General features: G+C 69.1%; 56 protein-coding genes and 1 pseudogene (2 of these 57 only partly in view). 35 read left to right on the top strand and 22 right to left on the bottom strand.

Annotated elements, in window-relative coordinates; all coding sequences use genetic code 11:
- On the bottom strand, positions 1-1,109 hold the 5' portion of the coding sequence (locus ACWD5F_RS40850) for a sodium:solute symporter family transporter (protein WP_451261268.1). The gene continues 475 nt to the left of window position 1, outside the view; 1,109 of the gene's 1,584 nt are visible here — the first part of the coding sequence; its start codon is at positions 1,107-1,109; its stop codon lies off the left edge, out of view.
- 593 nt (positions 1,110-1,702) lie between these two features.
- Here ACWD5F_RS40850 and ACWD5F_RS40845 point away from each other — a divergent pair.
- Positions 1,703-1,894: a hypothetical protein gene (locus ACWD5F_RS40845; RefSeq protein ID WP_451261416.1), complete on the top strand. Its 192-nt coding sequence runs from the start codon at positions 1,703-1,705 to the stop codon at positions 1,892-1,894.
- Here the strand turns inward: ACWD5F_RS40845 and ACWD5F_RS40840 are convergent.
- The 6 genes from ACWD5F_RS40840 to ACWD5F_RS40815 form a co-directional block, all read right to left on the bottom strand.
- A complete protein-coding gene (locus ACWD5F_RS40840; protein ID WP_451261267.1) occupies positions 1,809-1,997 on the bottom strand; it encodes a helix-turn-helix domain-containing protein in 189 nt (62 codons plus the stop codon). The two genes, ACWD5F_RS40845 and ACWD5F_RS40840, sit on opposite strands and share 86 nt — an antisense overlap.
- Positions 1,998-2,336: 339 nt before the next feature.
- On the bottom strand, positions 2,337-3,875 hold the full coding sequence (locus tag ACWD5F_RS40835; protein ID WP_451261266.1) for a sensor histidine kinase: 1,539 nt from the start codon (positions 3,873-3,875) through the stop codon (positions 2,337-2,339).
- Positions 3,872-4,615, bottom strand: coding sequence for a response regulator transcription factor (locus ACWD5F_RS40830; RefSeq protein ID WP_451261265.1), 744 nt, complete (start codon positions 4,613-4,615; stop codon positions 3,872-3,874). Before ACWD5F_RS40830 ends, ACWD5F_RS40835 begins: the two co-directional genes overlap by 4 nt.
- 51 nt (positions 4,616-4,666) lie before the next feature.
- A complete protein-coding gene (locus ACWD5F_RS40825; protein WP_451261264.1) occupies positions 4,667-6,934 on the bottom strand; it encodes an ArnT family glycosyltransferase in 2,268 nt (755 codons plus the stop codon).
- Positions 6,935-6,951: 17 nt separating this feature from the next.
- The gene (locus tag ACWD5F_RS40820; RefSeq protein WP_451261263.1) at positions 6,952-8,247 is read right to left on the bottom strand and encodes a glycosyltransferase; all 1,296 of its coding nucleotides are present in this window, start codon (positions 8,245-8,247) and stop codon (positions 6,952-6,954) included.
- Between the two features lie 220 nt (positions 8,248-8,467).
- A complete protein-coding gene (locus ACWD5F_RS40815) occupies positions 8,468-9,364 on the bottom strand; it encodes a helix-turn-helix domain-containing protein (protein WP_451261262.1) in 897 nt (298 codons plus the stop codon).
- A gap of 120 nt (positions 9,365-9,484) precedes the next feature.
- Here ACWD5F_RS40815 and ACWD5F_RS40810 point away from each other — a divergent pair, with 120 nt between their 5' ends.
- From ACWD5F_RS40810 to ACWD5F_RS40790, 5 genes are all read left to right on the top strand, one after another.
- Entirely contained in the window at positions 9,485-10,174 is a 690-nt protein-coding gene (locus ACWD5F_RS40810) for a DsbA family protein (RefSeq protein ID WP_451261261.1), read from the top strand.
- The gene (locus ACWD5F_RS40805) at positions 10,171-10,932 is read left to right on the top strand and encodes a nuclear transport factor 2 family protein (protein WP_451261260.1); all 762 of its coding nucleotides are present in this window, start codon (positions 10,171-10,173) and stop codon (positions 10,930-10,932) included. Before ACWD5F_RS40810 ends, ACWD5F_RS40805 begins: the two co-directional genes overlap by 4 nt.
- 31 nt (positions 10,933-10,963) lie before the next feature.
- Entirely contained in the window at positions 10,964-11,116 is a 153-nt protein-coding gene (locus ACWD5F_RS40800) for a hypothetical protein (protein WP_451261259.1), read from the top strand.
- A 117-nt stretch (positions 11,117-11,233) separates the two neighbouring features.
- Positions 11,234-12,169, top strand: a complete 936-nt coding sequence (locus ACWD5F_RS40795) for a protein-ADP-ribose hydrolase (RefSeq protein ID WP_451261258.1) — start codon at positions 11,234-11,236, stop codon at positions 12,167-12,169.
- The gene (locus tag ACWD5F_RS40790) at positions 12,166-13,047 is read left to right on the top strand and encodes an NAD-dependent protein deacetylase of SIR2 family (protein WP_451261257.1); all 882 of its coding nucleotides are present in this window, start codon (positions 12,166-12,168) and stop codon (positions 13,045-13,047) included. The genes ACWD5F_RS40795 and ACWD5F_RS40790 overlap by 4 nt, the downstream gene beginning before the upstream one ends.
- Before the next feature lie 85 nt (positions 13,048-13,132).
- Here ACWD5F_RS40790 and ACWD5F_RS40785 read toward each other — a convergent pair whose 3' ends face one another.
- Positions 13,133-13,738 (bottom strand): expansin EXLX1 family cellulose-binding protein, encoded by a 606-nt coding sequence (locus tag ACWD5F_RS40785; protein WP_451261407.1) that lies wholly within the window; start codon positions 13,736-13,738, stop codon positions 13,133-13,135.
- A 19-nt stretch (positions 13,739-13,757) separates the two neighbouring features.
- Between ACWD5F_RS40785 and ACWD5F_RS40780 the strand changes: the two genes are divergently transcribed.
- A complete protein-coding gene (locus ACWD5F_RS40780) occupies positions 13,758-14,057 on the top strand; it encodes a hypothetical protein (protein WP_451261415.1) in 300 nt (99 codons plus the stop codon).
- 149 nt (positions 14,058-14,206) lie between these two features.
- Here the strand turns inward: ACWD5F_RS40780 and ACWD5F_RS40775 are convergent, their stop codons facing one another.
- The gene (locus ACWD5F_RS40775) at positions 14,207-14,752 is read right to left on the bottom strand and encodes an RBBP9/YdeN family alpha/beta hydrolase (protein ID WP_451261256.1); all 546 of its coding nucleotides are present in this window, start codon (positions 14,750-14,752) and stop codon (positions 14,207-14,209) included.
- 123 nt (positions 14,753-14,875) lie between these two features.
- On the opposite strand from ACWD5F_RS40775, the gene ACWD5F_RS40770 reads away from it, so the two are divergent.
- Both ACWD5F_RS40770 and ACWD5F_RS40765 read left to right on the top strand, forming a co-directional pair.
- Positions 14,876-15,067: an AsnC family transcriptional regulator gene (locus ACWD5F_RS40770; protein ID WP_451261255.1), complete on the top strand. Its 192-nt coding sequence runs from the start codon at positions 14,876-14,878 to the stop codon at positions 15,065-15,067.
- Between the two features lie 41 nt (positions 15,068-15,108).
- Positions 15,109-15,330 carry an Lrp/AsnC ligand binding domain-containing protein gene (locus tag ACWD5F_RS40765; RefSeq protein ID WP_451261254.1) on the top strand — a complete coding sequence of 74 codons (222 nt, stop codon included), beginning with the start codon at positions 15,109-15,111 and terminating at the stop codon, positions 15,328-15,330.
- A 44-nt stretch (positions 15,331-15,374) separates the two neighbouring features.
- On the opposite strand, the gene ACWD5F_RS40760 is transcribed toward ACWD5F_RS40765, so the two are convergent.
- The gene (locus ACWD5F_RS40760) at positions 15,375-16,109 is read right to left on the bottom strand and encodes a FadR/GntR family transcriptional regulator (protein WP_451261253.1); all 735 of its coding nucleotides are present in this window, start codon (positions 16,107-16,109) and stop codon (positions 15,375-15,377) included.
- Positions 16,110-16,402: 293 nt separating this feature from the next.
- On the opposite strand from ACWD5F_RS40760, the gene ACWD5F_RS40755 reads away from it, so the two are divergent.
- The 6 genes from ACWD5F_RS40755 to ACWD5F_RS40730 all read left to right on the top strand — a co-directional run bounded on the left by ACWD5F_RS40755 (position 16,403) and on the right by ACWD5F_RS40730 (position 24,845).
- On the top strand, positions 16,403-17,764 hold the full coding sequence (locus ACWD5F_RS40755; RefSeq protein ID WP_451261252.1) for an ABC transporter substrate-binding protein: 1,362 nt from the start codon (positions 16,403-16,405) through the stop codon (positions 17,762-17,764).
- Positions 17,761-18,675 (top strand): carbohydrate ABC transporter permease, encoded by a 915-nt coding sequence (locus ACWD5F_RS40750; protein WP_451261251.1) that lies wholly within the window; start codon positions 17,761-17,763, stop codon positions 18,673-18,675. Before ACWD5F_RS40755 ends, ACWD5F_RS40750 begins: the two co-directional genes overlap by 4 nt.
- Before the next feature lie 124 nt (positions 18,676-18,799).
- Positions 18,800-19,636 (top strand): carbohydrate ABC transporter permease, encoded by an 837-nt coding sequence (locus ACWD5F_RS40745; protein ID WP_451261406.1) that lies wholly within the window; start codon positions 18,800-18,802, stop codon positions 19,634-19,636.
- Positions 19,637-19,710: 74 nt separating this feature from the next.
- Positions 19,711-21,753, top strand: coding sequence for a hypothetical protein (locus tag ACWD5F_RS40740; protein ID WP_451261250.1), 2,043 nt, complete (start codon positions 19,711-19,713; stop codon positions 21,751-21,753).
- Positions 21,750-22,097: an L-rhamnose mutarotase gene (locus ACWD5F_RS40735; protein ID WP_451261249.1), complete on the top strand. Its 348-nt coding sequence runs from the start codon at positions 21,750-21,752 to the stop codon at positions 22,095-22,097. The genes ACWD5F_RS40740 and ACWD5F_RS40735 overlap by 4 nt, the downstream gene beginning before the upstream one ends.
- Positions 22,098-22,160: 63 nt before the next feature.
- Positions 22,161-24,845, top strand: coding sequence for an RICIN domain-containing protein (locus ACWD5F_RS40730; protein WP_451261248.1), 2,685 nt, complete (start codon positions 22,161-22,163; stop codon positions 24,843-24,845).
- 101 nt (positions 24,846-24,946) lie between these two features.
- On the opposite strand, the gene ACWD5F_RS40725 is transcribed toward ACWD5F_RS40730, so the two are convergent.
- Positions 24,947-26,884, bottom strand: a complete 1,938-nt coding sequence (locus ACWD5F_RS40725; RefSeq protein WP_451261247.1) for an RICIN domain-containing protein — start codon at positions 26,882-26,884, stop codon at positions 24,947-24,949.
- 341 nt (positions 26,885-27,225) lie between these two features.
- On the opposite strand from ACWD5F_RS40725, the gene ACWD5F_RS40720 reads away from it, so the two are divergent.
- On the top strand, positions 27,226-27,936 hold the full coding sequence (locus tag ACWD5F_RS40720) for a FadR/GntR family transcriptional regulator (RefSeq protein ID WP_451261405.1): 711 nt from the start codon (positions 27,226-27,228) through the stop codon (positions 27,934-27,936).
- Here ACWD5F_RS40720 and ACWD5F_RS40715 read toward each other — a convergent pair.
- Together ACWD5F_RS40715 and ACWD5F_RS40710 are read right to left on the bottom strand one after the other, a co-directional pair.
- Complete coding sequence (locus tag ACWD5F_RS40715; RefSeq protein ID WP_451261246.1) at positions 27,933-28,169, bottom strand: hypothetical protein; 237 nt, start codon at positions 28,167-28,169, stop codon at positions 27,933-27,935. The two genes, ACWD5F_RS40720 and ACWD5F_RS40715, sit on opposite strands and share 4 nt — an antisense overlap.
- Before the next feature lie 57 nt (positions 28,170-28,226).
- Positions 28,227-28,538, bottom strand: coding sequence for an EthD family reductase (locus tag ACWD5F_RS40710; protein ID WP_451261245.1), 312 nt, complete (start codon positions 28,536-28,538; stop codon positions 28,227-28,229).
- Positions 28,539-28,705: 167 nt separating this feature from the next.
- On the opposite strand from ACWD5F_RS40710, the gene ACWD5F_RS40705 reads away from it, so the two are divergent.
- From ACWD5F_RS40705 to ACWD5F_RS40655, 11 genes and pseudogenes are all read left to right on the top strand, one after another.
- A complete protein-coding gene (locus ACWD5F_RS40705; RefSeq protein ID WP_451261244.1) occupies positions 28,706-29,608 on the top strand; it encodes a LysR substrate-binding domain-containing protein in 903 nt (300 codons plus the stop codon).
- Positions 29,609-30,010: 402 nt separating this feature from the next.
- Positions 30,011-30,340 (top strand): gas vesicle protein GvpO, encoded by a 330-nt coding sequence (locus ACWD5F_RS40700; protein WP_451261243.1) that lies wholly within the window; start codon positions 30,011-30,013, stop codon positions 30,338-30,340.
- A 278-nt stretch (positions 30,341-30,618) separates the two neighbouring features.
- Positions 30,619-30,844: pseudogene (gene gvpJ / locus ACWD5F_RS40695) on the top strand (gas vesicle protein GvpJ); the annotation flags it as partial.
- A 665-nt stretch (positions 30,845-31,509) separates the two neighbouring features.
- Positions 31,510-32,223: a GvpL/GvpF family gas vesicle protein gene (locus ACWD5F_RS40690; protein WP_451261242.1), complete on the top strand. Its 714-nt coding sequence runs from the start codon at positions 31,510-31,512 to the stop codon at positions 32,221-32,223.
- A 76-nt stretch (positions 32,224-32,299) separates the two neighbouring features.
- Positions 32,300-32,731, top strand: a complete 432-nt coding sequence (locus ACWD5F_RS40685) for a gas vesicle protein GvpG (RefSeq protein ID WP_451261241.1) — start codon at positions 32,300-32,302, stop codon at positions 32,729-32,731.
- Positions 32,728-33,093: a gas vesicle protein gene (locus ACWD5F_RS40680; RefSeq protein ID WP_451261240.1), complete on the top strand. Its 366-nt coding sequence runs from the start codon at positions 32,728-32,730 to the stop codon at positions 33,091-33,093. The genes ACWD5F_RS40685 and ACWD5F_RS40680 overlap by 4 nt, the downstream gene beginning before the upstream one ends.
- The gene (locus ACWD5F_RS40675; RefSeq protein ID WP_451261239.1) at positions 33,083-33,928 is read left to right on the top strand and encodes a GvpL/GvpF family gas vesicle protein; all 846 of its coding nucleotides are present in this window, start codon (positions 33,083-33,085) and stop codon (positions 33,926-33,928) included. Before ACWD5F_RS40680 ends, ACWD5F_RS40675 begins: the two co-directional genes overlap by 11 nt.
- Positions 33,925-34,110: a gas vesicle protein gene (locus ACWD5F_RS40670; protein WP_451261238.1), complete on the top strand. Its 186-nt coding sequence runs from the start codon at positions 33,925-33,927 to the stop codon at positions 34,108-34,110. The genes ACWD5F_RS40675 and ACWD5F_RS40670 overlap by 4 nt, the downstream gene beginning before the upstream one ends.
- A 77-nt stretch (positions 34,111-34,187) precedes the next feature.
- A complete protein-coding gene (locus ACWD5F_RS40665) occupies positions 34,188-34,457 on the top strand; it encodes a gas vesicle protein K (RefSeq protein WP_451261404.1) in 270 nt (89 codons plus the stop codon).
- A 605-nt stretch (positions 34,458-35,062) separates the two neighbouring features.
- Positions 35,063-37,081, top strand: coding sequence for a non-reducing end alpha-L-arabinofuranosidase family hydrolase (locus ACWD5F_RS40660; protein WP_451261237.1), 2,019 nt, complete (start codon positions 35,063-35,065; stop codon positions 37,079-37,081).
- A 330-nt stretch (positions 37,082-37,411) separates the two neighbouring features.
- Entirely contained in the window at positions 37,412-38,281 is an 870-nt protein-coding gene (locus ACWD5F_RS40655; protein WP_451261236.1) for a DUF1684 domain-containing protein, read from the top strand.
- Positions 38,282-38,324: 43 nt separating this feature from the next.
- Here the strand turns inward: ACWD5F_RS40655 and ACWD5F_RS40650 are convergent, their stop codons facing one another.
- Positions 38,325-39,464: a glycosyltransferase gene (locus ACWD5F_RS40650; protein WP_451261235.1), complete on the bottom strand. Its 1,140-nt coding sequence runs from the start codon at positions 39,462-39,464 to the stop codon at positions 38,325-38,327.
- A 330-nt stretch (positions 39,465-39,794) separates the two neighbouring features.
- Between ACWD5F_RS40650 and ACWD5F_RS40645 the strand changes: the two genes are divergently transcribed.
- On the top strand, positions 39,795-40,352 hold the full coding sequence (locus ACWD5F_RS40645; RefSeq protein ID WP_451261234.1) for a DUF3455 domain-containing protein: 558 nt from the start codon (positions 39,795-39,797) through the stop codon (positions 40,350-40,352).
- A 138-nt stretch (positions 40,353-40,490) separates the two neighbouring features.
- On the opposite strand, the gene ACWD5F_RS40640 is transcribed toward ACWD5F_RS40645, so the two are convergent.
- The 4 genes from ACWD5F_RS40640 to ACWD5F_RS40625 are packed head-to-tail and all read right to left on the bottom strand — an operon-like array spanning position 40,491 to position 43,778.
- Positions 40,491-41,279, bottom strand: a complete 789-nt coding sequence (locus tag ACWD5F_RS40640; RefSeq protein WP_451261233.1) for an SDR family NAD(P)-dependent oxidoreductase — start codon at positions 41,277-41,279, stop codon at positions 40,491-40,493.
- 18 nt (positions 41,280-41,297) lie between these two features.
- Positions 41,298-42,137, bottom strand: coding sequence for an NAD(P)-dependent oxidoreductase (locus ACWD5F_RS40635; protein WP_451261232.1), 840 nt, complete (start codon positions 42,135-42,137; stop codon positions 41,298-41,300).
- Positions 42,134-42,727 carry a nuclear transport factor 2 family protein gene (locus ACWD5F_RS40630; protein ID WP_451261403.1) on the bottom strand — a complete coding sequence of 198 codons (594 nt, stop codon included), beginning with the start codon at positions 42,725-42,727 and terminating at the stop codon, positions 42,134-42,136. The genes ACWD5F_RS40635 and ACWD5F_RS40630 overlap by 4 nt, the downstream gene beginning before the upstream one ends.
- Positions 42,728-42,758: 31 nt before the next feature.
- On the bottom strand, positions 42,759-43,778 hold the full coding sequence (locus ACWD5F_RS40625; protein WP_451261231.1) for a zinc-binding dehydrogenase: 1,020 nt from the start codon (positions 43,776-43,778) through the stop codon (positions 42,759-42,761).
- 119 nt (positions 43,779-43,897) lie between these two features.
- Between ACWD5F_RS40625 and ACWD5F_RS40620 the strand changes: the two genes are divergently transcribed.
- Positions 43,898-44,482 (top strand): TetR/AcrR family transcriptional regulator, encoded by a 585-nt coding sequence (locus ACWD5F_RS40620; protein WP_401726467.1) that lies wholly within the window; start codon positions 43,898-43,900, stop codon positions 44,480-44,482.
- Positions 44,483-44,509: 27 nt separating this feature from the next.
- Here ACWD5F_RS40620 and ACWD5F_RS40615 read toward each other — a convergent pair whose 3' ends face one another.
- Positions 44,510-45,883, bottom strand: a complete 1,374-nt coding sequence (locus tag ACWD5F_RS40615) for an ABC transporter substrate-binding protein (protein ID WP_451261230.1) — start codon at positions 45,881-45,883, stop codon at positions 44,510-44,512.
- Positions 45,884-46,139: 256 nt separating this feature from the next.
- On the opposite strand from ACWD5F_RS40615, the gene ACWD5F_RS40610 reads away from it, so the two are divergent.
- From ACWD5F_RS40610 to meaB, 4 genes are all read left to right on the top strand, one after another.
- Positions 46,140-46,841, top strand: coding sequence for a hypothetical protein (locus ACWD5F_RS40610; RefSeq protein WP_451261229.1), 702 nt, complete (start codon positions 46,140-46,142; stop codon positions 46,839-46,841).
- 99 nt (positions 46,842-46,940) lie between these two features.
- Positions 46,941-48,749, top strand: a complete 1,809-nt coding sequence (locus ACWD5F_RS40605) for a methylmalonyl-CoA mutase family protein (protein WP_451261228.1) — start codon at positions 46,941-46,943, stop codon at positions 48,747-48,749.
- Complete coding sequence (gene scpA, locus ACWD5F_RS40600) at positions 48,749-50,923, top strand: methylmalonyl-CoA mutase (RefSeq protein ID WP_451261227.1); 2,175 nt, start codon at positions 48,749-48,751, stop codon at positions 50,921-50,923. Before ACWD5F_RS40605 ends, scpA begins: the two co-directional genes overlap by 1 nt.
- 7 nt (positions 50,924-50,930) lie before the next feature.
- The gene (gene meaB, locus ACWD5F_RS40595) at positions 50,931-51,920 is read left to right on the top strand and encodes a methylmalonyl Co-A mutase-associated GTPase MeaB (RefSeq protein WP_401726477.1); all 990 of its coding nucleotides are present in this window, start codon (positions 50,931-50,933) and stop codon (positions 51,918-51,920) included.
- A gap of 39 nt (positions 51,921-51,959) precedes the next feature.
- On the opposite strand, the gene ACWD5F_RS40590 is transcribed toward meaB, so the two are convergent.
- The 3 genes from ACWD5F_RS40590 to ACWD5F_RS40580 are packed head-to-tail and all read right to left on the bottom strand — an operon-like array spanning position 51,960 to position 54,723.
- A complete protein-coding gene (locus ACWD5F_RS40590; RefSeq protein ID WP_451261226.1) occupies positions 51,960-52,544 on the bottom strand; it encodes a hypothetical protein in 585 nt (194 codons plus the stop codon).
- Positions 52,541-54,034: a sensor histidine kinase gene (locus ACWD5F_RS40585; protein WP_451261225.1), complete on the bottom strand. Its 1,494-nt coding sequence runs from the start codon at positions 54,032-54,034 to the stop codon at positions 52,541-52,543. Before ACWD5F_RS40585 ends, ACWD5F_RS40590 begins: the two co-directional genes overlap by 4 nt.
- A complete protein-coding gene (locus ACWD5F_RS40580; protein WP_451261224.1) occupies positions 54,031-54,723 on the bottom strand; it encodes a response regulator in 693 nt (230 codons plus the stop codon). The genes ACWD5F_RS40585 and ACWD5F_RS40580 overlap by 4 nt, the downstream gene beginning before the upstream one ends.
- A gap of 200 nt (positions 54,724-54,923) precedes the next feature.
- On the opposite strand from ACWD5F_RS40580, the gene ACWD5F_RS40575 reads away from it, so the two are divergent.
- Together ACWD5F_RS40575 and ACWD5F_RS40570 are read left to right on the top strand one after the other, a co-directional pair.
- Positions 54,924-55,703, top strand: a complete 780-nt coding sequence (locus ACWD5F_RS40575) for a DUF3152 domain-containing protein (RefSeq protein ID WP_451261223.1) — start codon at positions 54,924-54,926, stop codon at positions 55,701-55,703.
- A gap of 53 nt (positions 55,704-55,756) precedes the next feature.
- Positions 55,757-55,795: the beginning of a S8 family peptidase gene (locus ACWD5F_RS40570; RefSeq protein WP_451261222.1), read on the top strand. It continues 3,345 nt past the right edge of the window; 39 of the gene's 3,384 nt are visible here — the first part of the coding sequence; its start codon is at positions 55,757-55,759; its stop codon lies off the right edge, out of view.

Below are 55,795 nucleotides of genomic sequence, written 5' to 3'. Positions count from 1 at the left end.
ATCGCACCGGCCGCGGCGACCGTACTTCCACCGACGACAGCAAGCACACTGAGGAAAACCGCGCAGGCGACCGCGGTGAACAGCGTGCGCCCACCGTCCAAGTTGTGCGCCAGGAGCATCAGGGCACCGTCTCCCTCTCCGTTCCCGGACGCGATCCTTCCTGTACCCACCAGGGCGGAAGCCCCCATGCCGACAATGACGATGGCCACGGAGAACAGGGCGATGAGAAACGTCGCGTACTTGACTGAGCGTCGCGCGGCAGCAGGATCTTTTGCACCGTGAATTCTGACTATGACATGCGGCATACATGCGCTGCCCAGGATGAGGATGAATCGCTCCCCAAGCCAATTGAGATGCGCCGACGTTCCCGTCCCGTTCATCGTGCCCGAGCTGAAATAGCTACCGGGCTTGGCGCTGCCGGAGTCGGCCTGCGAAAGGAGAGACCCGAGGTTCCCGTGGAACTTGGCGACCACCGCGAGAGCGGTGACTGCCATGGCCAGGAGAACCACGACTGCGGCGAGTACCTGTACGGCTGTGAGTCCCTTGATGCCGCTCAACATCACACAGGTCACCATCAAGCCACCGATGACCACAATGCAGACCTGCTGCGCTCCCGTGCCCGCGAACCCGAGCAGGTCCGCGGTCACGCTGCCCGCCGCGATGAGCTGCACGACCAGAAAGGGGCCGGCGATGGCCAGCGTGGTCACGGCCGCAGCAATTCGCGGTGCGGGCCCCGGGGCCTGAACCGAGAAGATGTCTCCGAGAGTCTGGGCGTTACGCAGCCGGATGGGCCTGGCCAGCACGATGAGCAGCCCGAAGGACAGAAGGACGTTCGTGGCATCCATCATTCCGTCGAACCCGAACGTTGCCACCGTCGCGGTGCTGTTCAGCAGCAACGGCGCCGACACGAAACTTCCTGCTATCGCCAGTCCACCCACGAGCGGCGAGCGTTTTCCACCTCCGACATAAAATTCCTTGGGAGTATCAGCATCAAGACCAGAAAAGACCGAAAGGAAAAGGACGATCGCGATGAACAACAGAAAGACGACTATGATGGGAGAGTTTTCCCGAAGGTCTGCCGCCAGAACGAAATCCAGACTGTTCACCATGTCGATTCCTCGCGTCTGCTTCTTCTGTCCAGGTGATGCAGGGTGGCCAGAAGGGTCGCCACCTGCGCCAGACACAGGAGGATCCCCAAGGGAATGCCCGATGTACCGAAAGCGCGGATACTCGACAGACTCCTGGACGTACCAAAAATGATCTCAATCGCGAGGAGTGCGATGTTGGGAGCTAGGTATCTGGTCTCCAGGTGCCGCCTTTTGCGAGGAACGCCGTGCCCGCCGGATGAGTGTTTCGGTCCTGAGTTTTCCTGCGCTGGCTGCAGGTAGAAGCCTTCTTGCATGGGATATCTCCACGCGGAGGTATGGCGAGCACGGCCGGCGGCAGACGCCCAGGGAGCGGCGTTGCGCCCACAGTGTCCGCTCAGACTGCTGGTGCGAGCGATGACGATACCCCCAAAACGCGAACCTGTCCTCATAGTCGCGACCACTGTTCTACTCTGCGAGACAACGGGGAATCTTGGGGCGCGGAACCCTCGTGCCCCTCGACGTGTGGGGCACAGGTGCGGTTCGTTGGCGGGCCTCGCGGCCACCGATACATACTTGAAGGGATGCTGCGGCGTCTGCCGCAGGTGAGGTGGCCCATGGCGAACCTGAGCGAGCGGGGCGCGGCCGGCGAGCTGCTGGGGTACACGGTCGCGGAGGTTTGCGGGCGACCGATCACGCCGCTGCTCGAACCGGTCGGACATCTCACGCGCCACCGACTGCTGCACCAACTCCGCATCCTGAGCCGGTACTTACTGGTCCGCGAGTTCGCTCCACCCACCCCACACTGACCAGCGTCACCAGCAACCGGTGAACACTGCCCGGAGACAGCCCCACGAACTTCGCCAACTCCACTGTCCCCAACGGGTACGGATGCTCAGTCAGCGCCGTCATGATATGAGCCGCCCGCTGCACCGCCCGCACATGCCCAATATCCCGGCCCTCGCCGGGCGAACCATGGGCTAAACCCCCTCACCGCTCTCGGCGAGCTGGTGGGCCACGACCACCGGAGTCGCGGTGGCGCCGAGCACGCCCTGTGGTCCAGCGTGGGCGCGAGTCTGATCATGGGAGTGGCGGTGACCGGCATGCACTACATCGGCATGACCGTCCTCATGGTCATGCTCGCCGGCCCACTCGCCGTCCTCCTGTTCGCCAGCACCATCGTCATGTTCGACCCCGACATGATGATCACTGACGACGAACGGGACCGGTCGACCCCGTCACCGCGAGGGATCAGCGGGGTTCCTGACCCGAGTCGGCCGCGGGAAGGACCAGGCGGAAGGTGCAGCCGTGGCCAGGGACGGCGTCGAGTTCGAGGCGGCCGCAGTGGCCCTCGGCGATGGTCGCGGCGATGGCCAGGCCGAGGCCGCTGCCGCCGTGGATGCGGGAGCGGGCAGGGTCGGCGCGGTAGAAGCGCTCGAAGACGAGCTCGGCATCGACGGGTTCGAGGCCGGGCCCCTCGTCCGCCACCTCGATCACGCTGATCGGCAGGCCTTCTGGCAGCGGCGGCGAAACAGCCGTACGTCCGGGTCGGTCCGTGCCTCCGGTTCCGGGACCCGCCTCGGTGGTGCCGACGCGAACCTGAACGCGCGTCCCCGGCGGGGTGTGGGTACGGGCGTTGGACAGCAGGTTCTCCAAGATCTGGCGCAATCGGTGCGGGTCGCCGGCCGTCTCCGCGAGGTCGAGTTCCTCATCTCCAGTGGGATCAGCCGGAGTTCGCAGCGGGCCGAGGGTGAGGGGGTGGGACTGACTGTTGACAGCGGCGGAACTGACGGCGTCCGCCGCCAGGGACAGCAGGTCGACCGGCTCCCTGCGGTAGGAAGGTTCTTTGTCCAGGGTCGCCAGCAGCTGGAGGTCGTCGACGAGCAGGCTCATGCGTTCAGCGTTCTGCGCGATGAACCGGTTGGCCTCGTCCCGTTCGAGGCCCGAGCGCGGTTCGGGGCGGAGGCCGAGTTGGGCGTAGCCCTGGATCGCGGTGAGCGGAGTGCGCAGTTCGTGCCCGGCGTCGGCGACGAACCGGCGAAGGCGGGCTTCCGAAGCCTCGCGGGCCAGCAGTGCCTTCTGCAGGCGGTCGAGCATGGAGTTCAGGACGCGTCCGAGTCGTCCGACCTCGGTCCGCGCATCGGTGTCCGCCAATCGCAGGTCGAGGCGGCCCGCGGTGATGTCCTGAGCCGTCCGTTCCATTCTGGTCAGGGGCAGGAGTCCCAGCCGAACCACCCACCGGCCCAGGGCGATCAGGGCGAGGATCGTCACCGCGAGCAGCACGGCGTCCAGCCACAGGAGCTTCGATGTGGCGCCGTCGACGGTGTCGAGCGGAAGAGCGACCACCGCGCTCATGCCGTCCGGACCGGGGTTCAGCAGCACCCGCCAACGACCGTCACCACTGACGGCGGGCACGGTATCGGGGTGCCCGTCCTGCAGCCCGAGGTTCTTCGCGCGATCGGCCAACCGGGGTCCGGGCTTTGTCTCGGAGCCCAGGGCATTGTGGAGACGGCGCCCGGAGGAGTCGTAGAAGTAGATGCGGAAGTCCGAGGGAAGTACGTCCTGTCGTTCGCCCGGGTCCGGGAGCTTGTCCTTGAGCGCGTCGTCGTAGGCGGGAGCCGGTGGATGGAACTCGACGAGCTGCTCGTCGACACGGTCCAGCAGCCAGGTGCGAAGCAGCGCATAGCCCATCACCTGGGAGGTCAGGACTGCCGCGGTGGCAAGCAGGGTGGCGCCGAGGATGAGTCGCCGTCGCACCGACCTGGGCGGCCGGGGCAGGTACCGGGTCACTGGTCCGCCGTACCCCCTTGGTCGCGGGGAAGCCTCAGGCAGTAGCCGACGCCCCGCACGGTGTGGATCAGTGGGGGTTCGAAACAATCGATCTTCCTGCGCAGATACCGCACGTACGTTTCGATGATCCGGGAGTCGCCCGCGAAGTCGAAACCCCAGACGTGGTCGAGGATCTGGACCTTGCTCAGCACCTGGCCCGCGTTCGACAGGAGGTAGGCCAGAAGCTTGAACTCGGTTGGCGACAGGGCGATGTACTGCCCCGCGCGGTACACCTCGTGGGCGCCCTCGTCGAGTTCGAGGTCGGCATGGCGCAGAACGCTCTCCACCGCCTGCCATTCGGTGGGCGGCGTCGTGCGCCGCAGGATGGCCTCGATGCGCAGCAGTACCTCCTCGATGCTGAAGGGTTTGGCCACGTAGTCGTCCCCGCCCGCGCTGAGGCCGGTGATGCGGTCGTCGGTGCCGGTGCGGGCGGTCAGGAACAGGATCGGACAGTCGTTCCCTGCCGCCCGCAGCCTGCGGGTCACCTCGAAGCCGTCCAGGTCGGGCAGCATCACATCCAGCAACACCAGATGAGGGTCCAGGCGTTGGATCTCCAGGAGGGCCGCCCGCCCGGTATCGGCGCTGCTCACCTCGTATCCGGTCAGGCGAAGCGTTGCCTCCAGCAGGGTGCGGATGCTGGGTTCGTCCTCGACCACGAGGAGCCGACGTCGCGGTCGCGCGGCTGTGGGCTGCTCGGTCATGCGTCTGCTGGTCCCCGTTCTGCCGTATCGCGAACGTCGCTCGGGCGTCTGCTACTTGGCGGCACAGTCGTAGAGCACGGTGCTTCCTCCGAGCCCCATCGCACCGCCGGCGGTGTTCTGTGAAGACGTTTCGGTGGTGCCGCCGTATGCCGACGCCGGAACCTTGGTGCAGTGGTCGGCGATCCAGTCGGAGCGCTGCTTGGTGTATCCGCCGGCCAGGCCCGGCATGCCGCCGCCGCTCGTGTCGGAGCCCAGGATGTAGCGTAGTTCGCCGTTCTTGGTCCACTTCTCCAGCTGAGCCACCGACGGCGCGTTGTCGCTGTTGGTGAAGCCGCCCATGCCGATCACGGTCTCGTCGGTGCCCAGGATGAACGTGCTGGCGGACATGGCACCGCCTTCGACGGCGAGCTTGATGCGGGCGTCGGGCGACTGCTTGACGGCGTACTGGAGGATCTTGCGCTGATCGGCGGTGAGTCCCGCGTCTCCGAAGCCACCGCGCCCCGCAGGGGCCCCGCCCGAACCGGCCCCCGGGAAGGACGGTGCACCACTGCTGCCGTTCGAACCCGACCCCCCGGGCGCACTGGGCATACCGTTCGCACCTCCGGTGGGCATGCCGGACGGCATTCCGCCGGTCGAGGGTTCACCGGTCTGTCCCGAAGGGGCGCCACCGCCGGGGAAGCCCGGCATGTTCGACGGCATCCCGGAGGGCATGCCCGAGGGAAGGTCTCCACTGTTCGAACCCTGCCGGGGCATGCCACCGCCACCACCCATTCCGAACGTCATCGGACCGGCCGTCGGGTTGGAACCCCCCATGCCGGTCGAGCCGGGTACGGTCACCGCCCACGCTCCCGGCGCCACCAGAACCGATGCGACCGCGGCACAGCCGGCGACCGTCAGCAGTCGGCCACGGCGCCGTGACAGCACCAGCAGGACGACCGCCGTACAACCGACCAGCAGTACGGGCCACACCAGCCAGCCGTTCCAGTCGGGCTCGCGGCGGACCAGCACCACGGCCCAGGCCACGCTCACCACGACCGCGGCGACGCCCACTTGAGGCGCCCACCGCAGACCGGCACGGTGGGCACGCATGAGGGCGGCCACCAGCCCGCCGCACAACGCGGCGATCGCCGGGGCCAGTTGAGTGGTGTAGTACGGGTGGAAGATTCCCTTCTGGGTCGAGAACACGGCCGCGCAGACCACCAGCCACGTCCCCCACAGCAGCCAGCCGGAAGCGGGCAGCACCATGGAGTCGGACAGCCTGCCACGCCGGCGCAGTGCCGCGCAGGCGACCGCCACCGCGAGAGCCAGCGCGCTGACCGGCAGCAACCAGCTGATCTGACCGCCCACTTGGTCGGCGAACAGACGGGTCAGGCCCGCTTGGCCGCCGAATCCACCGGCGAATCCACCGCCTGACCCGCCGCCCATCCCCTGCGGCATTCCGTCGCTGGAGCCGAAGACCCGGCCCAGCCCGTTGTAGCCGATCACCAGATCCCAGGCCGAGCCGTCCTTGCTGCCGCCGATGTACGGTCGGTCGCCGGGCCACAGGGCCACCATGGCGACCCACCACAGAGAGGACGCCGCCAGGATGGCCCCCGCGCCCAACAGACGCCGCACTCGCGGTATCCAGGCGCCGCTTCCTCCCACGAGCCAGGCGACGGCGAACGCGGGAACGACCATCCAGGCGGCGAGCATTTTGGTGAGGAACCCACACCCGATCAGAAACCCGCTCGCGCACAGCCACCAGGTCGCGGCCCGGCCCTCGGCCTGCAACGCACGGGTGAGCGCGTACGCCGCCGACACCAGCAGGAGCACCAGCAGCGTGTCCGGGTTGTTGTCCCGGTTGATGGCCACGGTGATCGGCGTCAGCGTGAGCACCAGAGCCGCGACCAGCGCGGCCGCCTCCCCCGCCCAGCGGCGCACGGTGCGATGCAGCACCAGCACCCCGGCCACGCCTTCGAGCATCTGCGGCAGGATCAGCGCCCAGCCGTGCAACCCGAAGATCTTGCTGCTGACCACCTGCGGCCACAGCGCGGCCGGCGGCTTGTCGACCGTGATCACGCCCGCCGGGTCGAAGGAGCCGAAGAGGAAGTTGGTCCAGTTCTTTCCCATCGACTTCACGGCCGCCGAGTAGTAGCTGTTGCCCCAGCCCAGGGAGCCCAGTGCCCAGCCGTACAGGACGGCCGCCAGCACGAGGACGGCTCCGAGCGCCGCGGGTGCCGCCCAGGCGGGGAGCGCGCGGACGGACGTACTCGCGCTCGTACGCGGCCCGTCGTGTACCGATGCCGGCGGTGCGGGCCTGATGTGCGCGTGGTTGCTCATGTCGGGATTCGCTCTCATCAACGGATACGGCTACGGCTACGGGGGTCGGCGAAGACGGCCAGGCGCAGCACGGCGAAGCGCACGCAGGTGACCGCGACGGACGCCGTGGTGAGGACCGCGGTCTCCGCGGCCGGTGAGGCACCGGGGTCGAGCCACTTGAACCACAGCACCGCCGCGGAGGTGACCACGTAGCCGAGCACGAACAGCCCTCCGGCACCGAGGTGCGCACGTGCGGGCGGGACGGTGGAGTGCCGGAAGGTGAGGCGTCGGTTCGCCTCGGTGTTGAGGACGGTGAGGATGAACAGCGAGATCAGGTTGGCGACGGCCGGAGACCACCAACCGCGCAACAGCCAGTACAGCAGGGCCTGTCCGAGCGTGGAGACGATGCCGATCGCGACGAAACAGCCGACCTCCCACGACAGCGCACCACGCCCCGTGGAGGGTGCGAGGACGGCGTCCGGGTGTTCGGCGGCCGGCTCGGGACGCGGCACCAATTCGACCCGGGCGTCACCGGACGCCTTGAGCCGCGCCATGCGCCACAGGCCCCGCAGGTCCTCCCTTGCGGTGCTCGCCACGTCCACGCGGGTGTCGACGTCCTCGACCCAGTCGACCGGGACCTCATGGATCCGCAGCCCGTTGTGTTCGGCGAGCAGGAGCAGCTCCGTGTCGAAGAACCACGCGCTGTCGCTGGTCACTTCCAGCAGCGGCCGAAGGACTTCCGTCCGTGCCGCCTTGAATCCGCACTGCGCGTCGGTGAAGCGGACCCCGTGGGTGAGCCGGATGATGCCGTTGTAACAGCGGGAGACGAATTCGCGGCGCGGGCCGCGCACCGTGCGCGAGCCGGGCGCCAGCCGGGAGCCGATCGCGAGGTCCGAATGCCCGCTGGCCAGCGGCGCGATCAACGGGAGCAGTCCGTCCAGGCCGGTGGACAGATCGACGTCCATGTAGGCCACGATGTCGGCGTCGCTGGCCCCCCAGACGGTACGCAGGGCCAGTCCGCGGCCCTTGCGGTCCAGGTGGACGACGCCGACGCCGGGCAGTTCGTCCGCGAGACGACGGGCGGTGGCCAGGGTGGCATCGGTGCTGGCGTTGTCGGCGACGGTGATACGCCAGGGGAACGGGAACTCCCGGGACAGACGGGCGTGGAGCGTACGCAGACACCCGGGCAGGGCGCGTTCCTCGTTGTAGACGGGAACCACGATGTCCACCGTCGCGGTTGCGGCGTACGGAAGAGCCGATCGTGCGACGGGCTGGAAGGGGGCGGGACGCTCCACTCGGGCGGTGAGTTCGGCGAGGTGGGGAGTGGGAGTCATGACTTCCTCAGGCATGAGGGGACGGCAGACTGCGGCTCACAAGCCCTGGTCCAGGGCCGGAGCCTCACTGTTGCCGCCTCGCCTGTGGGGGTCGGGGGAGAATACCGAGAACTGACGGGGAGTCAGATCTATGGCCGAAAGTGCTCCCACGCATCGCTCGGGGCGCAGCTGCACCACGGCTCGCTGAACGGCGGACGGATACGGCCCGGGTGGGCGGTTCTCAACTCGGGCCGTGCCCGCGGACCGTGGCACGGAACGCGATCGGGGTCTGGCCCGTGCGCTGGTGGAAGTACTTGTTGAAGTGGGTGGCGCTGGAGAAACCGAGGCGGTCGGCGATGCGCGCGGCACTGTGATCGCTGTGGGCCAGGAGTCGCTTGGCTTCGAGGACGACGCGACGGTCGATGAACTCCTTGGCGCCGAGGCCGGCTGTCGCGAGGGTGGCGCGCGCGAGGGTGCGGGCCGAGTAGCCGAGCGCTTCGGCGTAGTCCTCGACCCGGCGGGTGCGGGCGAAGTCCCTTTCCACCGCGTCACGAAAGCCCAGGTAGGTGGCGTCGGGTTCGGGGGCCGGGCTGCCGGCCGGTGCGGTGAGGTGGGCCAGGCGCAGGACGAGCACGGCCAACAGGTGACGCAGGGCAGCGGTGTGGATCTCCAGAGGAAGGCGTCCGAGGGCCCGGAACTCGGCGGCGAGATGGTCGGCGGCCCGTCGCAGCGACTGAGCGTCCTCGGGCAGAGGGCGACGCAGGACCGGCGCGTGCGGGTCTTCCGTGCGGGCGCCGGCGGCGGTGGCCGGGTCGAGGAACTCCTGGCGGAACAGGATCAGCGTGCCCTCGGCATGGGTGAGGTCGCCCCACTGCTGGACCTGGCCTGGACGGACCCATAGCCATGAACCGGGTTCGAGGGCGTACGAGGTGAAGTCGACCGTGTGCCAGAGGGTTCCGCCCGTGAGGGTGATCAGGTGATGGAAGTCCGGGCGCTGGGGGGCCGCGAGCCGTTCGCCGGAGACCCGGTCGCGCAGGTCGGCCAGGGTCAGTACCTCGACGCCGGCGGGGGTGCCCGCGGGCGCGACGAAGGAGATCTCCGGGATCCTCCGGTCGGCATCGTGTCGTTTTTTGACCATCACTAGTCGCCAGCGTATCTCATTCTCCCTGCTCAGCGGCTCTAGCTTGGAGCTGTCAGCCCAGCCGACGTCTTCTGATGTCGGAAAGCAGTAATCAAGTGGCAAGAGAGGAGGCATGTGATGCCTTCGGCGGAACGAGCCTCCCTGACATACGCCTTCGACGCGTACTGCGCCTGGTGCTTCGGCTTCGGCCCCACCCTGCGGGCCTTCGCCGAGGACAACACTCACCGCATCCGGATCCGCGTCGTGTCGGCCGGTCTTTACACCGGTGTCCGAGCGCTGCCCATCGCGGCCTATCCGCACCTGTCGGCCGAACGCGGCACCATCACGCGGCTGACCGGAGCCAGCTTCGGCACGGGCTACGAGCGAGCCCTGTCGCAGGGAACGGCCGTGCTCGACTCCGCCGCCGCGGCGGCGGGGCTGGCCGCGCTGCGGGACCAGCCCGGCATCAGCGAACTGGACGTGGCCGAGGCCATGCAGCGGGCCTGGTTCGTCGACGGCCGGAGCCTGTCCGACGCGGAGGTCTACCGGGAGCTGGCCGTCGCGCTCGACCTGGACGCGGACGCCGTGACCGCGGCGTTCAACTCCCCCGCCGGCAGGGTGAGAGCCCGTGCCGACTTCCGCACGCTGCGCCGCCTGCGGGTGTTCTCGTACCCGACGCTGCTGCTGGACACCGCCCACGGCGCGGACCAGCTAGGCGACGCCGGCTCCACGGCCGCTTCCCTGACCGCCGCCCTCGACCAGCGGTTGACCGCGCCCCTCCTCCAAGTCCCCATCCAAGAACTGCCCTTGCAAGGAGAACTGTCATGAGCAACACCAAGAACACCGTGCTGACCGCCGCCGGAGAGCTGTTCGGCCAGAAGGACCAGAGCGCGGTGGACCGGTGGGTCGCCGCCGACTACACCCAGCACAGCAGCCTTGCCGCCGACGGTCCCGAGGCCCTGCGCCAACTGGTCGCCGGCCTGCCGGAGGGCTTCCGCTACGAGGGCGCCCGCGTGATCGCCGACGGCGACCGGGTCGCCCTGCACGGCACGTACCACGGCTTCGGGCCGGACCCGCTGGTCGCCTTCGACGTCTTCCGCGTCGACGCCGACGGCAAGCTCGCCGAGCACTGGGACGCCCTGACTCCGCTGGTCACGGACACCGCTTCCGGGCGCTCGCAGACCGATGGACCCACCGAGGTCACCGCGCCCGAGGAGACCGAGGCCAACCGGGCCCTGGTCACCGAGTTCGCGCAGAAGGTCCTGGTCGGCGCCGACTACTCGGTGCTCACCGACTACATCTCCACCGAGACGTACGACCAGCACAACCCGGAGGCCGCCGACGGCCTCGACGGCTTCGGTGCCGCCGCCGCGAAGTGGGCCGAGCAGGACAAGAACCTCGTCTACAAGACCGTCCACAAGGTCATCGCCGAGGGCGAATTCGTCCTGCTCCAGTCCGAGGGCGAGTTCGGAGTCCCCGTCGCCTACTACGACCTCTTCCGCGTCCGGGCCGGCAGGATCGTCGAGCACTGGGACGTCATCGCCCCGATCCCGGCCGAACTGCCCCACGACAACGGCCTGTTCTAGAGCTGCGCGCCGTCCGCAAGGAGACAACGCGATGAGTGAGGTCACCTACGCCGAGAGGTCCGGCATGACGTTCACCCGCCTCCTGAACCTCAACGCCCTTACGATCCACGCCTTCTGGACGTACGAGACGGGCGACGGCCGGGTCGCCGAACTCCGCACCGGAGCCCTCAAACAACCTGCCTGAGGTGCCCTCACCCATCCGCTGTGCCCTCCCCGATCCGGGAACGAGGGCACAGTGGCGCGCCCTTCCGCGGACCCGTCCCACTTCGACCCGTCACGAGCCCACCGCCCGGAGGACCCCGTGTACCCGACCCCGCTGCCACTCGCCGCCTATCGCGCCGCCATCGCCTTGGACGAGCCGTTCCGTCCCGATACCGGCCACGACCCCGGCGACCGGTCCGCCGGCCTGGTACGGGAGGCGCTCGGCCTGCTGGCCGACGACTCGGCAGCAGCGAAGGCCGGGTTGGTCCGCGGCGCCGCGGACCGGGTCGACGACGCCGACGCCCGGCGGCTCCTGCGCGCGGTGCTGACGCTCCGGGAGCCCGCCCCACTGCCGACCGGGACCATGCGCGTGCTGGACGCGCTCCTGGCCGGCGAACGCCTGGTACGCGAGACCGTCGACGCCGCCTCGCTGCCCACCGTCCACGACACCCTCCCCCACACCACCTACCGAGCCGCCGACCGTACGGTGCTGTGGCAGGGCAACCTCACCACCCTCTGCGCGGACGCCGTCGTGAACGCCGCCAACAGCGCCCTGCTCGGCTGCTTCGCGCCGATGCACGCGTGCATCGACAACGCCCTTCGTGCCGCAGCCGGCCCCCGCCTTCGCGCCGACTGCCACACGATCATGTCCCTCCAGGGCCACCCCGAGCCGACCGGCACAGCCAAGATCACCCGCGGCTACCACCTGCCCGCCCGCTACGTCCTGCACACCGTCGGTCCGATCGTCGACGGCCCCGTGCGCCCGCATCACCAACAGGCCTTGGCGGCCTCGTACCGCGCCTGCCTCGACCTCGCCGCCGAAGTGAACGGCCTGCGCAGCGTGGCGTTCTGCGGCATCAGCACGGGTGTCTTCGGCTACCCCAAAGAGCCCGCCGCCCGCATCGCCCTCGACACCGTGGCCGAGTGGCTCGACCTCCACCCCGGGCGGTTCGACCGCGTGATCTTCACCGTGTACGCGGACGACGACCGTGCCGCCTACCTCCAGGCACTGACCGAAGGAAACCAGCCCCGATGAACGAGTCCGCCTTCGACCTGAAAGCCGCCGCCGGGACGGTACACACCTGGCTCGGCGAGGCCGACCGCGTCCTGATCACCGCCGGGGCCGGGCTCAGCGCCGCCGCCGGATACGACTACGGCGACGAGGACCGCTTCCGGGAACTCTTCCCCGCCCTGCACCGCCTCGGCCTGCGCTCCCGCTACCTCGTCGGCGTACCGCTGCCGCCCGAGCTGTGGTGGGGCTACTGGGCCGTCCACATCGACGACATCCGCTTCTCTCCGGACCCCAATCCCCTTTACCGGCGCCTGAGTTCCCTCGTCGACGGCAAGGACCACTGGGTGATGACGTCCAACGTGGACGCCCTCTTCGCCCGCAACGGCTTCGATCCCGACCGGACCTTCACCCCGCAGGGCGACTACGGCCGCTACCAGTGCACGACCCCCTGTACCGCGACCGCCTGGGACAGCCGTCCCCTCGTCGCACAACTCCTGACCTCGTACGACCCGACCACCGGCGCCGTGACCGGTCCCCTGCCCAGTTGCCCCAACTGCGGGGGCGAGGTAGAGATCAACGTCCGTATCGGCCCCGAGTTCGTCGACGACCCCTATCTCCCCGCGGGCCGCCGCCTACAGGACTGGCTGGGATCCACCGCCGGAACCCGCCTGCTCATCCTCGAACTCGGCGCCGGATTCAACACGCCCGGCGTCATCCGATGGCCGGGCGAACAACTCACCCGGCAGATCCCCGACGCCCGCCTCATACGCGTCAACCCCACCCACCCCGAAACCCCCGCCGACCTCGCCGGCCGGACCCTGTCCGTCCCCGTCGGGGCCGACCACCTGCTCGACGCACTCACCATGCCGCACCCGGCACCCGGCCCCACGGTGGCATCCTGAGCGACCCGCAGAAGAACAAAGCCACGGCACGGCCTCCGGCCGGTCCCGTTGGCACACCGAAGGCCAACGGGATCGACGGGGCGGGTCAGTGTCGGGCGAACTGGACCCGGGTGGGCTGCACGGTTTCAGGCCGCACCGCGATCCCGTTGACGATCAGTTGCTGTCCGTAGATGTCGGTGAGTCTGATCGCGCCGCCGCACCCACTGCCGTCGGGGGAAAGGAAGTAGTTGTAGTCGGTGCGGGCCAGTTGGCGCCAGCCACCGCCGGCGCGGACCTCCAGCCGAGCGAGCGGGTTGCGGTGGCCGATCGCCTGGATGCCGCACCAGTAGGGGCTGGACCCGGTCTTGTAGCGGATCGATATCGTGCCCGACGTGTCGGGGCTCAACAGGCTCCAGGTGATCGCGATCCGGCCCGTCGAGACAGGGACCAGTTTGGCGAAGGCCTGTTCGCTGAGGTCGAGTTGACCGGGTGCGCAGGGCAGCGGACATTCGTTGGTGATCCGGACCGTGACGGAGGCGCCGCTCGCCGTCCGGACGAGCACGTATGCCCCGCAGGCTCTGGACGTCTCGTAGTCGGTGGTGTTCATCGCCGCGATCATCATGTCGCTGCTCGGCCCGTACGAGCAGGCGCCGTCCCCCACTCCGGCCTTGTAGACCGTGGCGACTCCTTGGTACGTGGTCCTGGGCCGGATTCGTCCCGCGAGGGAGGTCGTGACCGGAGCGCTCCGCGGGGAAGCCGATGGCCGTGCCGCCGACCTCGACGGGGAAGCCTTCGGGGTCGACGCGCCGGCCGAAGGGGATGTGGAGACTGCTGACGGGGACGGCGTGGAGGACTTCTTCTTCGGCGACGCCGACGTCTGGGTCTCGTCAGAGGCTGCGGCGCTTGCGGCAGCGGGTTGTGGGCCGGACCGGTCTTTCGTGACCAGGCAGACGACCAGGCTTACGGCGATCAGCGCCGCGGCACTGCCGATCATCAGCTCGCGTCTGCGTCTGCGCTGCCGCGCGGCCTGACGTGTCTCTTGCATGTTCATCCCGTTCGGAAGAGCGAGTCGGTGTTGCCCTGCTCAGTGGCCGCACGAGGCGAAAGGGTTGCCGTCGATCTTCAATTCGCGTCGACAGTCGCCGTTTCGGCAGAGGGCCTCCGTAGGGGATCAGCCATCTCAGCTGACGACGAGACCGCTCAGGAGTTCCAGGCCAGTCTCCCAATCACCCATGTCACTAACGGAGTTGATGTGGCCGTGACTTCCGACGAGATGCCATCGCGCCTGCCACTCGCGCGCGAAGGAGGCGGACGTCGTCGGGTCGCAGTAGGGGTCGTCGTCGCTGGCCACCACCAGGCTCGGGCACGACAATGGGACAGCGGACAGGGCCAGGAACGTCGATGCGGCCTCACGCGGGAAGGCCGGTCCCTGGGGATCGGGCGGGGCGACCAGGAATGCGGCCACCGCGCCAGGCCGCGCTTGCTCCAGCCAGTGCGCGGCTGCCCAGCAGCCCAGGCTGTGAGCCACCAACACCACCTGCTCGTTGCGCCGGGAAGCGATCTCGTAGGCGGCCTGGATCGCGGCAACCCAGTCCGGCAGGTCGGGCCTGCTCCACGAGGCCGGTGCGATCCGGACCGCTGCGGGACCCCATCGCTTCTCCCACAAGCTCTGCCAGTGGCCCTCATCCGAACCGTCGATCCCAGGGATGATGATGTACGCGACCATCGCCTGCCCCTCTTCCAATCGTGACCTCCGCACATCGCGCAGGCACCCCGAGGTGAGTCTCGATGGATCAGCGGCAACGATCGAGCTCAGCAAGTGATCTCAAAGAAAGTGGCGGTGACAACGATGGAATCACTCGACGAGATCGACCGTGCCATCCTGGAACTGCTGCAGACCGACGGCCGGTTGACCGGAGCCGAGGTCGGACGCCGAGTCGGGCTGTCCCAACCGGCAGCCGGCGCCCGTATCCAACGCCTGGAGAAGAACGGGATCATCACCGGCTACCGCGCCGTCGTCGCCCAGCCGCGGTCGGACTGAACATCCACGCCGTCGTCCGGCTGCGCACGACCCACGCGCAGTTGTCCGAAGCGCTCGCCCTTGCCGCCCGGACTCCCGAGGTCGTCTCGACCCTCCGCGTGACCGGCGAGGACTGCCTGCTGCTCGACGTGCACTGTTCCCACGCCGAACGCCTTGAACAGGTCGTGGACTCCCTCGCCCGGTACGGGCCGGTCACCACCTCGCTCGTCCTGCGTAGCTATCCGCCGAAGTCGTTGCCTACGACACCGCCAACAGGGTTCTGACCAGCGACACTTGGCCCGCGCTCCCCTTGCCCGAAGACCCCCCGCTACCCGAAGACCCTCCGTTTGATTTCCTGACGGTAGTCCTCAAGCGTCCTGTCGAGGTGTACGGCAGTGGCCTGCGCCGCGGCTTCCGGCCGGCCGTCACGCACGGCTTCGTAGATGGCGGCATGCTCCTCGACGGCAGCCTCGGACTGAGCAGTGAGCGTGTCGTGGATACCGAGGGCACTTGACTGTCTCTGCAACCGACGTGCGTCGCGCACGGCGTCGACCAGGAAACTGTTGTGGGAGGCCGCCGCGATCGCGGCATGGAAGTCGTCGTCCGCCTGGTTGAACACCTCGACCTGTCCGTGGACGAAACCGTGACGGCACGTCTCCACGGCCACCTCCATCGCCCGGAGTTCGGCAGGGGTCGCACTCGTCGCCGCGATGCTGGCGGCGGCCATCTCCTGGATCCTGCGGAACTGGAACAGCATGAAGATGTGGTCCAGGTCGGTGGGTCGGAAGAACCCGCCCCAGCGACTGGCACTGAGCATGCCCTCGTCGTCCGAGACGAACAGACCACGGCCCTTGTGCGCGCGGATCCGCCCGAGGGCGGAAAGGATCTTGACGGCTTCGCGCACCACCGCCCTGCTGGTGCCCAGCCGCCCGGCCAGATCGGTCTCTGTCGGCAGCCGGTCGCCGGGAACCAGACCTGACTCGGCGATGAACTCCAGGATCCGCTCCGCGACGAGCTCATAGCCCGGACGGTAGTCGCGCCCCGTGTCCGCCCCTGCACCCAAAGCCGTCACCCCTATCGCTGGTCTCACAGAGCGAGCCCGTCCCTTCGTGGTCACTCTACTGAACACCTCACTCGATGAAATGAATCGTACTTATCTTGCAGAGCCCACGGCAAGCACGCGATGTTCGGTCGCGCAAAAATCGGAATATACCTGACTAACTACCGCAAACTGGTGGATCGTGTGGCCAGAGAATCCAATTTTGTGACTGCACATCTTCTTGACCAGGGCTCGAATGAGGCGCCTAATTTCGGAGCGACGACCCTCTGGACGCCAGCCACGTAATGGAGTCACTGATGACCGCGATGAAGCAGTCCGTTGTCCGAAGCAGAGCGCTGGCCAAACGGCGATCGGTTCTCCTCGCGGGGTGCGTGGCCGTCGTGGTCACGGCCGCCACGGCCTGCGGTGGCGGCGCCACGAGTACGAACAGCAAGGACGGCTTCAATCAGGTGCCGCAGAAGGACGGGACCCTGACCGTGTGGGTGGACTCGACCCGGGTGGCCGCCGCGAAGCTCTACCAGAAGCTCCACCCGGACGTGAAGCTCGACATCGTCACCTACGACGGCGACGCCAACGGATCGAACTACCTGCAGACGAAGGTCCAGCTCTTCAACCGCACCGGCAAGGGCTGGCCGGACGTCGTCTTCAGCTCGCAGAACAACGAGGCGACCTGGGCGGTCGACGCCAACTTCGCGGCCCCCTTGAACAAGGGGCTCGTCCCTGCGCAGACCCTCGGGCAGTTCGCCAAGGGCGCCAACGACGTCTGCACAGTGGGCGGCACGGTCTACTGCCTGCGCAACGACCTCTCGCAGGCCGTGCTCTGGTACAACGCGCCGCTGATGAAGCAGTTCGGCTACACGGTGCCCACGACCTGGGAGGAGTACCAGAAACTCGGTGAGAAGGTGGCCGCCGAGCACCCCGGGTACCTGGTGGGCGACGCGGGCGACTCCTTCACTCCGGAGATCTACCTGTGGGCCGGCAAGTGCGGTGCCAACCACATCACCGGTGCCAAGTCCGTCTCCGTGAACACCACCAGCGCCGAGTGCACGAAGATGGCCGCGCTCATGGACGTACTGATCAAGAAGAAGTCCATGTCCATCAGCGGGGTCTTCAGCACCGACTTCGGCAAGAACAAGGCCGGCAAGGTGCTGATGATGCCCGGCCCCTCCTGGTACGGCGGCGCGCTGTTCAAGGGCACCTTCAAGACGCCGGCCAAGCAGATCGCGGCGGCGCCCATACCTCAGTGGAGCGGCGAGTCCTCGCCGTCGACCGGCAACGTCGGCGGCGGTACCTGGCTGCTGTCCCAGCACTCCGAACACATCAAGGCAGCCACCGAGTTCCTCACCTGGGTGACGACGGACGACGCCTACCAGGGCAAGGTCGCACCCGGCTTCCCCGCCTACGCCCCGGCTGCGGAGACCTGGTTGAAGCAGCAGAACGCCTCCGGCTACTTCGCGGGGGACATCCACGTACTGAAGGACGCCTCCACCCAGGTCTGGCCGGGCTGGGGCTCGGGCCAGTTCAGCCAGGAGGCGATCTGGGCCGCGACGGTCAAGCCCGGTCTGACGCAGGGCAAGAGCATCGTCTCGCTGCTGCCCGCCTGGCAGGACTCCATCGTCAAGTACGCCCAGTCCAACGGATACAAGGTCTCCAAGTGACCACGACCCACTCCCCCGTCGGCTCTGTCCGTCGGCGTCCCCAGGGCGCCCGGCGGCAGGGACGGGCGGGCGCCGCGTTCGTCGCCGCCTACCTCGTACTGCTGATCGCGTTCGGTGTCGTCCCGACCGCCTACGCCGTCTACTTCGCCTTCAGCAATGCCCAGGGCGCGTTCACCGGCTTCGACAACTTCGTCACCACGATGCGGGACTTCCGGTTCGTACCGGCCCTCGGGCACGTGGCGCTCTATCTGCTGTTCTGGCTCGTCTCGCTCGTGGTGATCGTGGTCGGCCTCGCGTTGGTGCTCCACCGGCTCGCTTCCGGCGGCGCCGGAAAAGCGCTGAGGTTCCTCTTCTACATTCCCGGTGCCCTCGCGGGTGCCGCGAGCGTGCTGGTGTGGCTGTTCATGCTCGACCCCACGGTGAGCCCGGTCAGTTCCCTCCTGAGTGCCCTCGGTTACGACACGTTCGGCGAAGTCATCGCCCCCGGCCACCTGCCTCTGCTGTTCACGATCATCGCGTTCTGGACCGGCGCGGGCGGCTGGATCGTCGTCATCTACGGCGCGCTCAACAACATCCCCAAGGACGTGATGGAGGCCGCCCGCATCGATGGCGCGGGGGCCTGGCAGACCGCGTGGCGGGTGCAGATCCCCATGCTGCGCAAATGGATCGTCTACATGGTGATCCTCGCCTTCGCCGGCGGCGCCCAGCTCTTCGTCGAGCCACAGCTTTTGTCCCTGGCCAGTGTGGGAGTGGCGGGACGCGACTACTCCCTCAACCAGCTGTCGTACGACTTCGCCTTCCAGATGAACAACATCAACGGTGCCGCGGCCGTCTCCGTCGAGCTCCTGGTCGTGAGTCTGTCGGCCGCCGCCCTCTTCGTCGCACGGTCGGGATTCTTCGATGCCGAGTGAGACTTCCACGCACCCCGGTGTGCGTCCACGTCCCGGAGAAGTCGGCGCGAGCGTGAGCCCCACGGCGCGGAGGTCTCCCCGCAGCCGCCGGCCTCCCGTACGGCGCTACGGGTCCCGGGCGTTGGTGGCCGCCGTACTGGTCGCGTTCACGGTGTTCTTCGTCCTGCCCGTGCTCTGGCTCGTCCTGGCCGCCACGAAGACGGACCACCAACTCGTGCACGGCAACCCGCTCTCCTTCGGCTCCTGGCACGCGCTGAAGGCCAACTGGCATGCGCTGACCGCCTTCCAGGACAACGCGATCCTGCTGTGGCTGCGCAACTCGGCGATCTACGCGGGCATTTCCCTGGTCATCACGCTGTGCGTCGCCGTGCCGGCCGGTTACGCGCTGGCGATGACGGAGTTCCGCGGTCGTCGTGCTCTGCTCGTCGCCACGCTGATCGTGATGCTGATGCCGAACGCGACGCTGGTGGTGCCCCTGTTCCTGGAGCTCAACGCCGTGCGTCTCATCGGGTCGATGTGGTCGATCATCCTGCCGTACTCGTTCTATCCGTTCGGGGTGTATCTGACGTACATCTACTTCACCACCGCGGTGCCCCGCGATCTGCTGGCGGCCGCCCGCATCGACGGATGCGGCGAGTTCGGGGTCTTCCGGCACATCGCCCTTCCCCTCGCGTCGCCCGTCGTCGCGCTCGTCGGCTTCTTCAGCTTCGTGGCCAACTGGACCAACTATTTCCTGCCCTACGTGATGCTGCCCGAGAGCGACCAGATGCCGGTGCAGGTGGGTGTCGGCACCCTGCTCAGCAGCGTGCCCTCCTTCAACCCGACGGTCGGATCCCTGGCCATCGAGCGGCCCCAACTCGCCCTGGCCACCTTGGTCGCGATCACTCCGGTCCTGGTCGTATTCCTGTTCTCGCAACGCTTCCTGGTCACCGGAATGCTCGCCGGCGCCACCAAGGAATGAGGGCGCGGACCGTCGTCGTCCCGTCAACCTCCGCGCGCTTCCCCTGTGTTCCTCCCCCGAACGGAGACGTTCCCATGCCCTTCAGTCCTGCCGATCGCTCTGCCGGCGAGGACACCGCCTCCTCCGACGGCCCGGTGTCCTCCGACGGCCCGGTGTCCTCCGCCGGAGTGCGAGCCAGTGTGCCCTTGCTCGAACCTCCCGGCTGGGCGCCGGCACAGCGCGCGCTGTTCGACCTGCTCGACCATGCCTGGCGCCGTTTCGAGCGGGAGTTCACCGGCCCGGACGGGCGCCTGAACTACAACGGACGGCTCTCAACCCGTGACGGAGTCGACGACTTCTACGAGGCGTTCTTCAACTGGCCCCAGTTGTATCTGCTCGGCGGCGCGGACGACCTGCTGCCCGCCTCCGAGAAGCACTGGGAGGGCGTCACCCGGCAGCTGGCCGAACTGGGCATGCTCAAGGACGAGTTCGAGCGCGGCTACGACTGGTTCCACCAGGGCGAGAGTCTGCTGCTGCTGTACTTCCTGTGCATGGCGGCCCCGGAGCGCTGGTCGCAACGCGCCCTGCGGTTCGCCGAGTTGTACGTCGATCCGGCGAAGGGCAACTACGACCCCGAGCACCGCATCATCAAACGCCCGCACAACGGCAGCGACCCCGAACGGCGCGGTCTGTCCGACACCGACTCCTACCCCTGGCTGCCCAAGGAAGCGGAGCTGTACGGCTTTCCGCTCGACTGGATCCGGCCGGCCGACACCCCCGTACCCCCGCTGTCCACGGACCCACGCCTCGGCAGCGAGATGCGCGACCGCATGGGCAGCGGCGACACCGCGGTGAACCTCGCCGCGGCAGGCTTGGTCCTCAACGCCTGGATCCTGTCCGGCGAGGCACGCTACCGCGACTGGATCGTCGAGTACGTCGGCGCATGGCGTGAGCGCGCGAAGGCCAACGGCGGCCTGATACCCGACAACGTCGGCCCGGACGGCACGGTCGGCGGCCTCCTCGAAGGCCGTTGGTACGGCGGGCACTACGGCTGGTCCTGGCCGCACGGCTGGCACAGCGTCGGCCACGCGGCCTGCGTGGCGGCACTCGCGGCCGCGACGGTCACCGGCGACGACGACTACCTCTCCATGGTCACGACCAGCCTCGACACGCTCATCGGCCACGGCAAGGTGATGCCCTTCACCGAAGCCGATTCCAGCCTCCCCGCCAAGTGGCTCGCCCAACTCGGTCCGGACATCCACACACCCACCCTGCACATCCCCTTCCGCCACAACGACTCCGGATGGTTCGACCACAACCCCGTCACCCCCGCCGTGCCGGTGGCGGTGTGGCATCACACGGCCGCTCCCGCCGACCGGGCCCGGCTGGAGGGACTGCGCGATGCCGGCGGACTCGACTGGCGTGGCGTGCGGGCCTTCCGGGCCAAGGAGGAGTCGGGCCACGAAGAGGCGTGGTTCGCCTTCCTCGCCGGCGACGATCCCGGCTACCCGGAACGGATCCTCGCCGCGGCCCAGGCGCAGGTCCGCCACCGTCTCGCCCGCATGGACCGCTACCGCGATCTGGACGTGGCCGAGGAGGACATCCACGTGTGGCAGCAGTCGAACCCGGTGGTCACCGAGGCGCTCGTACAGCTGACATGGGGCGGGCCCCAGGTCCTCTACAACGGTGGTCTGCAGCAGGCGCGGGTGCGCTATTACGACGGCGAGGCGCGCCGCGTGGGACTGCCGCCCGAGGTGGCGGCCCTGGTGACGTCGATCGACCCCGAGGCCACCGTCGTCGAACTGGTCAACCTCTCCGCCGACCACGCTCGGACCGTCGTCGTCCAAGCCGGTGCCTTCGCCGAACACACCATCACCTCGGTCCGCTACACGACCTGCGAGGACGACTCGTGGATCGGGGACATGTACGACTACGGCCACGGGGAGCCGGCCGTCACCGAGGCGGAAACGCCCGTCGGCGGCTCCCTGTTGACCGTCGTACTGCCCGCCTCCACGCGCATGCGGCTCACGCTCCGGCTGAGCCTGCGCACGCGGACACCCAGCTACCGCACGCCGTTCCCCCCGGATGTGCCGGCGGGATCCGGAGCCGGGCTTCCCGACGGGGAGGCCGGAGAGTGAAACGGATCGCCCAGACCATCAGGCTCCGACCGAAACGGCGCGAGGAGTACCTCGCCCTGCACGCCGCCGTCTGGCCCGCCGTCGAAGCCACGCTGCACCGCGCCCACGTGCGCAACTACAGCATCTTCCGCCACCACGACGTCCTCTTCGCCTACTTCGAGTACGACGGCGAGGACTTCGAGGCCGACATGGCGACGATCGCGGCCGACCCGGTGTCCCAGCGGTGGTGGGAACTCACCGATCCATGCCAGGAACCGTGGCCCGACCGAGGCACCGGGGGCCAGTGGACGGACCTCACCGAGGTCTGGCATCTCGGCGATCCGGGCACGGACAGCCCCTCCTAGAACGCGGGCGGCGTCCGGGGCTTCCGGCGGCGCGCAGCGCAACGAGGTAAGGAGATCAACAGCATGAGACCCGCACGGCTCATCGTGGGACTGTTGCAGACGCTGCTGGTGGCAACGGCCGTCGTCCTGCCCGCACAGGCGGCGCACGCGGCGGACACCAGCTTCTACGTGGACCCCGCCAACGGCAGCGACAGCAACTCGGGAACCAGCACATCGGCGGCCTTCAAGACGATCGCCAAGGCACGCGACGCGGTGCGCACGGTGAACTCGGCCATGTCCGGGGACATCGTCGTGAACCTGCGCGGGGGCACGTACCCACTCACCAGCCCGGTCGACTTCACCACCGCCGACTCGGGAACCAACGGCCACAACGTCATCTACAAGGCGTACGGCTCGGAGACCCCGGTCGTCTCCAGCGCGAAGTCCATCACCGGCTGGACATCGGCCGGCAACGGCCAGTACAAGGCATCGGTCGGCAACCTCGACTTCCGGCAGCTGTACGTCAACGGCGTGCGGGCCACGCGCGCCCGCTACCCGGACGTCGGCTCCAACTTCCAACTACAGGGCAGCGACAAGACGGCGCAGGTACTGAAGGTCCTCAGCTCCCAGATGGCGAACTGGGACCACTTCGGCCGCGTCGAGATGGTGCTGCAACTGCAGTGGGCCGAGAACTACCTGCGGCTGAAGTCGTACACCACGAGCGGCGGCCTGGCGAGCGTCTCGATCCAGGACCACGAGGCCGGCATCCTCTTCCAACGGCCGTATCCGCTGCTGTCCAACGGCTCTCCCCTGCACTTCGAGAACGCCCACGAGTTCCTCACCGAGCCCGGCGAGTTCTACCTCGACAAGGACGCGCAGACGCTCTACTACCTCCCCCGCGCGGGCGAGACCATGACGTCGGCCACCGTGCAGGTCCCGACTCTGGAGACGCTCTTCGACATCAAGGGAGACAGCCTCAACTCCCCTGTCCACAACCTGCAGTTCTCGGGCATCACCTTCACCCAGACCAACTGGACCGAGGCCAGTGACAACGGACTGCTCAACGGCCAGGGCGGCAACTACAACATCTCCGCCGACCCCAGCAACAAGCAGTACGTCAACCGCCCACCGGCCGGTGTGTACGCCGCGAACGCCGACAACCTGTCCTTCACCGGCAACACCTTCACGAAGATGGGCTCGACCGCCCTCGACCTGCACCACGGCGTCCACAACTCCGCGGTCACCGGGAACGTCGTCCAGGACATCGCGGGCAACGGGATCACGGTGGGCAAGTTCTCGGATCCCGACGTCGAGTACCACACCGTGTACAACCCGCCCGCCTCACCCGCGGGTGAGGACGCGCGCGAGGTCGTCAGCGGTGTCACGATCACCAACAACCTGATCAACCGCACCGGTCAGGACTATCTCGGCACCGCGGGCATCAACGCGGGCTTCGTGCACGGCACCACCATCGACCACAACGACATCTCCGACTCCCCCTGGGCCGGGATCTCCCTGGGCTGGGGTTGGCAGTCGGCGGCGAACGCGGAGGGCGACAACTCCGTCAGCTACAACCGCATCGGCAACGTAGTGACCCAACTGTGCGACACGGCGGGGATCTACCACCTCTCCAACGACCCCGGAACGGTGATCAACAACAACTACATCCACGACGTGGTCCGCACGCCCACCGCGTGTTCCTCGGGCGCGGGCGGCATCTACCTCGACGAGGGCTCCAGCAACATGACCGTGGCGAACAACGTCCTGTCGCACACGGACGACTTCATCATCCGGAACGTCAACGGCCCCAACGTCACTCTCTCCGACAACACGACGACCGGCACCGCTGTGATGCAAGCGTCGGGTCTTCAGTCGGCCTATCAAGGACTGCCGGCAAAGATCAATCTCGCCTACGGCAAGGCGGCCACCGCGTCCTCCGTCTACAGCTCCAACTGGGCGCCGGTCAAAGCCAATGACAACGACCTGACGACCGGTTGGTCCCCCACCGGCAGCGACACCTCGGCCTGGTGGCAGGTCGACCTCGGCAGTGCGTACGCGCTCGGTCAGTTCTCGTTCACCACCCGCCAGGACGTCGACCAACCCGAGACCCGGAGCAACTTCGAGATACGCGGCTCCAACGACCCCACGTTCGCCGACTACACGGTGCTGGGACGGCAGGACGCCACGGTCCTCCCGTACAACGCGACACTGACGGCCAAGATCGACGCACGCCAGAAGTTCCGGTACGTGCGAGTCGCCAAAACCGACGGCGGCTACTTCTACATCGGCGACTTCAGCGTGCAGCAGGCCGGCGGCGCGCTGGAGAACTCACCCACCGCTCCATCATTCAACGCGTCGACGTACTACACGATCAAGAACGTCAACAGCGGCCTGCTGGCCGATGTCTACCAAGGATCGACCGCGGACAACGCGAGCGTCATCCAGTGGCAGAGCAACTCGGGCACCAATCAGCAGTGGAACATCGTGCGGGTCAGCGGCAACCTCTACAAGATCGTCAACCGGAACAGCGGCAAGGCCCTCGGCATCTCCAACGCCTCTCACGCCAAGGGTGCGGCGCTGGTCCAGCTGACCTACAACGGTGGCAACAACCAGCTCTGGTACTTCCAGCCGACCAGCAGCGGATACGTCATGCGCAACTTCGAGAGCCGACAGGCCCTGGAGGTTCCTGGCGACTCGACCACCGGAGGAACCGCGCTCGGCCAGTGGACACCGCTGAACCAGACCAACCAGCTCTGGACCATCCAGTGACGCCCATCGTGTGACGACGACGGAACCGCTGCGATCGGCGCCTACCAGCCGCCGATCGCAGCGGTTCCTCGATCAACCCCCGCTTCCAGTAGGTCGGCTCGTCAAAGGGCGAGGATCCGCCACTGTTCCTGGGAAGCTCGGTTGTAGGTCCACTGATCGACGTTGGCCCCGTCCGCAGTGGACCCGCCGTCCACGTTGAGCGAGAGTCCGCTCAACCGGTTGGTGAGGTAGTAGGAGCCGTCGCCGGTGGGAGTCACGGCCCAGTGCTGCTGCGGCACACCGTCGTCCGACCAGATACCCACGTTGCCGCCGTCGGCGCGGGAGAGGCCGGCGACTTCCATCAGCTTCCCGCTGTTGACGTTCTTGATCTTGTAGTAGCCGTCGCCGGTGGATGTGAAGGTCCACTTCTGTGCCGTGTTGTTCAGCCAGGGCCATTGCTGGACGTTGCTGCCGTTCGCGGTGCCGAAGTTGTAGACGTCGGCCACCTGACCGCTCTTGCGGTTCACCAGGCGGTAGACCGTCGAGTCACCAGGCAGGACTCGCGACTGCAGGACCGGCTTGGCTGTCCTGCCGCCGATTCTGATCCCGCCGACGTTGGCGTACCCGCCGGTGCCTGCGTCGGCCTGGATACGCACGTACCCCGCACGCCCGGCCGGCCACTCGGCCACCTTGGTGGTGCGGTCCCCGGCCCACGTACCGGTCGCGACCTGTGTGAACGTCACGCCGTCGGTACTTGTGGAGACGGTGTACGAAGTGATGTCCCCGTCCGTCGAGTTGGTGCGGCTCCACTGCTTGGGCAGGTACTCCAGCGTCGAGATGTCGCTCCACACTCCGCCCAGGTCGATGGTGATCGCCTGCGGGAGCGACAGGCTCCAGGTCGACCAGCAGGTCTCGAACCCCTTGTCGCTCAGTCCGTCGATCGCGTTCATCGGCCCTTCGCCGGTGTGGAAGCCGGTCGCGTACGCACTGACCGGGGTCACCGGGTGCTCCGCGCGCGGCAGTTGCGTCGGGAGCGCCGGCCGTGAGGTGTCGGGGCTCCAGGCCGCTCCGACCTCGGAGAGCCGGGTCACGATGTTCGTGTCCAGGACACCGGCGCGGCTGGGTGGGCAGTTGAGGATGAACGAGGTGTACTTCGGTTCCAGATCCGCCAGATGGGACAGGATCGACGCCTTGCTCAACGGGTCGGTGGTCGGCGTGGAGGGATGCCAGAACCATCCGTCGCTGATGGTCTGGCCCTGCAAAGACGCGTAGGTGTTACCGGCGGGGGAGGTGATGCCCAACGGCTCCTCGAAGTAGATCGCGTCCCCGAGGAAGGGCACCGACAGCCCACCGTGGTCGATCATGACGATGTCCGGCTGGAGCGACTTCACGTGCTCACGGATGCGCTGGTACGAGACGGCGGCCTGGCCCATCTGCCAGGCGTAGCCGTCGGTGACGAACATGTCGATGGCGCCGTAGTTGGTCAGCAACTCGGTGATCTGGTTCAGGATGTACGTCAGATCGCCCGGCTGGATCACCTGGTCCGCGGCCACGCCGTGACGGGTGTCGTAGGCCTGCACGGTGTAACTGCGGTCCCAGATCGAGAAATACAGGCCCACCTTCAGGCCCCTGGCCCGGAACGCCGTGACGTACTGGGCGACGATGTCGTGCGGGTAGGAGCTGTTCGCGACGTTGTAGTCGTTGTACGCGGTCGGCCACAGGCAGAAGCCGTCGTGGTGCTTGGTCGTCAGCACCCCGTAGCTCATCCTGGCCGCCGCGGCCGCTGCCGCCCACTGCTCACAGTCCACCGCCGACGGGGCGAACAGCTTCGGGTTCTGGTTCGGCGCGGCCCACTCCTCGTCGGTGAACGTGCCCATGTTGAAGTGGTTGAACATGCCGAACCGCATGTTCACCAAGTTGCTCAGATTGGTCTGCGGGCCGGCCGCCGCCGCCTCGGTCACAAGACCGGATAACGCCGGCAGCACAGGCAGCGCGGTAGCCGCCGCCGCGACACCTGCGGCGCCCAACAGCGTTCGCCGGGGCAGTCTTCCAGAAGACATGATCACACTCCCAGTTCCATGTGGCGGGGAAGAGACCGTGCGCGCCAGGGCAGAGAGCGCAGGGAAAACCCAGAAGCTGAGCGGACGTTGAGGCGCCGCGCCCGCCGCGCTCACGGGTCCCAAGCGCCAGGTGTTACGCATGAAGTTCGAGCATGTGACCCACTGGTGTCAACGGCTTTGCAGGGATGAATCAAGCCATCGCGATGGCGTTTTGGACCTGAAAATGGCGTACGGAACTATTCGTCCCTCGTCAGACATGCCATGTATGCGCACTACCGTTGGGGTGTTCAGCACCCGGCTATCATCAACGTCGCCCTTGAGAGATGCAGAAGGAGTTCCCTTTGTCCTTGACGGACAGAGCCATCGAGCAGATACGCGAGTTGATCCGGACGGGAGCACTGCCTCCCGGGTCGAAGCTCCCGCCGGAACCGAATCTGGCCGCTCAGCTGGGACTGTCCCGCAACCTGGCGCGCGAGGCGGTCAAGGCCCTCGCCGTGGCGCGGGTGTTGGAAGTACGACGTGGCGACGGCACCTACGTCACGAGTCTTCAGCCCAGCGTCCTGCTCGAAGGCCTCGGCGGCGCAGTGGAGTTGCTCCAAAGCGACGCGGGTGCCTTGCTGGACCTGATGGAGGTGCGACGGTTGCTCGAACCCCCTGCTGCCGCTCTGGCCGCCACGCGCATGTCGGACGAAGCGCTGGCCGAGGTGAAGCGGCACCTGGACGCGATGCGCGAGGCCCGTGAGGACGTCGAGTTGCTGAACGCCCATGACGCGGCTTTCCATCGGGCGGTTGTCTCGGCCACGTCGAACGAATCGCTCCTAGCCATCCTCGACGGGATCTCGGGCCGTACTCTGCGTGCCCGTGTCTGGCGCGGACTTGTCGACTCCCAGGTTGCGGGCCGGACTCTCGCCGAACATGAAGCCATCTACGAGGCGCTGGCCGCGGGCGACGCCTCTCTCAGTCAGGCAGCCGCGCTCATGCACGTCAACAGCACCGAGCGGTGGCTAAGGGAACACCTCAAGTCCAGGAACAACGGATCTGACGACCATTAGCACCCCAACGGCTTTCGTGCGAAGGAACTCCCCGATGAACGTAAACAGTCCTTGAGCTGTAGGGCGGGATCGCCGACGAACGCGACGCCCCCGGTACGAAGGACACCGTCAGCGTGCGGGGGTGGCTCGGTGTGCTGGGCCAGTTGCTGCCGGCCGGCCAGCGAACCGGTTCCGACCTGCATGAGTGGTCGCTTGTCGAGGGCCGCGTCCGCCGCCGGGTCGTCGTCGGTCATGGACGTGGGGCTGCCGCAACGGACGACCGAACGCGTCCTGGAGCGTACCGGCGCTCTTCAGCCGGTGTTGTCCCGCACCGGAAAGTGGATGATGACCGCACCGCCGGTGGCGTAGTTGGCGACATCGGCGGCCACCCGCCGGCCTTGCGGCGACGCCCTCGCTGCGGCCATGGCGGCGGCGTCAGCGAAATCGCCTTCAAAGACCGCGAAATACGGCGCTTCTCCATTGGTCGCCGCGACGTCGAAGCTGTAGCGCCACGCAAGCAGACCGGGCCAATTCATGACCAGTGGAAGGTGATTGGTCACGTAGTAGTCGCGGAAGTGGTCAGGGTCGGCGGGCTTGGAATACAGGACCATCAACTTATGCATGTCGACCTCCGTCCAGATCAGGGTCGGCGGGCTGCGTGAGTGCGATGTCCAGGACCGCGGTCGGTTGAATCGCCATAAGCGCAGGTTAGGGCTTGACGTGACGTCGAGGGAAAGACCCGTACGGGATAGACTCAGAACGGATCGTTATCAATCGGCAGGGAGGACACGTGGCGCCGGATACGGTCAGCCTGCGGTACTTCCTGGTGCTGGCGCAGGAGTTGAACTTCACCCGCGCGGCCGCACGAATCGGTATCGCACAGCCCGCACTCAGCGCTCGGATGCGCCGATTGGAGGCGGAACTCGGTACGGCCCTGCTGGTCCGTACCACGCGGAGCGTCGTATTGACCACGGCCGGTGCGGCTTTGGCGGAGTCCGCGCCGCCTGCGCTGGCGGCGCTGGACCGGGCATGGGAAACCGCCCGGCGGGCGGGAGCCGGTGAGTTGGGCACGCTGCGCATCGGATACAGCCTCAGCGCCGGAGCCGAGACGGCACCGGCCCTGGTGGACAGGCTGATTCGCAGCAGTCCTGGACTCGAGGTCGGCGCGGTCCCGATGGCGACGCCGGAGATCTCCCCCGCGGTCGCCGACGGCCGCATCGATGCCGGGATCACCCGCGGTGAACAGCCGGGCCGTGGCGTGCGCCGGTACCTGCTGCGGCGTCAGCGGATCGGCGTCCAGCTGGCGCAGCACCATCCGCTGGCCGAACACCCGGAGATCGAGATCGCCGCCGCGGCCGCGTATCCGCTGCGACTCCCCGATCGTGCGGCCAACCCCGTGATCCACGACCAGCTGGCCGCATTGTTTCGAGACGCCCGGCCACGTCCCCGATTCCACACGCCCACAGTCTCTTTCGACATGTCGCAGCGCGACCTACGCAACGGGCTCGCCCTCGCCCCGGCCGGCGAGTCCGCCGCCAAGGCATCACCGCCCGGCGTCACCTGGCGACCGCTGCACGGCGCACCCAGCCTGACGATCCACCTGGTCCTTCCGCGCGAACAGTCGCCACTGCACCACCGCATCCGTGCCGTCGCCAAAACCCTGGCGCACGAAATGCACTGGCTGTCGGACTGACGGGCAGCGGGTCATGCCAGGCGAACTTCATCGCAGTCGGAGACCGGTCTGCCCGGTGACACCCAGCCACGTCGGAGTTTCGGCGACTTCGGGCGTCGTCGGCGGGCTGTTGCCTGCTGCCTGCTGCCTGCCGCCTGCTGCCGTCCAGATATGGCCCGGATTGTCCTTCACTGGGTCTCCGGTGGATGCAGTTGCCGTGTGTGGCGGTCGGGGTTGCGTAAATTCGTGTGCTTGATGTGGCGAAGTTGTGGGTACCTCGTGGTCAAGATGTGCTGAGATCATGTGCATGACTCTTGGTGGAGCGGAGTATGCCGGACGCCGCGCTCGGAGAACGCCTCAGAGACCTGCCGGCACATCGCGACCTGTCGGACGTACTTCCCAGTGGGACGGACCGGACGAACTGTGAGCACGAGCGACTTACCCGACCCCGCGCCGCACTCGGCGCCGGCGCCACCCGCCGCCGGAACCCCGGTGGTCGGGGATGCGGTGGGCGCGATGCGCAACGCGCGCGCCCAACTCGCTGAACTCCTGGGCCGTACACCGGAATCGGTCTCGGCCATCAGCCGCGACGGGACAGGCTGGCAGGTCGACGTCGAGGTCGTGGAACTGGAGCGCATCCCCGATTCCACCAGCGTCCTTGCCGTCTACCGGGTGAGACTGGACGCCGACGGTCTTCTCCTCGGCTACGCCCGCAGCCGCCGCTACACCCGAGGCCAGGTCGACCGGCAGTGAGACCGTGCGAGGCGGCCCGCGCGATGGCCGCGACGGCGGTCCGTCCTCGCCCTCTGTTCGACGCAGAGGCCGGCCTCCAACCCCCTGTGCGCGATGCCCCGCCCGCTGGCGAGGCATCCATGTCCGCGACGCCCTCGCCCCCTGGATCCGGTTGTACCGGCCCGGGACCTTGCTCCGGCTGCCCTGTGCCGGCCGCAGGCCGGCCCTTCCGCCGACGGCCGCCTCGCAGCCGACCACTCCGCACGCCCTCGCCCCACCTCTGAGAGGGGACCTCACCGATGACCGTGCTCGCCCAGACAGCCGCCCCCCGTGCCCAGAAGACCGACGGAGGCCTTTACGACATCCTCGACCTGATCCTTGACCGCGGACTCGTGATCGATGTCTTCATCCGGGTGTCGGTGATCGGCATCGAGATCCTGCGCGTCGACATCCGCATCGTCATCGCCAGCGTCGACACGTATCTGCGTTTCGCGGCGGCGACCAATCGCCTGGACCTGGAGAACCGCGGTACTCCCGTGGTGACTCCGGCGCCCGCGTTGTTCGCGCCGGCCCTGCCCACGGCTGTGGCACCGGCAAACCAGGCGGCTGTCGCGCCGGGCGCTGCGGCAGCGCTCGCTCCCGGCGCCGTCGTCGCACAGGGGCAGCCCGCCACCGTCTGGCCGTCCGGTACCGGTACCGCGGTCCCGGTCGTCGGGAACCTGGGACAGACGGTGGGGCAGGCACTCGGGACAGTCGGTCAAACGGTCGGTGGCGTCGTCGGCGCCGTCACTCCGACCGTGGGGGGACTGGTCCAGGGCGTGGCGCCCACCGTGGTCGGCACGGTGGGCCGGACGGCCGGCACCGTGGTCGGGGCTGTGGCCCCGGCGGCAACGACCGTGGTGGGATCTGTGATCCCGGCGGCGGCGTCCGGTGTGAGCGCTGTCGTCCCGACGACGGTCACCGCGGCCCCGGCGACCGATGTCGCGGCACACAGTGCCGGCGAGGTCGGTGTGGTGGAGCAGGTGCCGGTGCGTTCCGGGCAGGAGTCGGCCGGCGCCTCGGTTCCGCCCGAGGCCGGTCACGAGCAGACTCCCTCTGCCGAACAGGCTCCCCCCGCCGTGCAGACTCCTGCTGCCGAGCCCATCAAGCCACGAGGCCGCAAAGGACAGCCGGGCGGGGAGGCTTGAGGGATGCCGCTCTACCTCTATGCGGTCACGGACGCGGACCATCCGCTGCCGGTCGAGGGTGCTACCGGTATCGGGGCATCGCCCGCGCCCCTGCGGGCGGTACGGGCAGCCCGGGTTGCCGCCGTCGTCAGCGAGGCACCGGAGCAACTGCGCGCCAAACGACGGGATCTGATCGCCCATCAGGAAGTGCTGCTGATGCTCGGCGCCGCGGGTGCCGTGATACCCCTGCGCTTCGGCACACTCGCCCCCGACGACGGCGCGGTACGCCGCGCCCTGGCGGACCAGGAGTCGTTGTTCACCGACCGGCTCCGCGAGGTCGAGGACCGCGTCGAGTTCAACGTCAAGGTCCTTCAGGACGAGGACACCGCCGTGCGGGAGGTCCTGCGGGACAGTCCCGAAGCCCGGCGCCTGAGCGCCCTCACACGGGACGGCTCAGGCACGCACGACGACCAGGTGGCCCTCGGTACGGTCGTCGCGGCCGGGGTCCAGGCGCTCCAGGCGGAGCACGCCCGGGACATCGCCCGCCGGCTGGAGCCCCTGGCACACCGCACCGCCGCGGGCGACCCGACGGGCGAGGTCTTCCTGAACCTGAGCCTGCTGATCGAACGCGGGCGGGCCGACGCGTTCGCCGCGTCCGTGGACCAGATCGCCCGGAGCCTCGGGCACGGGCTGGAACTGCGGGTGACCGGCCCTCTCCCGCCCTACAGCTTCGTCTGACCGCGCGACCGCGTGAACTGAACGCAGTAGCTACGCCTCCCCACCGATGCCTCCCCGACCGGAAGGAGAGCGCCGTATGGGCCTGTTGAACAGCCTGCTCGGCCTGCCACTGGCTCCGCTGCGCGGGGTCGGTTGGGTGCTGGAACAAGTGGTGCAGGAGGCGGAGCGGCAGTACGCCGACCCGGCCCCCATCCACCGTGAACTGGCCGAACTGGAAGCCGACCTGCTGGCCGGCCACATCACCGAGGAGGAGTTCGGCCTCCGAGAGGACGAACTCCTGGACCGTCTGGAACAGATCACGGCCGCCGGCACCGAGGACTTGGCCGATCCCGGCGCTGATGAAACCCCCGCCTCACCTCAAGCCGACGATGCCGCCGACAGTTCCCGCGATCCGGCCGCCGCTCCCCCGCACAGCGACACGTTCCACCCCGCCCCCTTCGGTGACCCGGGCGGCCCCGACAGCCCGGCACCACCCGACGGTCCTGCGCTCCAGGAAGGCTCCCCGTGACCGACGCCCTCACACGACGGCCAACTGCCCTCTCGCCCCAACCGGGCAGTGCAGGCAATCTGGCCGACATCCTGGAACGCGTCCTCGACAAGGGCGTCGTGATCGCAGGAGACATCAAGATCAACCTCCTCGACATCGAACTCCTCACCATCAAGCTCCGGTTGCTCATCGTCTCCGTCGACACCGCACGCGAGATGGGCATCGACTGGTGGGAACACGACCCGACGTTGTCCTCACGCGCCGCACGCCCCGCCCCGCCGCCCGACCTCGCCCGTACAGAGGAGCTCGCCGCCGAGAACGCACGCCTTCGCGCCGAACTCCACTCGCTCAACGCCCGGTCGAAGGAATCCGATGACCTCTGAGCCCCACCCCCCACTCCCGGCAGCGCCCACCGAGACGGTCTACGCGTACGCCGTACTGCTCCACAACGAGGCAGCGGAACGGGCCGCGCGGGAACTGCGTGGCGTCGACGGCCTGCCGGTACGGATCCTGCACGGCACCCACACGGCCGCGGCCGTCAGCGACGTACCCGCCCACACCTTCACCGAAGAGGTCCTCGTCCAGCGGCTCGACGACCTCACCGACCTGGAACACCTGGCCCGTGCCCACCACCAGGTGATCGCCGCGCTCACCTCCCACACAGCACTGCTGCCTTTGCGGCTGGCCACGGTGTACCTCGACGACAACAGCCTGCTGCGACGCCTGCAGAACGACGACAGCCACTTCCGCACCACCCTCGGCCACCTGGAGGGTCACGACGAATGGGGTGTCAAGATCTACGCCGACCCCCCGGCCGCCGCCCCTCCCCCAGCGGACAGACCACGCTCCGGCCGCGAGTACCTGCGCGCCCGCCGCACGAGCCGGGACGACCACGACCTGGCCCACCGGGCCGCCGCCGACCTCGGCGCACGAGTGGACCACGCGCTCACGGAAGAGAACTGGGCCACCGACGTACGCCACCACCGTCCCCAGCCCGCAGCCCTGTCCGCGGCACCGGGTGAGAACATCGTCAACGCGGCCTACCTGATCCCGCGACAGCACACACGCGCCTTCCAGGACCGCGTTACGGCACTGGCCGCCGACACGGCGGGCATCCGAGTCGAGATCACCGGCCCCTGGGCCCCGTACTCCTTCGCCCCGCCCTCGCTGGAGCAGACCGGACGGACCGACCCCGCGAGCGTGCGGAGGACACCGTGACAACCGGCCCCCCGCCCCAAGCAGAGGTCGCTCTCGTGGACCTCCTCGACCGGCTCCTGGCCGGCGGTGTCGTCATCACCGGAGACCTCAGCCTCTGCATCGCCGACGTGGAACTGGTCCGCATCTCCCTGCGCGCCCTGCTCACCTCGGTCGAGGCAGCCACCGAAGGAATCCTGACGTGACACCACACAGCGAACCCGACCCCGGCGCCCGGTCGACACCAGCACCGGTTCCGGACCCCGCGCCCCGGCGCCTCGACCTGGACAAGGACACCGTCGAACGCGACCTCGTCCGACTGGTGCTCACCGTGGTGGAGTTACTACGTCAGCTCATGGAACGCCAGGCCATCCGCCGAGTCGAAAGAAACGACCTGACCGAGGACCAGGAAGAACGCATCGGTATGACACTCATGATCCTCGACGACCGCATGACCGAACTACGCGAGCGCTACGGCCTCAGCCCCGAGGACCTCAACCTCGACCTCGGCCCACTCGGCACCCTCCTGCCACGCCAGGAGAGCCGCTCATGAGGCTGCCGGCCAGAAACGACAGCGGCTGCAGCGACTGCGTTGGCGGGCGCATCCCGGCGGGCACGGCCTGACCGTTGGACGGCGGCCTCGGCGGGAACACGACCCGCCTCGCCGACGACAGCAGAGCGGTGTACACCGGCCGCCCGATGCCGCTGAGCATCTTGTCCGGTGATCCTCAACGACCGATGACGCCTGCCGATTCGAAGATGTACGCGATGGTCACCCTCACCGCAAAGGCGGTCCCGAAATTTCGAACTTCATTCGGAAAGTCGAGACACCGCAGATCATGGTGGAACCGCCACCCCTCTTCCGACCTGCGACGCCTGGAGTGACCAACCCGGAATCAACTGGCCATACTGGCTTCGAATGTTTCGCTCGGAATAGCGATTTCTGCGAGACATATTGACGGGCCGCACCCTCCTCCTATCATCCAAGTTGCTCGGCAAGCCGATCCATGTTCGATATCACGAACCACAAGCACCCTCGAACATGTCATGCCCTGATCAAATCGACACGGCGCGGGCACTGCCGTTCGAGCCGTCCATGCCCTCGGCGATCGGAGGTTTCGCGCACCCCACCCCCCACCCGTCCGTTCGAGGAGAACCATGAACCCGCTGAAACGACTCGGCATTCGCCGGGCCTCGGTGTTACCCCTGCTGGCCGCGGTCGTCCTGGTGACGCCCGGAGCCGCGAACGGGACACCCAAAGCCATCAACGCCTCCACTCTGGGCGCCCAAGCGGCCCAGTCCGGCCGGTACTTCGGAACCGCCGTGGCCGCCGGACGGCTCGGGGACGGCACGTACAGCGCCATCCTGGACCGTGAGTTCAACGCGATCACACCCGAGAACGAGATGAAGTGGGACACGACCGAGCCGTCGCGAGGCTCGTTCAACTTCGGTCCCGCGGACCAGATCGTGAACCACGCCGCGGCGCACGGGCAGCGCATGCGCGGCCACACCCTCGTGTGGCACTCCCAACTGCCCGGCTGGGTCAGCTCCATCGGGGACGCGAACACCTTGCGCACGGTGATGAACAACCACATCACCGGCGTCATGAACCACTACAAGGGCAGGATCTACGCCTGGGACGTCGTCAACGAGGCCTTCGCGGACGGCGGCAGCGGCCAGCACCGCTCGTCGGTCTTCCAGAACCTGCTGGGCGACACCTTCATCGAGCAGGCCTTCCGTACCGCACGGGCCGCCGACGCGTCGGCCAAGCTCTGCTACAACGACTACAACATCGAGAACTGGAGCGACGCGAAGACACAGGGCGTCTACCGCATGGTGCGCGACTTCAAGGCGCGCGGCGTGCCCATCGACTGCGTCGGTTTCCAGGCGCACTTCGGGACCGGCGGCCCGCCGGCCAGCCTGCAGACCACGCTGTCGAACTTCGCCGCGCTCGGCGTGGACGTCCAGCTCACCGAACTCGACATCGCCCAGGCGTCACCGACCGCCTACACGAACACGGTCCGCGCCTGCATGAACGTGGCCCGCTGCACCGGCATCACCGTCTGGGGCATCCGCGACAGCGACTCCTGGCGCAGCGGGGAGAACCCGTTGCTCTTCGACCGCAACGGCAACAAGAAGTCGGCGTACAACGCGACGCTGTCCGCGCTGGGCGGCACCCCCGCGGCACAGACGGCCACCGCCCAGTCCACCCGGTCCGCCGCCGCCCTGCCCTCCCGCTTCTCCTGGAGTTCCAGCGGCCCGCTGATCGCCCCGAAACCGGACGCCACCCACAACATCGCCGGGATCAAGGATCCGACGGTCGTCTACTACAACGGCAAGTACCACGTGTTCGCCAGCGTGGCCAGTTCCTCCGGCTACAACCTGGTGTACCTGAACTTCAGTGACTGGTCCCAGGCCGGTTCGGCCACCCACCACTACCTCGACCGCACCGCCATCGGCGCCGGATACCGGGCCGCGCCGCAGGTGTTCTACTACGCGCCGCAGGGCCTGTGGTACCTCGTGTACCAGACCGGCAACGCGTCCTATTCGACGAACACCGACATCAGCAACCCGAACGGGTGGAGCACGCCCCGCAACTTCTACGCGTCGATGCCCGACATCATCAGGCAGAACATCGGCAACGGCTATTGGGTCGACATGTGGGTGATCTGCGACAGCGCCAACTGCTACCTGTTCTCGTCGGACGACAACGGACACCTGTACCGCTCGCAGACGACCGTGGGCCAGTTCCCGGCCGGCTTCACCAACACCGTGATCGCGGCGCAGGACTCCAAGTACGCCCTGTTCGAAGCGAGCAACGTGTACAAAGTGCAGGGCTCCAACCAGTACCTGCTCCTCGTCGAGGCCGTCGGATCGGACGGTCGGCGCTACTTCCGTTCCTGGGTCTCCGGCAGCCTGGCAGGCTCCTGGTCGCCGCTCGCCGCGACGGAGAGCAACCCGTTCGCGCGGGCCGGCAACGTCACCTTCCCCGCCGGATCCTGGACCAGGGACATCAGCCACGGCGAGATGATCCGAGCGGGCTACGACCAGACGCTCACCGTCCCCGCCTGCCGGCTCCAGTACCTGTACCAGGGCATGAACCCCAACGCGGGCGGCGACTACAACCTCCTCCCGTGGCGGCTCGGCCTCCTCACCCAGACCAATCCGACCTGCTGACCCCATCAGGATGGACGGCCCGAGGCCGCAGGACTGGTCCCACCGGCTTCTGCCGCGGTGGCGACCGCGGCAGAAGGGAGGAGACTCCTCTGCCTGGGACCTTGGGGTGATTCGTAGTCGAAACGCTTGAGGACCGTGTCTGCTCCACCCTGGCGAGCGAACTCCCGCTGGTGTAGGCAGAGGCGGGAACCCCCGAAGCGCACGAACTGACTACTGCCAGGCAAAAGAGCCTGGTCAGAGCCCCGGACGTCGACGATCTCCACGATCCTGACAAGAAGCTGTCACACACGGACCGGAATCCCGCCTCGGGTGGGCGGGGTTGGCACTGGTATGACCGAACTCAGCGAAAAGACCGTCCGCCCCGCCACGACCGACCTCCAGGCCTTCACCCAGGACTGGTTGGACTGGTACCGCGGGCAGGAGGAACGGCTCGCCGCTCCGCACGGCTTCCTGGCCATCACCAACCTGCACTGGCTCGACGACCGGCCGCAGCGCTTCCCGGACGCGCCGGGCGCCTGGTGGACCGACGACGCCGGGGTCGCCGTAGCGCTCGACGAGGGTGAGGAACTCGTCGTGGAGGGCACGCCGGTGCGGGGCGAACACCGCTTCGGCGTGCTGCCCGAGCGCGGTGGCGTCAACGCCGTCTGGGGCGACGCCGTGATCGAGGTGGCCAAGCGCGGCGGACACGACATCGTCCGACCCCGGCACCCCGACGCGCCGCTGCGCACCGCCTTCGCCGGCACCCCCGCCTACGCACCGGACCCCCGCTGGGTGGTGACCGGTCACTACACCGCCTTCGACGAACCGCGTCCGACGACGGTGGGCGCCGCGGTCGAGGGACTTGAGCATGTGTACGACGCACCGGGCCAGGTCGAGTTCGAACTGGACGGACGTCCGCTGGCCCTCACCGCGTTTCCCGGACACGGCCCGGACCGGTTGCTGGTGCTCTTCACCGACGCCACCTCCGGCGTGACCACCTACGCCGCCAACCGCTCCCTCTCCCTCGACCCGCCGGCCGCCGACGGCACGGTCGTCCTGGACTTCAACCGCGCCGCCAACCTGCCGTGCGCCTACACCGACCTGGCCACCTGCCCGCTGCCTCCGGCGGAGAACCGGCTGTCGGTGGCCATCGAGGCCGGTCTGAAGACACCCCGTGAGCGGGACGGGGACGGCGAGGGCAGGGAAGGGAACGGCGCCTGAGCCTCGTACCGGCCGAGTGAACTGCCCAGGACGACACGGTAGTTCAGCGTCCGGACTCGGCGAGCCGGTCCCGCAGCAACGACCACACCACGTCCGGGGCGGGGCGTCGGGCCAGCCATTCGGCGGCGGCCCGCGCCCGGGCTCGTAGTTCCGCGTCGTGCAGCACCGTCTCCACCGCCGCCGTCAGCTTGGTCGGGTCGTCGCAGACGACACCGGCGTCGAAGCCGGCGACGGCGGACGCGACGAATTGATGGTTCGCGATGCCTGTGTAGCTCGCGATACGCGGATGGTTCGCGTTGCGCTGACGGTTCGCGTCGCTCGGCAGGAAGGCCAGGGGCAGGCCGCGTGAGAGTGCTGCCAGTGTCGTGCCCGGACCGCCTGTCGTGACCACCGCCTGGACGCGGTCCAGCAGTTGACCGATCGGGGCGAACCGGACGGCACGTATTCGGTCGGAGTCGCCCTCGATGTCCTCCGGGCCCAGGGTGAACCCGGTCGTGACCAGGGCGTCGGCGCCGGCGTCGAGCACGCCGCGCACCGCGGCGTTCAGCAGCGCACCGTCCTCCACGACCGTGCCGAGGGTCACCAACACGACCGGTCGCGTGCCGGCGAAGGCCGGGATGTCGACCACCGTCGAGGTGTTGTACGCGTCGGCCGCCATCGGGAGCGCGGTCTCCTGGTGGGCTGGGATCTGCTCGCTCTCCAGCCACGCCGGCCACAGCTCGACGGTCGCTGCCCGGACGGGCACGGGCAGTTGGTGCTGCTCCGCCGCGCTCGCGAGTCCGGCTTCCAGAACCGCGTCGACGGCAGTGGCCGGGCCGTGGACGAAGGTCACCCACGGGATGCCGAGCCGTTGCGCGATCAGCGGGGCGACGTAGTCCCGCATCTCGGCGACGATGACGTCCGGGCGCTCGTCCCTGACCGTCTCGCACAGCTCGTCGAAGGCCAGGTCGGCGCGGGCCGTCGTGAACAGGGCGACCGTCCCGTCGAGCGCATCGACGTGCGCGGCGACGAGCTCGGGAAGCGACGGCCCGAGGGCGCGCATGGTCAAGTCGTCGGCTGACGCGTGCAGTTCCTCCGCCGCGACGACCACCACCTCGTCCCCGGCTGCGACGGCCGCCCGGGCCAGCGGAAGCATCGGCAGCAGATGGCCGTACGCGGGGAAGGTCGTGAAGAGCGCTTTCATGGCAGCAGTGTTGTCCAGATCCGCCGAGCGGATGCGCCTAAACGGGCAATGGATACGGCGTGGTGTTCGGATTGCCCCCGGGGAGTTGTGCGTGAAACTCCTTGCCCGAATAGGCAATTGATACGGACCGAAAGGGCAGGCACGTCACCGAATCGTCAGCAATTGACGGATCCGCAAAGGGAGTTCAGGCCTACACTGCGGCATCGAGGGCCGAGGATCCGTTGACCGGCCCCGCAGGTTCTGTACGCGCGAGGTCCCGGCGCATGGACTCGTACGGTCGCCGCGCCCACTCCCGCGCAACATGCTCAGAAATTCTCTGGAGGTACACCAATGAAGCTAGGCAAGCGTGTGGTTCTCACCACCGCGGCTGTGGCCGTCGCGACCGTCGGCACGTTCCTGGGCGCGACGGTCGGTCAGGCGGCGACCCCGCAGACCGCGCGTCCCGTCACCACCGTCGACGTTCCCGACGCGCTGAAGGTCCCCGACGGCAACAAGCTCACCGGGGTCTTCTCGGCCGCCGGCGTCCAGACCTACACCTGCACCAACGGTGCCTGGACACTGCTGGAGCCGGCCGCCACCCTGTGGGCCAAGAACGACCGCACGCACCGCTCCGTCGCCCTCCACTCCCGCGGCCCCGTCTGGGTCTCCACGGTGGACGGCAGCGCGGTCAACGGCAGCGCGATAGCCAACTCCCCCAAGACCGGCACCATCCCGGAGCTTCTCCTGAAGGCCACCGCCACCCGCGGCACCGGGACCTTCGCCGGCGTCTCCTACATCCAGCGCCTGAACACGGCCGGCGGTGTCGCCCCCACCACGGCCTGCACCGGAACCGATCAGGTCAGCGTGAAGTACACCGCCACCTACGCGTTCTACAAGCCCGCCGCGTGACGCGCTAGTCAGCCGCGGCGGCAGCGGCCTCCCGGACGATCCCGAGGGGGCCGCTGCCGCCGCCGTGTTCAAGCCGGCGAGCAGGGACACCCTCACCGCGGGCCCATCGCGGACTCACCGCCGACTCTCATCACAGACTCACCGCCGGCTCATCGCGATCACCGCGTCCCGGCGGCTCAGCGCCCCGAGGGGCGACGCCCCGGTCGGGTCCGGGCTGCCGGAGATCCAGGTCGGGCCGTCGGCCAGGTGGGTCAGCGCCTCCTCCGCCACGTCCTTCGGGTCGGCGAGAGCGCCGAGGTGCTCGTCCTGGTCGCCGAGGAGCCGACGCAGCGAGGGCGTGTCCGTACGGCCGAGCACCAGCGCCAGGACGTCCACTCCGTGTCCGCGCCACTCCGCCCACAGGGACTCGGCGAGGACCAGGCCGAAGGCCTTGGTGGCGCCATAGGTGGCACGGGTCGCGCCGCCCGCCCAGGCCGCCCCGGACGTCACGAGGACCACACCGCCGCGCCCCCGGTCGGCCATCGGGGCACCGAAGTGGTGGACCGCTTCGAGGACGGTCACGCAGTTGCGGCGCACCAGGTTCAGGTGGGCCGGCGTCTCACGGTCTAGGAAATCGGCGGTGCTGTCGTCGCTGCCGGCGTTGTAGACGAAGAGACCGATCTCCAAGTCCGCGGTGGCCGCGGCGAGTTCGGCCAGGGCGTCAGGTGCGGCGAGGTCGAGGGGGACGGTGCGGACCTGGACGCCGTACTCGACCGCGATGGTGTCCGCCAGCTCCTTGAGGACGGGCACGCGTCGGGCCACCAGGACCACGTTGATCCCACGCGCGGCCATCGCCCTCGCGAACGCGGCTCCCACACCGTCGGACCCTCCGGCGACGATGCCCCAAGGCCCGTACTGGAGTTCATACTTGGTGGTCCAGCTGGTCATGACGGCCACTCCCCTTCGTCAACTGCCGCTCGAACCGGGCGACTTGCGCAGCACCCGCTTCTCGACCGCCTCGGAGGCCAGCACGGTGCCGATGATTCCGAGGTCCACGCCCGCCCGGTCGGCGACCTCACGGACCGTGCCGACGTCCTTGCTCATCAGGTCGGCCAGCCGGTCGGCGACCGAGTCGACGGACCCGCCGCGCGCCACGACCTGGAGGGCCCGGCTCGCACCGCTGCCGTGCTGAAGCGCGGCCAGCACGGTCGACTCCCCGAGACCGAGTGACTCCGCGAGTCGTACGGCGTCGACGGCCAGGCCCACCTGGGCCACGAACAGGGCGTTGTTGACGAGCTTGAGCCGCTGCCCGTCGCCGCTCGCGCCCACGTGCAGGACGGGTGAGGCGTACGTGTCGAGGAGTGGGCGCACCCGGTCCAGCGCGGTCTCGTCACCGCCGACCCACAGCGTGAGCCGGCCGTCGCGGATGTCGTGCGGTCCGCCGGAGAGGGCCGCGTCCAGTACGTCGACGCCCCGCAACGCGCCCGCCTCGGCGACGGCGCCGACAGTGGCCGGATCGCAGGTCGTGTGCTGGACGAGGGTCGCGCCCGGGCGCATGGCCGCGACGGCGCCGGCCGGGCCCAGGCACACTTCGCGCACCTGCACGTCCGTCAGCACCGTGACGAACACCGCGTGGGCACCCTCGACCGTCGCCGCCACCGTGTCGGCGACGGTCAGGCCGTCGGCGGTCGCGGCGGCACGGGTGCGGGGGGTGCGGGCGTGGACGGTGACGTCGTGTCCGGCGGCCGTCAGCCGGTCGATCATGGGTCGGCCCATGCGGCCGGGCCCGATGAATCCGATCGTCACTTCGCCTCCTTGGAGTCGGGGACGGGGACTGGGTCGGAGTCTGGGTTGGAATCGGGGGCTGGGTTGGAGTCAAAGGCGGAGGCACAGTCGGCCGCCGGCGCCAGCAACTCCCGGTGCGCGGCGGTGCCGTCGAGGTTCGCGTTGACGCGTTCGACGACGCGCCAACCATCCGCCGTGCGCGCCCAGCGCCAGGTGTTCGCCGACACCCGGGCCACCCGGAACCGGTCGGCGTCCGGGTCCCAGCGGATGTTGAGGGCGTAACCGCGGCCGGTGGCCCGGTCCCCGTCGATCTGGATGTGCGGCACGGTCAGGACATGTGCGGCGCCGTTGCGGATCAGGTGCTGGTGGCCGGTGCCGTGGACCATGCCGCTGATGTCCTCGTGGCCGCGCATCGTGAAGTGGCCGACGACGGCGAAGACGCCGTCCCGCGTCCACAGTTCGGCCGCCGCCTCGCCCGATCCGCTGTCGACCGCGGGGCCGTACCGGGCGACCAGCTGCGCGATCTCCGTCTGGTCCTCCAGTGCGCGGACCCTTGCGGTCAACTCCTCGACGGTGGAACGGAGTTCATCGATCTCGTTGATCTCGTGCATCTCGTTCACGGGGTGCGGTCCCTTCCCTGGGTCACGGCACGACGACGATGCGGGCCGGAGCGTCCGCCGCCCGCGCGGCGTCGAGCGCGGCGGGCACCTCGTCGAGCCCGACGGTCCGGCCCAGCATCGGCCGGACGTCGAGGCGCCCCGAACAGACCGCCTCGAAGGCCTCGTTCCAGTGGTCAGGTGTCGGCCCGCCGCCGAACTGGATGCCGATGCCCTTGCGTTTGGCGGTGAGGGTGTGGAGGACGTCGCCCTGGGGCGGGCCACCCATCGAGAAGATCCGGGTGCCCCTCGTACTCCCCTTGATGATCGAGTCGAGTACGCCGGGCAGCCCGACGCATTCGAAGACGACGCACTCCACGTCACCGGCCCCGGCCGCCTCGCGCCACGCCTCGTACGGCGACACCTCGGCGGGATCCACGACCACGTCGGCGCCCATGGCGGTGGCCGTCTCGCGGCGCGAGGCGACGAGGTCGGCCGCGACGACGGGTCCGACGCCAAGTGACCGCAGGGCGGCGACCGTTGACAGGCCGATGGCACCGCAGCCGATGACCAGCGGGACCTCCCGCCTGGTCGAGCGGGCCCGGGAGGCGGCCGACCAGCCGACGGCGATCGCGTCGGCGACGCAGACGAGTTCGCTGGGCAGGTCGGACGCGACCGGGCGGGTCAGCGCCTCGGTGAGGAGGAACAACTCGCCGAAGCCGCCGGGTGATTCGGGGTTCTGCCCGATGATCCGCCGACCGCCGGGCACGACCAGGATCGGCAGGGAACTCACCCGGGCTCCCACGGGGATGCGCCGCTCGGTACCGGGTCCGTGGCCGACGATCTCGGCGCAGTACTCGTGTCCCATGACGATGTCGACGTCCGGGTCGTAGGTCGACATGCCGCTGTCGTCGTCGAGACCTGCCTCTGGATGGTCCATGAAGTGCAGGTCGGACGCGCAGATCCCGCAGGCGAGCGAGCGGACGAGCAGCTGACCGGGGCCGGGTACGGGGTCCTCGATCGTCCTCGCCCGCACCGTCTTGTTCCGAAGCACCGCAGCGCGCATGGGCCACTCCTCGGTGGGCGTCGCCTTCGGACTCTAGCCACAACCTCGTATTTATAGAAGATGGTCTCCTGAAATTGAGGTCCGGCGAGGGGTCCACCTGGGCCGTTACCATGGCGGCCGTGGCAGACACCGGACGACGCCCTGGCCGCCCGCGCGACACGACGATCGACGAGCGTGCGCTCGCCGCGACGCGCGAGTTGTTGGTGAGCCGCGGTTTCGAGGCGACGACGATCCAGTCCGTCGCCGAACACGCGGGGGTGCACTCCTCCGCGCTGTACCGGCGCTGGCCCTCCCGTATCGAACTCATCGCGGAGGCCACCTTTCCCGGCCTCGACCGGCACGCCGTCGAGCCGACCGGTGAACTCCGCGCCGATCTACGGCGGTTCGCGCGTGCCTACCTGGCCGCCTTCACCACCCCCGTGGCCCGAGCGGCCGCGGCCGGGCTGCTGGCGCACAACCAGTCCTCGTCCAGGCCGCGTTCGCCCGAGCTGAATCTGAGGGTCTCCGCCCGCCCCCAGTTCCAGGCCATCCTGCGTGCCGCGCCGCCGGAGTCCGTCGATCCCGCCGTCGACCCGGACGACGTCTTCGACATGCTTCTCGGCGCGATCCTGGCCCGCGTCCTGCTGCCCGGTGCCACGGCCCGCCGTACACCGGTCGAGCGGACCGTGGACCTGATCATCCGCCTGCTCGCACCGGCGAGTTGAGAGCCACGATCCGCACTCGTACGCGGATCACTTCAGGTCGGACAGCGACTTGCCGACGTCCGCCAGCGTCTTCGGCCTGCCGTAGTCCCCCTTGTACTTGTAGACGGGCGCGTCGCAGCGGTAGGCGCCGTCGTCGGGCTTGAAGTCGGCCGCCTGCCAGCCCTTCGCCGTCGCCTCGACGATGGAGTAGCACTTGGGCGGGATGTCGTTCCTGCTCAGATCGGCCGGCGCCTGAAGCCCGCCGCCGGTCCACGCCGTCTGCTTGACCGCGTTGTCGTAGACGCACTTGCGCGTCACCGTGGCGCAGTCGCGGGCGGAGGTGGCGAACAGCAGCCAGGCCGAGAAGGCGCGCAGCACCGGATAGGTGACCGCGCTGTCGGGGGCGTGCTTCTTGAACAGGTCGATGACCTGCTGGGTCGCCGGGTTGGTGGCGGCGCTCTCCAGCGGTGCGGTGGCGGACAGTTCGGCGTAGTTGTGCTGCTTCGCCAGGGCGGGGCCCGCGAGTTGGAGGAACGCCGGGCCGTACGCGTTGCTGTTGGGGTCGATCCAGTCGGGGGCGTAGCCGAGGGTGCTGAGTGCCTGTTCCAGCTTGGCGAGGCTCGCGGGGTCGCCCAGGAAGAGCAGGCCCCGGACGCCCTTGCTCTTGATGGACTGGGCGTAGGGCGTCCAGTCGGAGACGCCTGCCGCCGGGTAGAGGTCGTTGTAGGTGACCTTGCCGCCGAGTCCACCGACGGCTTCCTTGTACTGGTCGGCGAACACCTTGCTGACCGGGCTGTCGCCGGCGATGATCCCGACCTTTCCCGCCGAGTCCGGGTACTTGTCCTTGAGGAGCCAGGAGTAGAAACCGGCGTAGGGGAAGTAGCCGACACCCGCGCCGGTGGCCAGGACCTGGAGGTCGGAGCCGACGGCCTGCGTGGACTGGGCCGGGAAGTCGGGCAGCAGGCATTTCAGCCGGTCCGTCACACCCAGGCCGTCCAGTGCGGACCCGCCGCCGACCAGCGCGAAGTCGGTCTTGCAGGCGGCCAGGACGCCCTCGCGGGCCTGGAGCAGCTTGGTGTCGTGGGTGACGGGGACGAGCTTGCGGCCGTCGACACCGCCCGCGTCGTTGCACCAGGAGGTGAACACCTTTGCGGCGTCCGGGAATTCGGAGTTCTTGGTGAACCCGATGTCGGACATGACGCCGACCTGGATCGATGTGTCGGTGACGCCCTGGGCCTTGGCGGCCTTGGCCGTGCCGGTGCCGCACACGTCCTTGAGCGTGCCGAAGGTGGCCGACGCCCGGGAGGCGCCCGCGGCCGGCGTGGCGCTTCCGTCCTTGGCGCTCTCGTCGTCGGAATGGCCGGAGCAGCCTGCCAGCAGTACCGCGGCGGCGGTGACCGCGCCCATCAGGAGCTTGCGCAAGGTGCCTCCTCGGGGAGGTTCGGACGTCGCCGAAAGGCTTCGGCTCGTCGCGCGGAAAGTACATTCTCTAAATGAGCCAATCAAGTCCTCGCGTTGGAGAATCTGATACTCGCTGGCCGAAGGCTCCCGCCGACCGTTGCCCCGCGCACTTGGGCCAGGTCCTGGCCGGATCTCAACTACCCGCAGATTCACGCTCGTTGGCGGGTAGCCATCTCTCACACGACGACGTGGACAGGGGTGGGGGGAGCTGGCTGCGATGGCGCGGGCGGAGGAGCACTCGGCGATGGGCCGGTCACGGTGGGCCCGGCGCCGGCAGACCGTACGCGAGTTACGCAGGTCGGGGCGGTACGGTCCCCGGTTCCGCGATGTGCTGTCCGGGCTCACCGGACTCACGGTCGCGGTCTGCGCCGGCGTCACGGCGCTGGCCCTGTCGTACCGCGCGTTCGGCCCGGTCGCCCCGGCCGCGATCCTCGTCCTGCTCACGCTCGTGGCCGTCGCCGTCCACCGCCGGCGCCGCCCACTGGCCCGCCGCCGGCGCGGCTACTACACACCGGAGGAGCTGACCGATCTCGACGTGCCGGAGCTGGTGCTCGCCGTGGCGCGGATGCTGCGCAGGGACGGCTGGCGGGTACTGCCGCTGCCCGCGCAGGACCGGCCCGCCCTGGCCGCCCGCGACGACCAGGGGCGGCTGCTCGTCGTCGGGTTCCGCCCGGTGGCCGAGCCCCTGCCCGACGAGGAACCGGTGTGGCGCCGTCGCTCCAAGGGGCGCGGCAGGGCGGGCCCCGACCTCCGTCTCGTCGTGCACCGGGGGACGTTCGCCGCCCGGGACGTCCGCTGGGCGGCCCGCCAGGGCCATGTCCACCTCATCGACGGCACCCGTCTGGAGCGCTGGGCCCACGGCACCCCGCTGTACGACCTCGGAGACACCCCGACGGCGCGCGCCCTGCCCGATTCCTGAGGCTTCCCCGCCGGAGAGGCCCCGGTCACACAGACGCAGAGGGAAAGGTCACACGGTGTGCCTTAGTGCGGCTCAAGCGATCTGCCCTAGCATCCGAGCATGACGGTCCTGCCTGACGACGGGCTTTCCCTGGCCGCCGAGTTCCCTGACGCTACGCACGAGCAGTGGCAACGCCTGGTGGAGGGCGTTCTGCGCAAGTCGGGCAAGGAGGTCTCGGGTACGGCAGCGGAAGACGCCCTGTCCACCACTCTGGAGGACGGGCTGCGCACCCGCCCCCTGTACACCCCGCGTGACACCGCCCCGGAGCCCGGCCTGCCCGGTTTCGCGCCCTTCGTGCGCGGCGGCCGGCCCGAGGGCACCGCCCTCGGCGGCTGGGACGTACGGCAGCGGCACGCCTCACCGACCGGCGACGCGGTGCTCGCGGACCTGGAGAACGGCGTCACCTCGCTCTGGCTGACGGTAGGTGAGAACGGCATTCCGGTGTCCTCGCTCGGTCAGGTGCTCGACGGGGTCTACCTGGACCTGGCGCCGGTCGTCCTCGACGCGGGACGGGACACGGAGGCCGCCGCACGGGAGCTGCTGCGGCTGTACGAGGAGCGGGGCGTCGCCAAGGAGGCCGCGCGCGGCAACCTCGGCGCCGACCCGCTGGGCCACGAGGCCCGCACCGGCGAGGCGCTCGACCTCGCCGACGCGGCCGGGCTCGCGCGGCGGTGTGCCGAGGAGTACCCGGGACTGCGGGCGCTGACCGTGGACGCGCTGCCGTACCACGAGGCCGGCGGCTCGGCCGCGCAGGAGCTGGGTGCCTCGCTGGCGACCGGCGTCGCCTATCTGCGCGAGCTGACCCGGTCCGGCAACGGTGTCGAACAGGCCTGTGGGCAGCTGGAGTTCCGGTACGCGGCCACCGCCGACCAGTTCCTGACGATCGCCAAGCTGCGCGCGGCGCGCCGGTTGTGGGCACGGGTCGCCGAGGTGTGCGGGGCGCCCGGCGCGGGCGGTCAGGTGCAGCACGCGGTGACCTCGCCGGTGATGATGACCCGGCGCGACCCGTGGGTGAACATGCTGCGCACGACGATCGCCACGCTCGCCGCCGGGGTCGGTGGCGCCGATTCCGTCACCGTGCTCCCCTTCGACCACGCGGTGGGCCTGCCGGACGCGTTCGCGCGCCGCATCGCCCGCAACACCTCCACGATCCTGGTCGAGGAGTCGCACCTGTCCCGGGTGATCGACCCGGCGGGCGGCTCCTGGTACGTGGAGCGGCTGACGGATGAACTCGCCCACGCGGGCTGGGAGTTCTTCCGGCACATCGAGGAACTCGGCGGCCAGGCGGCCGCGTTGCGCTCCGGACGGCTCGCCGAGGACCTGGCGGAGACCTGGGCGGTGCGCAGCGCCAAGCTCGCCAAGCGGCGTGAACCCATCACCGGCGTCAGCGAGTTCCCCAACCTCGGCGAGAAGCCCGTACAGCGCGCCCCCGCACCCGAGCCGCCGTCCGGCGGACTGCCCCGGGTGCGCCGGGACGAGGCGTACGAGGAACTGCGCGCCCGCTCCGACGCGCACCTCGCCGCCACCGGCTCCCGGCCGCGGATCTTCCTGGCCACGATCGGCCCCGCCGCGGCCCACACCGCGCGCTCGACCTTCGCCTCGAACCTCTTCCAGGCCGGCGGCATCGAGCCGGTCACCTCAGGCAGCTTCGAGGAGAGCGGCGCCACCGAGGCCTGTCTGTGCTCCAGCGACGCGCTCTACGAGGAGCAGGCCGCGCAGACCGCCGCGACGCTGCGGGCCGCGGGCGCCGGGCACGTGTTCCTGGCGGGCCGTCCGGGGCAGTACACCGACGTGGACGCCTACGTCTTCGCGGGCTGCGACGCCGTGGCCGTGCTCTCCGCCACCCTCGACCGCATGGGAGTGTCGTGATGGGAATCCCCGACTTCACCGGGATCGACCTGGGGACCCCGCGCGCCGACGGGGGGACGGACGAGTGGGATGCGTCCGTGAAGCGCGCCGCCGACGGCTCCGACCTGCTCTGGGAGACCCCGGAGGGCATCGCGGTCAAGCCGCTCTACACCGGCCGCGACCTGGAGGGCCTGGACTTCCTGGACACGTACCCGGGCATCGCGCCGTATCTGCGCGGCCCGTACCCGACGATGTACGTCAACCAGCCCTGGACGATCCGCCAGTACGCGGGCTTCTCCACGGCCGAGGAGTCCAACGCGTTCTACCGGCGCAATCTGGCGGCCGGTCAGAAGGGCCTCTCGGTCGCCTTCGACCTGCCCACGCACCGGGGTTACGACAGCGACCACCCGCGCGTGACCGGTGACGTCGGCATGGCGGGTGTGGCGATCGACTCGATCTACGACATGCGCCAGCTCTTCGACGGGATTCCCCTCGACAAGATGACCGTGTCGATGACGATGAACGGCGCGGTGCTGCCCGTCCTCGCGCTCTACATCGTCGCCGCCGAGGAACAGGGCGTGCCGCCCGAGAAGTTGGCCGGGACCATCCAGAACGACATCCTCAAGGAGTTCATGGTCCGCAACACCTACATCTATCCGCCGAAGCCGTCGATGCGGATCATCTCCGACATCTTCGCCTTCACCTCCCAGCGGATGCCCCGCTACAACTCGATCTCCATCTCCGGCTACCACATCCAAGAGGCGGGCGCGACGGCCGACCTGGAGCTGGCGTACACCCTCGCCGACGGCGTGGAGTACATCCGGGCCGGGCGGGACGCGGGGATGGACGTGGACGCGTTCGCGCCCCGGCTCTCCTTCTTCTGGGCGATCGGCATGAACTTCTTCATGGAGGTCGCCAAGCTGCGCGCGGCGCGCCTGCTGTGGGCCAAGCTGGTGAAACAGTTCGACCCGCAGAACGCCAAGTCCCTGTCCCTGCGCACCCATTCGCAGACCTCGGGCTGGTCGCTGACCGCGCAGGACGTCTTCAACAACGTCACGCGTACGTGCGTGGAGGCGATGGCGGCGACACAGGGCCACACGCAGTCGCTGCACACCAACGCCCTCGACGAGGCCCTCGCGTTGCCCACCGACTTCTCCGCGCGCATCGCCCGCAACACCCAACTGCTGCTCCAGCAGGAGTCGGGGACGACCCGGGTGATCGACCCGTGGGGCGGCAGCGCGTACGTGGAGCGGCTGACGTACGACCTCGCCCGGCGGGCCTGGCAGCACATCGAGGAGGTCGAGGCGGCGGGCGGCATGGCCAAGGCCATCGACGCGGGCATCCCCAAGCTGCGCATCGAGGAGGCCGCGGCCCGCACCCAGGCCCGCATCGACTCCGGCCGCCAGCCGGTCATCGGCGTGAACAAGTACCGGGTGGAGACCGACGAGGACATCGACGTCCTCAAGGTCGACAACTCCTCCGTCCGCACCCAGCAGATCGAGAAGCTGCGGCGGCTGCGCGCGGAGCGGGACGAGCGGGCCTGCCAGGACGCGCTCGACGCGCTGACCCGTGCGGCCGGCGGCGAGGGCAACCTGCTGGAGCTGGCCGTGAACGCGGCCCGCGCCAAGGCGACCGTGGGCGAGATCTCCGACGCGTTGGAGAAGGTGTACGGGCGGCACGCGAGCCAGATCCGTACGATCTCCGGCGTGTACCGCAACGAAGCAGGCGAGTCCCCCTCCGTGGACCGCACCCGGACCCTGGTGACCGCCTTCGAGGAGGCCGAGGGGCGCCGGCCGCGCATCCTGGTCGCCAAGATGGGCCAGGACGGCCACGACCGGGGCCAGAAGGTGATCGCCACCGCCTTCGCCGACCTCGGCTTCGACGTCGACGTCGGCCCGCTGTTCCAGACCCCGGGCGAGGTGGCCCGCCAGGCCGTCGAGGCGGACGTGCACATCGTCGGGGTGTCCTCGCTGGCCGCCGGACACCTCACCCTCGTACCGGCGTTGAAGGAAGCCCTGGCCGAGGAGGGCCGCGCGGACATCATGATCGTGGTCGGCGGTGTGATCCCGCCGCAGGACGTGCCCACGCTCCTGGAGATGGGTGCGGCGGCCGTCTTCCCGCCCGGCACGGTGATCCCGGACGCGGCCTACGACCTGGTGAAACGGCTGGCGACCGACCTCGGCCACGATCTGTAGCGCCCGTATGGCTGCGATCGATCTCGAGACGTATGTGAAGGGTGTCCTCGACGGGAAGCGGGCGCTGGTCGCCCGTGCGATCACGCTCGTCGAGTCCACCCACCCCCGCCACCGGGCCCTGGCCCAGGCGCTGTTGACCGAACTGCTCCCGCACAGCGGCCGGGCCCGGCGGATCGGGATCAGCGGGGTGCCCGGGGTGGGCAAGTCGACGTTCATCGACACCTTCGGCACCATGCTCACCGCGCAGGGCCACCGGGTGGCGGTGCTCGCCGTCGACCCCTCCTCCACCCGGACCGGCGGCTCGATCCTGGGCGACAAGACCCGGATGGAACGCCTCGCCGTGGACCCGGCCGCCTTCGTCCGGCCCTCCCCCACCGCCGGGACGCTCGGCGGGGTCGCCAAGGCCACCCGCGAGTCGATCGTGGTGATGGAGGCGGCGGGCTACGACGTGGTGCTGGTGGAGACGGTCGGTGTGGGCCAGTCGGAGACGGCCGTCGCCAACATGGTCGACTCCTTCCTGCTGCTCACCCTGGCCCGTACCGGCGACCAGTTGCAGGGCATCAAGAAGGGTGTGCTGGAGCTGGCAGACGTCATCGCCGTGAACAAGGCCGACGGTCCGCACGAGCGTGACGCCAAGGCGGCGGCGCGTGAACTGGCGGGCGCACTGCGGCTGATGCACGGCAAGGACGTGTACTGGGCGCCGCCCGTGCTCAGTTGCAGCGCCCGCGAGCGGACCGGCCTGGACACCGTCTGGGAGCGCCTCGAACAGCACCGGGCGCTCCTCGAATCGAGCGGTCGGCTGGCCGCCAAGCGCCGGGACCAGCAGGTCGACTGGACCTGGACGATGGTCCGCGACACGCTCCTGGGCCGCCTGCACGCCGACCCGAAGGTGCGGGAGCTCGCTCCCGAACTCGAACAGCAGGTGCGCGAGGGGAAGTTGACGGCGACGCTGGCCGCCGAGCGGATCCTGAAGGCGTTCGGGGACACGACGGACTGAGGTGTCGCGGAGCCGGGTTCACGGAACACGGCGCCGGGCTCACGGATCGGGACGCCCGGCTCCCCGATCGGGGCAGCCCTTGTCGGAGTTCCTGGTGTGCTGTCCGTAGACGCTGGTCACGTCGACCGTCACCGGGCCGACGGTCTGGGTCGCGACCCGGTGCGCGGCGGCGGCCGTGCAGATCAGCTGTCGTATCGCGATGTCGGTCAACCTGCCCATGGCGCCGGGGAGTTCGATGGAGAGCGTGTCGTCCCGCACCGTCACGGTCGGCACGTTCTCCGCGGGCTCGGCGGGTTCCCCGGTGACCGCGTCCGCCTTGGGCGTCGGGACGGGCGCGAGGGTCGGCATCCCGGGCACCTCGCTGGCCAGGCCCTCGGACTGCTCCCGGTCGGTCGGGCCGAGCAGCAAAAGGTCCAGGGCCGCCCCGGCGTCCCCGGGCTCGGCGGTCGCCCGGGAGACCGCGACGAGTGCGCCGCCGTCCCGGACGAAGTAGACCGACGTGAGCGAGGCGATGCCGCTCGCCGGACCGCCGGCCTCCACCACCCCGGTCGCGGGGATCCCGCAGGCGGACAGCGCGAGCAGGGACGGTGCCACCAGCAGCGGGAGCCGGTGTGTGGCCTTCATGACGGGTTCTCCTCGGACGACTCGTCCCGCCGCAACGGCAGTTCGACCGTGAAGACGGCACCACCGGCCGGATGGTTGGCCGCGCGGACGGTTCCGCCGTGCATGCGTACGTTCTCGGCGGTGATCGACAGGCCGAGGCCGCTGCCCTCGGAGCGGGTCCTCGCGGTGTCCGACTTGTAGAACCGCTCGAAGACGTGCGGCAGGACGTCCTCGGGGATGCCGGGGCCGCCGTCCCGTATCTCGATGACCGCGAGGCGCCCGGCGGCGAGGTCATCGCTCGCCGCCAGGCTCACGCGCACCGGGCGGTTGCCGTGCCGCAGGGCGTTGCCGACCAGATTGGCGACGACCACGTCCAGGCGGCGCGGGTCGACCCGCCCGCGCACCGCGTCGGGCGGCGGCAGCCGCGTCTCCACCGTGTCCGACCAGCCCCGGGAGGCGAGGGTGCGCCGGATCGACTCGGCGAGGTCGATCTCGTCCAGGTGCAGCTCCGCCGCGCCCGCGTCGAACCGGGAGATCTCCATCAAGTCGTCGACCAGGCGGGCGAGTTTGACGGTCTCCCCGCTGATCAGCCGGACCGCGGTGGCCGTGTCCGGGTCCAGCCGGGCCGCGTCCTCGTCCAGGACGTCGGTGACCGCCGACATCGCGGCGAGCGGGGTGCGCAGTTCGTGCGAGACGTCGGCGGCGAAGCGCCGGGCCCGTGCCTCCATGCCGCGCAGCTCCGCCACCGACGTCTCGAGGGCGGCGGCCGTCTCGTTGAACGTGTGGGAGAGATCGGCGAGTTCATCGGATCCGTTGACCGCGAGCCGGGTGTCCAGGCGGCCCTCGGCGATGCTGCGGGTGGCGTCCCGCAGCGCCCGTACCGGCAGCAGTACGCCCCGCGCGGCGAACAGGGCGAGCACGACGGCGAGCAGCAGCGCCGGCACCATGGCCCGCTCGACGGAGCTCACCAGGGCGTCCACGTAGGCCTGTTCCTCGGTCTGCGGCACGACCAGGAAGACCCGGACCCCGGACGCCGTCTGCGCTCGGTCGGGGACGCCGAAGGTGACCGACATGCCGACGACGAGCGAGGTGTGTCCGCTCGCACGCACCCGTTGGAACACGGTGGCCCGGCTGGTGGCGACGGCCTCGCGCACGTCGGCCGTCAGCTCGGGGAAGGTGTCGCCGGCGGCGGAGGCGGCGCGCAGGGTTCCGTAGGTGGCCAGGACGCGCCAGTTGCCGGGTGCCTCGGTGGCGGCCACGTCGGCGGCGAAGCGCTGGAGCGCCGACTGGTCCGGGGGGAAGCCGAGTTCGGGGGCACGCTGGTTGATCTGGGTGCGCAGTTGTCTGATCGTGGCGTCCTGGCTCTGCTGGAGCACTCCGGTGCGGGCCTCCCGGAAGGTCAGGGCGCCGGTCGTGGCGGCGGCGACGGTGGCGACGAGTCCGAAGGCCACCACCAGGCGCGGGCGCAGGCCTCGCAGTCGGCGCGTGCGGCGCGTCCCACGCGTCCTCACGGCGCCGCGAATCGGTAGCCGAAGCCGCGCACGGTGTGGATGTACCGCGGTGCCTTGGGCGGCTCGGACATCTTGGTGCGCAGGCGTTTGACGCAGGCGTCCACCAGGCGCGCGTCCCCGTGGTAGTCGTGCTCCCAGACCGCCTCCAACAGCTGCTGTCGGCTGAAGACCTGCCCCGGCGAGGCGGAGAGCGTGAGCAGCAGCCGCGTCTCCGAGGGGGCGAGGGCGATCGGCGTACCGCCCAGGGTGACGGTCAACCCGGCGCGGTCCACGGCGAGTTCACCGTAGGTGTCGATCTTCGGCAGTCCCGTCCCGGCCTGTGCCCCGCCCGCGCGGCGCAGGACGGCGCGTATGCGGGCGTCGAGCACCCGGGCCAGCACCGGCTTCACCACGTAGTCGTCGGCGCCGGCCTCCAGACCGACAACGATGTCCACCTCGTCACCCCGCGCGGTGGCGATGATGATCGGCAAGGTCTGGTCGACGGCGCGTATGCCCCGGCACACCTCAAGACCGGTCATGCCGGGGAGCATCAGATCGAGGACCACGATGTCCGGCCGGAAGCTCCTTAACCGGTCCATGCCCTCTTCCCCGGTCGCGGTGGCGGCGACGTCGTGGCCCTGTCGGCGCAGGGCCAGGTCGACGCCCTCGCGCACGGCGCGGTCGTCCTCGATCAGCAGTACTCGTGACATGCGCACAGTATCCACAGGGAGCTGACCGAGGCGGGCGTTATCGTCTCGTTATCTTCCGGGCCAGATCCGATCACATTGCGGTCGCACCGTAAACGATCGTGAAAGCGCACAACGAGAAGTCCCCCAGCCGTCGTCGGACAGGTTCCGCCCACGCCGCCAGGCGGAACGGGCGGAGACAACTGACGGGGGGACTGGCCGCGTTGGCCGCTCTCGGTGTCGTCGGCTGCGCGGTGGTGGCCTGGCTGCCGGCCGACTCGAAGCGGTCGCCGACGGCGGCCGGTCCGAACGCGGGTGCCGAGCGCGACCCGTCGGTGCGGCCCACCTCCGAGCCGCCGAAGCCGAAGACGCCGACGGAGCCGACGGCGAGCGCCACCGGGAAGGCCGAGGGGACGCCGAGTTCCTCCGGCCCCGCCATCCCCCGCAACGGTCCGGGCACGTTCGTCACCGCGTCCGGCGGCAGCGGGCGTGTCGGGAAGGGCAAGGCCCTGCGCTACAAGGTCGAGGTGGAGAACGGCATCGACCTGTCCGCCGAGGACATCGCCGAGCAGGTGGAGCGCATCCTGGCCGACCCGCGCGGCTGGACCGCCGACGGACACTCGGGCTTCCAGCGGGTCTCCACCGGCGCCACCGACTTCGTGGTCAAGGTCGCCACTCCCGGGACCGTGGACAAGGTCTGCGGCCAGTACGGCCTGGAGACCGGCGGCGAGGTCAACTGCAGCGTGGCCCACAACGTCATGGTCAACCTCAAGCGCTGGGAAGAGGCAACTCCCGTCTACGCCAAGGACGTCACGTCCTACCGGGCGCTCATCGTCAACCACGAGGTGGGCCACTTCCTCGGCCACGGCCATGTCACCTGCCCCGCGAAGGGCGGACCGGCCCCCGCGATGATGCAGCAGATCAAGGGCATGCACGGCTGCTCCCCCAACGTCTGGCCCTACACCGCCGACGGCCGGTACATCACAGGCCCGGCCGTCCCCTGACCACCACCCCGTTCGACTGTTCCCAACTTCCAGGAGCACAAGTGGAGTTACGCGTGAAGCACAGACATGCCGTCCTCGCGGCCGGGGTCGCC

It is taken from the genome of Streptomyces sp. NPDC002499 (assembly GCF_053595415.1).
Note: the sequence above shows the minus strand (reverse complement) of the source record. Positions and strands in the feature narration are given on the sequence as shown.

Bases quoted from the DNA above. Each gene is read 5' to 3' on its own strand.
- ACWD5F_RS40845 (WP_451261416.1), top strand. From the start codon at position 1,703: ATGGCGAACCTGAGCGAGCGGGGCGCGGCCGGCGAGCTGCTGGGGTAC.
- ACWD5F_RS40840 (WP_451261267.1), bottom strand. From the start codon at position 1,997: ATGACGGCGCTGACTGAGCATCCGTACCCGTTGGGGACAGTGGAGTTG.
- ACWD5F_RS40830 (WP_451261265.1), bottom strand. From the start codon at position 4,615: ATGACCGAGCAGCCCACAGCCGCGCGACCGCGACGTCGGCTCCTCGTG.
- ACWD5F_RS40825 (WP_451261264.1), bottom strand. From the start codon at position 6,934: ATGAGCAACCACGCGCACATCAGGCCCGCACCGCCGGCATCGGTACAC.
- ACWD5F_RS40820 (WP_451261263.1), bottom strand. From the start codon at position 8,247: ATGACTCCCACTCCCCACCTCGCCGAACTCACCGCCCGAGTGGAGCGT.
- ACWD5F_RS40815 (WP_451261262.1), bottom strand. From the start codon at position 9,364: ATGGTCAAAAAACGACACGATGCCGACCGGAGGATCCCGGAGATCTCC.
- ACWD5F_RS40810 (WP_451261261.1), top strand. From the start codon at position 9,485: ATGCCTTCGGCGGAACGAGCCTCCCTGACATACGCCTTCGACGCGTAC.
- ACWD5F_RS40805 (WP_451261260.1), top strand. From the start codon at position 10,171: ATGAGCAACACCAAGAACACCGTGCTGACCGCCGCCGGAGAGCTGTTC.
- ACWD5F_RS40800 (WP_451261259.1), top strand. From the start codon at position 10,964: ATGAGTGAGGTCACCTACGCCGAGAGGTCCGGCATGACGTTCACCCGC.
- ACWD5F_RS40790 (WP_451261257.1), top strand. From the start codon at position 12,166: ATGAACGAGTCCGCCTTCGACCTGAAAGCCGCCGCCGGGACGGTACAC.
- ACWD5F_RS40775 (WP_451261256.1), bottom strand. From the start codon at position 14,752: ATGGTCGCGTACATCATCATCCCTGGGATCGACGGTTCGGATGAGGGC.
- ACWD5F_RS40770 (WP_451261255.1), top strand. From the start codon at position 14,876: ATGGAATCACTCGACGAGATCGACCGTGCCATCCTGGAACTGCTGCAG.
- ACWD5F_RS40755 (WP_451261252.1), top strand. From the start codon at position 16,403: ATGACCGCGATGAAGCAGTCCGTTGTCCGAAGCAGAGCGCTGGCCAAA.
- ACWD5F_RS40740 (WP_451261250.1), top strand. From the start codon at position 19,711: ATGCCCTTCAGTCCTGCCGATCGCTCTGCCGGCGAGGACACCGCCTCC.
- ACWD5F_RS40730 (WP_451261248.1), top strand. From the start codon at position 22,161: ATGAGACCCGCACGGCTCATCGTGGGACTGTTGCAGACGCTGCTGGTG.
- ACWD5F_RS40725 (WP_451261247.1), bottom strand. From the start codon at position 26,884: ATGTCTTCTGGAAGACTGCCCCGGCGAACGCTGTTGGGCGCCGCAGGT.
- ACWD5F_RS40715 (WP_451261246.1), bottom strand. From the start codon at position 28,169: ATGACCGACGACGACCCGGCGGCGGACGCGGCCCTCGACAAGCGACCA.
- ACWD5F_RS40710 (WP_451261245.1), bottom strand. From the start codon at position 28,538: ATGCATAAGTTGATGGTCCTGTATTCCAAGCCCGCCGACCCTGACCAC.
- ACWD5F_RS40690 (WP_451261242.1), top strand. From the start codon at position 31,510: ATGCCGCTCTACCTCTATGCGGTCACGGACGCGGACCATCCGCTGCCG.
- ACWD5F_RS40685 (WP_451261241.1), top strand. From the start codon at position 32,300: ATGGGCCTGTTGAACAGCCTGCTCGGCCTGCCACTGGCTCCGCTGCGC.
- ACWD5F_RS40675 (WP_451261239.1), top strand. From the start codon at position 33,083: ATGACCTCTGAGCCCCACCCCCCACTCCCGGCAGCGCCCACCGAGACG.
- ACWD5F_RS40660 (WP_451261237.1), top strand. From the start codon at position 35,063: ATGAACCCGCTGAAACGACTCGGCATTCGCCGGGCCTCGGTGTTACCC.
- ACWD5F_RS40655 (WP_451261236.1), top strand. From the start codon at position 37,412: ATGACCGAACTCAGCGAAAAGACCGTCCGCCCCGCCACGACCGACCTC.
- ACWD5F_RS40650 (WP_451261235.1), bottom strand. From the start codon at position 39,464: ATGAAAGCGCTCTTCACGACCTTCCCCGCGTACGGCCATCTGCTGCCG.
- ACWD5F_RS40645 (WP_451261234.1), top strand. From the start codon at position 39,795: ATGAAGCTAGGCAAGCGTGTGGTTCTCACCACCGCGGCTGTGGCCGTC.
- ACWD5F_RS40640 (WP_451261233.1), bottom strand. From the start codon at position 41,279: ATGACCAGCTGGACCACCAAGTATGAACTCCAGTACGGGCCTTGGGGC.
- ACWD5F_RS40630 (WP_451261403.1), bottom strand. From the start codon at position 42,727: ATGCACGAGATCAACGAGATCGATGAACTCCGTTCCACCGTCGAGGAG.
- ACWD5F_RS40625 (WP_451261231.1), bottom strand. From the start codon at position 43,778: ATGCGCGCTGCGGTGCTTCGGAACAAGACGGTGCGGGCGAGGACGATC.
- ACWD5F_RS40610 (WP_451261229.1), top strand. From the start codon at position 46,140: ATGGCGCGGGCGGAGGAGCACTCGGCGATGGGCCGGTCACGGTGGGCC.
- ACWD5F_RS40605 (WP_451261228.1), top strand. From the start codon at position 46,941: ATGACGGTCCTGCCTGACGACGGGCTTTCCCTGGCCGCCGAGTTCCCT.
- scpA (WP_451261227.1), top strand. From the start codon at position 48,749: ATGGGAATCCCCGACTTCACCGGGATCGACCTGGGGACCCCGCGCGCC.
- meaB (WP_401726477.1), top strand. From the start codon at position 50,931: ATGGCTGCGATCGATCTCGAGACGTATGTGAAGGGTGTCCTCGACGGG.
- ACWD5F_RS40590 (WP_451261226.1), bottom strand. From the start codon at position 52,544: ATGAAGGCCACACACCGGCTCCCGCTGCTGGTGGCACCGTCCCTGCTC.
- ACWD5F_RS40580 (WP_451261224.1), bottom strand. From the start codon at position 54,723: ATGTCACGAGTACTGCTGATCGAGGACGACCGCGCCGTGCGCGAGGGC.